The following is a 56,509-nucleotide window of genomic DNA, read 5'->3' as shown; positions in this document are numbered from 1 at the left end:
TTTAACCTTATTGACCTCCATCTCGATGCCGATCTGCAGCGCTTTCCGTTCGGGCATCTCCGTCTGGCTTGTTTCGTGACCGGAGCTCCACAGTCCCGCTCCGTCCTGCTTCGCCTTTTGCTCCAGCTGTTTGTATACGTTTTCCATTTTGACGTTAGGTTCGATAATTAATACCTTCGCAAGCCCTTCCTGAAGCAGCAGCTCGTTTAAAATTCGCCCGTCCTTCAGCTCTACGACGGCAAGCGTTCGGTCGTAGCTGTCCTTCAATTCCTTATCAAAGGTCAGTTTAACCTCCTCCGATTGCTTCAGGAGCTCCTCGGTAAACGCGGAAGCTTCCGGCCCGTAAGGCTCAACCGGCGTATTGGGCTTCTTGGTTTCTGGCGTATCGACATATAGCAAGCGGATCGTAACGTCCTGTTCGCCCGCTTTTATTTTGAAAGTATCGCCGTCTACATAACCCGATACCGGATACCAAGTGTCCGGCTTGACGTTAGGGGCGGCGGGTATGGTCACAGAAGAACATCCTGTAAGCGCAATGGAGAGCGTAAGAAAGAATAACCATAATACACGTTTCATAGAAGTAAGGCCTCCAGCCCGTAATAGAAGTTTCTTCATTTATATCCTTATCTACTATACCACATTTTTAAGCGAATAATCGAAAAGGATGTCTAACAAGGGGATAAAATGACTGCAAATCTTTCATACTGAGGGGTAAGAATGCCCTTGGAAGGAAAGGAAGTGCTGAAGTGAATCCCGATGGAACCATGATCGTGCAAGCCGATCTCACCGTCCTTTTGGACGAGAAGCATCCTGCCTCGACAGAAGCTCGCGAGCAGCTGCTGGCTTTTGCGGAGGCGACCAAACGAGCAGGATCCATGCATACGTACCGGATAACCCCCATGACCCTTTGGCAAGCATTAGGCGCAGGGTGGAGCGGGGAGGATGTGATCGCCTTTTTGAAAAAAAATGCCCGGTACTCATTGCCGCTGCAGGCGGAAGCGTCTGTTCGAATCTGGTCAAGCCGGTATGGAAAGCTTCGGTTAGCGGCGGAAGGCGATGCTCTTCTGTTATGCGGGGATCCGGACACTCTGCAATCGATTCAAGATAAAGATTTCATCCGCGGGTGGGTCGTATCGATCCGGACGGAATCGGAGTGGGAGATTCGGCCAGATTGCCGCGGTTCGCTGAAGCTGGAGCTGGCAAGACTCGGTTATCCGGTAATGGATCACGCGGGATACCATGCCGGAGAAGCGTTGCAGGTGCAGTTGAGAGAGCAAACAAGAAGCGGAGCGGTCTTTTCGTTAAGAGATTACCAGAAGCAAGCTGTGGAGCAATTCACGAAGGACGGGACCGCGCAAGGGGGCAGCGGCGTTGTTGTGCTTCCATGCGGTACGGGCAAAACCATCGTAGGGGTCGCTGCGCTTGCTTCGATTGGAGCAGCGACATTAATCTTAACCTCCAGCCGTACGTCAGCCCAGCAATGGCGCGATGAGCTGCTCGATAAGACAACGTTGTCGGAGGCCGAAGTCGGACTTTACAGCGGCCGGTCGAAGGAAGTCAAACCGGTAACGATCGCCACCTATCAGCTGCTGACGTACCGCAAGTCGAAGCTGGATGATTTCAAGCATATGGGATTGTTCAATGAGCGGGATTGGGGCCTTATTATTTATGATGAAGTGCATCTGCTGCCGGCGCCCGTCTTTAGGATGACGGCAACCATTCAGGCAACGCGCAGATTAGGTTTGACCGCAACATTAGTGCGTGAGGATGGCTGCGCGGAGGATGTCTATTCGCTGATCGGACCGAAGCAATACGACATGCATTGGAAGAGGGCGGAGGAAGGCTCTTATATCGCTTCCGTCAGCTGTGCAGAAATTCGGGTTCCGCTTCCGGCATCCCATGAACATACGTATACGAGTGCTTCTGCGCGGGCTAAGCTGCGAATCGCGGCGGAAAATCCGAACAAGCTTCCCGTTGTGCGGCATTTGCTTCAGAAGCATAAGGGGAAGCCGGCGCTGGTTATCGGACAATATTTGAAGCAGCTGAAGGAAGCGGCAAGCGAGCTGGACGCGCCGCTGCTGACGGGAGAGACGCCGCATGAAGAGCGTCTTCGGTTGTACGATGCGTTCCGGTCAGGCATTCACCCCGTATTGGTCGTCTCCAAGGTTGCGAATCTCGCGATCGATCTGCCGGATGCCGCGCTCGCTATTCAGCTGTCCGGCAGCTTCGGTTCCAGGCAAGAGGAAGCGCAGCGCGTCGGCCGTCTGCTAAGGCCGAAGCCGGGCAGCAACGAAGCGTGGTTCTATACTTTGGTAACCGAAGGGACGAAAGAAACCGAATTTGCGCTGAAGAGGCAAATGTTTATGCTGGAGCAAGGTTACGGTTACACGCAGCTGGAAGCGCCAGCAGAGGATGAGAACGAATTCGCCAAGGAGGCGATAAGCGGATGAAGATGCTTCAGCTTATGGAGAAGCTGCCGCCCGAGCGGTTCGGTTTGTTTATGGAATCGCCGATTTGGCGGGACGCTGCAGAGAAGGGGCTGCTATGGCAGGATGCGATGGTTGACCCTGTCGCTGTCAAGGAAGCCGCTAGGCGGATGTCTTCTTATGCGCAACAGTCGCTCCGCGCGATGCTGCGTCAGTTTGGAGCGGAGCCGGCGGCAGAGGATCGGCTGCTGCAGGCATTGCGGGAGCGCACCAGCATGGCTGGTGCGGAATGCCGAATTGGTCTAAGGCAATTGGAGTCGGCGGGAATCTTATTTGCCGTTCGTAAAATGTGGGGAGAGCTTCTTTATTTTATACCGGTCGATTCCTTCTTGCCTTGGCAGCAGGCGTTATTCCCGTGCCGGCTTGAGGAGAAGAACGGAATCGTGAATCCGATAACCGATGCTTCTGGAGCGTTTGTAGGCGTGATGGAGCCGTTCGGCAGAAGGAAGCTGTATGCTTTAGCCGCGCTTCTGAAAACCGACGCCTCCTTTACAGCGAAAGGCGTTTTGCCCAAAAAAACAATACAAAAGCTCGATGCGGCTTTGCGATTCCAGGAATCGAAGCTGAGAGCTTTCCCTATCAATTGGGCGCATAGCGAGCATTATTCGGCAGCGGTCGCGCTGTTCCTTTCCGCTTCCGGCGCAGCTGGTTTTTTGAGAAAGGAAGAAGGACGGCTCTTGCCGGACGAAGCCCCGCTTCAGGATTGGCTCGCATTGCCGGACGAGCAGCGGGAACGCGGGCTTCTGCAATGGCTTCTTCTTTATCTGCTGCGCGCTTCGGGTCGGGAGGCGCATATTGCAGGGGCGCTGCTAAGCGCAGGGAAGGAAAAGTGGTACTCGATTCAGGATGCCGAATCCTTATGCGCCCCGCTTGTTGGATCGAACGGCTCACTCCAAGCCGATCAAACGTTGACCATAAACAGGCGGCTTATGCGATGGATCGACTTGTTCCATGAATTAGGCTGGATGGAGCTTGCCGAGCTGCAGGAAGGCCGGGAGCGGTGGATGGTGTTCCGCTGGAGAAGCTTCCCTGCCGAGATGCGGACGGACGGTTTAATTGTTCAGCCGAACGGCGAAATTATTACGCCGCCGGATTGCGGTCATGCTGTGCGCTGGGAGCTTGAAACGATAGCGGAACGCCAAACGGATCAGGAGCCCGTGATGTACCGGATCACCTCTGCAAGCATCGCTGCTGCCCTTGAACAAGGACGCTCAAGGGACCGCATTGTACGTTTCCTGAAGCAGGCAGGCGGTGGAGAGGCTTTGCCGTCTCCGGTGGAGGCTATGCTGATGGAATGGACAAGAAAAGCTTGCCGCTTCGCATTCGATCAGGTTTCGCTGCTTCGCTGCGATTCCGTGGAGATGGCGGAGCACGCGCTTCAGCTGCCGGAGCTTGCGCCGCTGCTGCTTCAGCGTTTGGGCGACAAAGATTTTATTGTGGACAGCCGGGCAATTAGCGATATCCGAAGCATGCTGCAGAAATCGGGCTACCCGCCGCGCAAAGCAATCGGAACATCAGCGGAAGGGGCTGCGCCCCCGTATCCCGAAATTTCTGTGCCTCAGCCTGTTCGCGATCTGAAGGACACGGACTCCGACGCTGTCGCATCAAGGTTCTTTAGCCTAAAGGATGACGGCGGCAGCTGGCTGTATGAACCGTCATCCCTGCACCATTTTGAACTGGTAGCGGAGGAGCAGGCAGCCCGCCCCGTTGAGCTGTTACCGGGTATCGAAAGCGTGCCGTCGGCATGGTGGCGGCAGCTTCGCAGCTACCACGCATCAACTCGGAAGGAATTGATGCAGCAGGCGGTGATGCTGGAGACGGCCGTTCAGCTGCGGGTCAATGGCGAGCTGCTGTCCTTTGTTCCCGAGCAAGTGGAGCAAAGAGGCAATGAGTGGGCTGTAACGGGAAGGCTGATCGCCGGGGAAATGCCGGAGAGGAGCAGGCTCACGCCTGATATGTGGGAGGAGATGAAGCTGCTCTTGCCCGAAGGGATTACCACCTAGCACTCTCTATCTATTGGCGAGTCGGATATGATATGATATTGTAGTAAGCAAGCGAATAGGAAAGAGGTGGATCAATGCCTGTAGCCGAACAATGGACGGCTTCAACGACGTATGAGGATGGCGGCCGATCTTCGCTCGATATGGGATCGCTGCTTCTGTCCGCTTATGAGCTGGGAGACTGGATTAATCAATCGGCCGAAGTGGCCGAATATTTATATTGGAAGTCGGTAGTAAGCGAGAGCGAAGAGGTGAAGCAGCTGCAAGCGCAGTTCGCTAAGGCCAAGGAGCTGTTCGAGGAATGTCAGCGCTTCGGCCGTTTCCATCCGAACTACCATGAAGCCAAGGACAAGGTCAAGCAAATTGAGAAGCAGCTGGCGGAGATCGAATGCGTCAGCAAGTTCAAGGCTTCCGAGCAAGCCGTTGACGATATGCTGTACGAGGTTTCCCGCTTGATTGCCGAGTCTGTCTCCGACACGATCAAAGTGCCTGGCAACGAACGAAGCTTAGGAGGCTGCGGCAGCGGGGGCTCATGCGGTTGCGGCAGCGGAGGCTGCGGAGGTTAAGTCCTGCTTATCGAGGGGCAGGCGATGCGAGCTGGAAGGGGAGCGGCAGATGATACCGGATCGAACGGGATTTATAGTGTGGGTAAGCGATTTGAAAGCGGCCAGATCGCTCGAACGGTTTGGAACCGTCCATTATATGTCGAGAAAGCTGCATTACGTGGTATTGTATATGAATGCCGAAAGGGTCGACGAATCTTTACGGCAGATGAGCCGGTTATCGTACGTGCGCAAAGTGGAACGATCCTACCGCACAGAGATTCCAACCGAATACAGTAAAGACAGTGAGGATAAAACGAGGTTTTACAGCCTGTAATCCGATTGTTTACATGTAAAGCTAACGCCTTCAAGCGCTTGTACGCGCTTGAAGGCGTTTTGTTTATCGGCCGATATTTTATTGATACAAATAACATTTTTTTACATATATGGCCTGTAATTAATTTATTGTTGAAAAATCGGACAATCGTGGTAGAATGAGATTAACATATAGGATAAAAGACCTGCTTCTTCGGGAGGAGTTGGCTGCGATATGAAGGATAAAATGACGAGAAGATGGAGTACATATGAGTCGTTTTATGTAGAACTGGGCGACAAAAAGGTTGTTGATGTCATCATCACCAAACATGCCAAAAGCCGCTGGCTCGACCGAGTCGAAAGCGAAAAGACCGGGTTTGAAGATATCGCCGAATACTTGTGGGACTGCTTGAAAAAAGGACGAGTCGAGCCCTACTACCGGAATGAGCAGGATGTCTACCTCATTGATGAGGACCTTGTTTTCGTAGCGGAGTTCGCGGATTCTTTGACCGAGACGGATTTGCTGGGTAATCCCCTGCAAAAAATGATCATCGTCACCTTCCTGGGGAGAATGTCGGAAACGATTGAGCTGAGAGATTTGAAATCCTATTATTCTTGGCTTAGGCATTCCAGAAGAATGACGCTTGTGAAGAGCAGCAGGAAGCGTAAATAAGCGATCAATGCACTTATTCTTTACTTCGGGATAATAACTACTAGCGGTAACGCAGCCTAATGGGCTGCGTTTTTTAATTTGAATGATAGGTCTTTTGGACTACATTTTTTTTTTATAATAGCGCAAGCGGTTTGTAGTATAATACCTGTTATAGAAAGGACGGGTCGAGGATGGCGCTTAATTTTCATCAATTACATATCTTTTATACCGTTGCGGAGAAAGGCAGCTTCTCTGCAGCCGCTCAAGCTCTTCATATGACGCAGCCTGCGGTTACGATGCAGGTGCAATCGCTGGAGGATTATTTCGGCACTAAGCTGCTTCAGCGGTCTACGAAACGTATTGATCTGACGGAGGCGGGCAGGGCTCTAATGCCGTACGCCAAAAGCAGCATCGACTTGATTCGCGACACCGACCAGGCTATGTCCGCCTTCACGAAGCAGTTGAAGGGACGACTGCAGCTGGGCTCGAGCCTTACAATCGGCGAATATATATTGCCGAGGCTGCTCGGGCCGTTCGGACAAGAATATCCGCATATTACAATCAGCATGAAAGTGATGAATACGGCCCAAATTATGGAGGAGATTCTGAATCATCAATTGAATTTCGGACTGATCGAAGCGCCGGTTAACCACCCTGACATGCATATGGAAGCGGTCATGAGCGACGAGCTTATGCTGGTTGTTCCGAAGGATCATCCGCTGGCTGGGAAGTCCTCGGTCACGATCGACGAAGCGATGCGGTACGCTTTTGTTCTAAGGGAGCAGGGCTCCGGCACGCGGCTCGTTATGGAAGAGCAGCTCAAGAAGAAAAAAATCGATCCGGCATCGATGAACGTCGTCATGGAGCTCGGAAGCACGGGCGCGGTAAAATCGGCGGTAGAGGCGGGGCTCGGCATTTCGTTTTTGTCTTCGTCTTCCGTCAAGCATGAGGTTGCGCTCGGATTAATTAAGCTGGTCAAAATATCGGATATCAAGTTCAAACGGCAATTTTATTCGATTTATCTGAAATCGGCTCTGCTTCCGATTTCCGCCGTAACGTTTCTCACTTTCTTAAGAGAAAGGGATCTTCAGCAATGGTTATAACAACGGGAAGAGTGGACCTGCATACGCATTCAACCGCATCGGATGGCCTGCATGCGCCTGCTGAGGTGGTGCAAAAAGCAAAGCAAGCGGGACTTGCGGCCGTCGCGTTAACGGACCATGACACGGTAAGCGGTGTCGCAGAGGCGATGGACGAAGGAGATCGGATCGGCATCATCGTCGTGCCCGGCGTGGAGCTCAGTACGGTCGCTGACGGAATCGACATTCATGTGCTCGCGTACTACACGGATAATCAAGACGAGCTGTGGCTCGAACGGCTTGCCGGTATCGCAGGAGCAAGAGAGAGGCGGAACGAGCTGATCTTGGATAAGCTGCAGCGGCTTGGTATCGGCATATCGATGGAAGATGTGCGTTCGGCAGCCGCCGGCAAAGGAAAAGGCGGCAGCATCGGACGCCCGCACTTCGCGGAAGCCCTTATTCGAAAGGGCGTCGTGAGCAGCATGAACGAAGCGTTCGAGCGCTTCCTGGGGGCAGGCGCGGCGGCGTATGTCAGGGTTCCCCGCGTCCATCCTCTTGAAGCGATAGAGTGGATCCGCGAAGCGGGCGGCGTCAGCGTCATCGCGCATCCCGGCTTGTACGGACGCGACGAGCTTGTGGAGGAGCTGGTGCGCGGAGGGGCGACGGGGATCGAGACGATTCATTCCGACCATGGCGAAGACGAGGAACGCCGTTACGGCTTGCTTGCGCAGCGATTCGGATTAATCGAGACAGGCGGCTCCGATTTTCATGGCGAACGGGGCGGCGAAACCTTTCACGGCGCCGTCGGCAGCAAATATGCGGATCTGTCCGTTGTCGATCAGCTTCGGCAAGCCGCTCGCGGAAGGTAGCTTGTACTGAAGATGATATAGAAATGGCAGTGCCAAGGAATAACATCCTGAGCACTGCCATTTTTTGTTCATTTTCGGTTCTTATTTGGTAACCGAAGGAAGCGATTTGATGCGCTCTAAGTCCGGCGTAATAAACAATGTTTTCTGATGGTCATAGATTACGAAGCCGGGCTTCGCCCCGCTTGGCTTTCGCACATGACGGATGAACGTATAGTCGACCGGCACCATACTGGATTCCTTCGCTTGGCTGTAATACGCCGCAAGCATGGCGGCCTCCTCAAGCGTCGCATTGCCGAAATCGCCGCCGCGAATGACGACGTGAGAGCCGGGGATGTCCTTTGTGTGCAGCCAAGTGTCGGAAGGCGAGGCGAGCCGGTTCGTTAAATATTCGTTTTGCGTATTGTTTTTGCCGACGTAGATGGAGACGTTCTCGGATGACGTATAGCAAAGCAAAGCGGGATTAGCCGGCTTTTTACGTTTAGGGCCGCGCGACTTTCGTTCGCGCAGGTAGCCTTGCTGCACGAGCTCCTCCCGGATCTCCTCGATATCCGACAGCGAGGCGTTGTTCAGCTGCTGGAGCAGCGTCTCGAAGTACGTAATCTCCGCGCGGGCAAGCTCCATCTGCTCCGCGACAACCGCTAAGCTGTTCCGGTGCTTCGTGTAACGCCGGAAGTAGCGCTGCGCGTTCTCGGACGGCGTGAGCTGCGGATCCAGCTGGATTTTGACGGGCGCCTGCTCTTCGTCATAGAAGTTGATAAGCTCGATCGATTCGTCCCCTCGGTTCATTTGATGCATATAAGCTGTAAGCAGCTCCCCGAGCACCCTGTATTTCTCCGCGTCCTTCGCTTCCTCCAGCGTCTCTTCGAGCTTTTTGATTTTCGCCTCGTTTTTCGATTTTTCGTTCTGGACAAAACGGATCAGATCCGACGCGCGTTGTTTGACCGTGTCGCGCTCGGCCTTGTCGCCGTAGAACGCCTCGAGGCATTCGCTGACCGATTCGAATCGCTGGGCGGCTCCATGCAGGTGAGTCAGCTCGGTGACCGAGAAGCTGGCTTTGCCGGTATCCGGCTCGGCGACGATATTCGGCTCGTATTCGTTCTTCTCCACAAGCGATATCAATGCGCGGAAGCTTTGCCATAGCGATGACAGATCCGCAGCGCCAGCCTCAGACTTGGCCCGGTGTACAATTTCTTTGGCCAGCAGCGGGCTGAAGCCGCTGAACGCGTTAACCAGCCCTTTATGCCATAGGGCAGGCTCATCTCCCATAGCTTTGATAACGAGGTCCCTAAACTCGTCTTCGCTCCGGATTGCAAGCGGGTCGGATTTCCCTTGATCGGGCGGCGCGGTATAAGCGGTGCCCGGCATGACGATCCGGTAGCTGCTGATCGCGGGGGTGACGTGATGAATCCCGTCATGAATCGTGCCGGACGCCGAATCGATCAAAATAATGTTGCTGTGGCGCCCCATAATTTCGATGACGATCGTTTTGAAGCTAATATCGCCCAGCTCGTCCCGCTGCCGGACATCAATATGTAGAATCCGCTCTCTTCCGACTTGGCGGACCGCCTCGATCACGCCGCCCTCGCAATGCTTGCGGAGCAGCATGCAGAACATAGGCGCTTCCAGCGGGTTAACATAGGTCGCGTTCGTCAGATGCGCTCTCGGATAGGTCGGGTTAGCGGATAACAGCAGCTTGCCGGAAACGCCGCTGCCCCGGACGGAAAGGACAAGATCATGCTCGGTCGGCTGATGAATTTTATGAATGCGAGCGCCGACGCAGCGCTGCAGTTCCGCTGCGACCGCTCGTACGACGATTCCGTCTAATGCCATGGTGGTTGTACCTCACTTTTATGCAGGATGACTCTATCATGCCATACTCGGGACAAAAACTTAAGTGCCGCTGGGATATTTTATAGTCTGTCCGAATAGATTTAGCGTAGAAGGGCTGTCCGCTGGAACGGCAACCAACGGGAGGGAGTCATGGAATGGAACAAATGAAATGGCATCAAATGGACAAGGAGGGGCTGCTGCAGACGCTAGGCAGCTCTGTCGAGAACGGGCTGAATCCGTCCGCTGCTGCGGACCGGCTTGAGAAGCAGGGGCACAACGAGCTGTCCGAGGGCGAAAGAATTTCCCCGATTTTGCTTTTCCTTAACCAGTTCAAAGATTTTATGGTGCTCATCCTCATGGGCGCGACCTTAATATCGGGGCTGCTGGGCGAATATTTGGACGCAGTTACCATTATTGCGATTATCGTCCTTAACGCCGTGCTGGGCTTTATGCAGGAGTTTCGCGCGGAAAAGTCGCTGCGGGCGCTGAAGGAGCTGTCGGCGCCGTCGGCTAAGGTTGTGCGCGGCGGCGAGCTAATGACGGTTCCGGCCAGAGATTTGGTGCCGGGCGATTTGGTCTATCTGGAAAGCGGGGACCGCGTGCCCGCCGATCTCAGATTCATTGAAGCAAGCAGCTGTTATGTCGAGGAGTCGGCGCTTACAGGCGAATCCGTGCCGGTCGGCAAGCACGCGGCCGTCATCGACGAGCCGGAGCTGCCTCTAGGCGATCAGCGGAATATGGGCTTTATGGGAACGATGGTTACACGCGGCACGGCAAAAGGAGTTGTCATCCGAACCGGAATGGCGACTGAAATGGGGAAAATCGCGGGGCTGATCCAGGAGACGGAGTCGATGGAGACGCCGCTGCAGCATCGGCTTGAGCAGCTTGGGAAGTTACTCATTGTAGTGGCGCTCGGCCTTACGGTCATGGTCGTGGTTGCGGGCATTTTGCACGGACAGCCAGCGTACGGCATGTTCCTCGCCGGGGTGAGCTTGGCGGTGGCGGCGATACCGGAAGGGCTGCCGGCTATTGTAACGATCGCGCTCGCGCTGGGCGTCCAGCGTATGATCAAACGCAAGGCGATCGTCCGCAAGCTGCCGTCAGTCGAGACGCTCGGCTGCGCATCCGTCATCTGCTCGGACAAAACAGGAACGCTCACGCAGAATAAAATGACGGTCACGCATGTATGGCTGGGCGGGAGACGGCTTGAAGTGACCGGAGAAGGCTATGATCCGACAGGTGCGATCTACGAAGACGGCAAGCCGCTCGACATTAAGCATGACCAGGCGATAAAACGGCTGCTGCAGATCAGCGCGCTGTGCAACAACGCTCAGCTGGTGTGTACGGAAGACGCGGATACGAAGCGCAGCAAGCGGAAGGAGACGCAGCCGGAATGGGAGCTCAAAGGCGACCCGACCGAAGGAGCGCTAGCCGTGCTGGCGACTAAGCTCGGGTCATCGGCGAAGTCGCTGGAGCCGCTCTACCAGCGCGTGAAGGAATTCCCGTTCGATTCCGAACGGAAGCGGATGTCGGTGCTGCTCGCTCATCAAGGCGGACGCCTCCTGTTTACGAAGGGCGCGCCGGATATGCTGATGGAGCAGTGCGACTATGTGCTCTGGGACGGCAAAGTGATGCCGTTCACGGGAACGCTGAAACGCAAATGCGCCGAAGCGGGCGAGCAGATGGCGCAATCCGCGCTGCGCGTGCTGGGCTTCGCGTACCGCGATTTACGAGCGAACGACCGCTGCGAATCGGAGGAAGAAGCGGAAAGCGGGCTTGTATTCGTCGGCCTGGCCGGCATGATCGATCCGCCGAGACGCGAAGTGAAGGATGCGATCGCCACTTGCCGCAGAGCAGGCATCAAAACCGTCATGATTACGGGCGACCACCTGCTCACGGCGGAAGCGATTGCGGCGCAGCTGGGCATTATGCCGCGCGGAGGCATCGCGATGAGCGGCAAGCAGCTCGAAGCGATGGATGACGAACAGCTCGATAAGCATGTCGATAACACTTACGTTTATGCGCGCGTTTCGCCTGAGCATAAGCTTCGGATCGTCAAAGCGTTGCAAAGAAGAGGCCATGTCGTTGCCATGACGGGCGACGGGGTGAACGACGCGCCGGCGATTAAAGCGGCGGATATCGGCATCTCGATGGGGATCACGGGGACGGATGTTTCGAAGGAAGCATCGGCGCTTGTGCTTAGCGACGACAACTTCTCGACGATTGTGGCGGCAATCGAGGAAGGCAGAGGCATCTATGAGAACATCCGGAAGTTCATCCGTTACCTGCTCGCCTCCAATGTCGGCGAAATATTAGTGATGTTCCTTGCGATGATGGCGGGCCTGCCGCTTCCTCTGGTGCCTATACAAATCTTGTGGGTCAACCTCGTCACGGATGGCCTGCCGGCGATGGCGCTGGGCGTCGATCAGGCGGAAAGCGATCTGATGCAGCAGAAGCCGAGACCGGCCAAAGAAAATATTTTTGCCAGACGTCTGGGCTGGAAAATCATTAGCCGCGGCGTGCTGATCGGCGTCTGTACGCTCGGCGCCTTCTGGATCGCGCTGCGGGAGGGCGGCGACGATCCGCAAGCTCTTGTCCATGCGCAGACGGTCGCATTTGCGACGCTCGTTATGGCGCAGCTGATCCATGTGTTTGATTGCCGGAGCTCGCGCTCCATCTTCCACCGCAATCCGCTGCAGAACAAATATTTGGTGCTGGCGGTGTTGTCCTCGCTTCTGCTGATGGTCGGCGTCCTGTACATCGAAGCGCTGCAGCCGATTTTCAAAACGGTTCCGCTCGGTTTCCGGGATTGGTGCCTCGTGTTCGTAGCGGCGGGTATTCCAACGTTCGTGATGGGGATCGGAAGCGTGCTCGGCAAGTCGAAAAAATCGAAAGCGAAGCCGAAGTTTCCGCTTGGACCGCAAACCGTTGCCCGCTAACGCAAAAATGCAAATGATGTTGCAATTTATGAATAGCGTTTCTCCTTGCGATGCGGTATGCTAATAGGAACAATGCTAGATTTGCATACAATGGACTGGTACAAGGAGAGAGCAATAGATGAACTTCACGAAAATGCATGGACTTGGCAATGACTTCATCGTAGTGGCGGGAGAGCAGGCGCTTCCGGATAACGCGTCCGAGCTGGCGGTCCAGCTGTGCAACCGGTTTTTCGGCATCGGCGCCGACGGCTTGGTGTACATACTCCCTTCCGAGAAGGCGGATTTCCGTATGCGGATTATTAATTCCGACGGCTCGGAAGCGGAGCAATGCGGCAACGCCATACGCTGCGTAGCCAAATACGTTTACGATAACGGCATGACGAATCAGGAAGAAATTACGGTTGAGACGCTCGGCGCGGGCGTGCAAAAGGTGCAGCTCAAGGCAGAAGGCGGCAAAGTGCAAACGGTGCGCGTCGATATGGGCCAGCCGATTCTGAACGGGCTTCAAGTGCCGACGACAGTTGACGCAGAGCGCGTTATCGAGCATCCGATTGAGGTAGACGGCCGCGAGTTTACGTTTACGGCCGTTTCGATGGGCAATCCGCACTGCGTCATTTATGTGGACGACGCGGCGTCATTCGATCTGGAAACTTGGGGACCGAAGCTGGAGACGCATCCGATGTTCCCTCGTAAAATAAATGTAGAGTTCGTAACCGTCAATTCGCGGAATCAAGCCGACATGCGGGTGTGGGAGCGCGGCGCCGGCCCTACGCTTGCATGCGGAACGGGCGCATGCGCGACGCTTGTCGCATCGGTGCTGACAGGCGCGACCGACCGTACGGCTACGATCTCCCTCAAAGGCGGCGATCTGCTGATCGAGTGGAACGAGGCGGACAATCACGTTTACATGACGGGGCCGGCTGCGGAAGTATTCCGCGGCGTGTTGTAGGTGACGCGTATGGGAGATGCAGCACAACATACAAGACCGAACTTGCGGGAGGCGCTTGCGGAGCGCATCCTCGTCGGCGACGGAGCAATGGGAACCTATCTGTACCAGATGGGGTTCCCTGTCGGCGTTTCTTACGAAGAATTCAATGTAATCAGACCTGATGTGATCGAAAGCGTGCACCGCCAGTATTATGAAGCGGGAGCCCGTCTGATCGAGACGAATACATTCTCCGCCAATCTGGAGAAGCTGTCGAAGTACGGCCTGGAGAACGCGATGGAGGCGATCAACCGCGAAGGCGTGCGCATCGCCCGCCGCGCTGTCGGCGACGACGCATACGTGGTCGGCGCGATCGGCTCGATTCGAGACGGAAAGCTGAAAAATGTGCGCACAGCAAGAGTCATCGACGCTTACGAGCGCCAGATGAAGGCGCTGATTGAGGAAGGCGTGGACGGGCTGCTGCTGGAGACGTTCTATGATCTGGCGGAAATGAAGCTGGCTCTGCGCATTGCGCGCGAGCTGACGGATATCCCGGTTATTTGCCAATTCGCGGTTGAGGATGTCGGCCGCACGCAGGACGGCGCTTCCCTCGCCGATGCGTTCGCCGAGCTTCAAGCGCTCGGCGCGGACGTCGTCGGCTTCAATTGCCGCAGCGGACCGAACGGCATCATGCGGGCGATCGATTCGATCCAAGGGCCGGTATCGCTGCCTTTATCCGTCTTCCCGAACGCAGGGATCCCGGATTATGTGGACGGCAAATATACGTATTCCGCAGGACCGGATTATTTTGCGGAATGCGCGCGCAGATTCGCGGACCGCGGCGCAAGGATTATCGGCGGCTGCTGCGGCACAACGCCGGAGCATGTGGCCGCGATGGCTGCCTCCATTGCGGATTATGTGCCGCAGCCTGGCGCGGCGGAAGCGGCGAAACGCCAGGCTTCGGTTGTCCGTGAAAGCGCCGTGAAGCCGGCGGAGAGCCGGATGGTTACCGAGCACCGCGAGCCGACGATCGTTGATCTGGCGAAGCAGCGCCATACGGTTATCGTCGAGCTGGATCCGCCGCGCGATTTGGACATCCGCAAGTTTATGGAGGGCGCGAAAGCGTTGAAGGACGTGAAGGCGGACGCCATTACGATGGCGGACAACTCGCTGGCCGTTACGCGGATGAGCAACCTTGCGCTGGCTGCCTTGCTGCAGGACCGCATCGACATTCGGCCGCTTGTTCATATTGCCTGCCGCGACCGGAATTTGATCGGCACGCAGTCTCATATGATGGGCCTTGACGCGCTCGGCATCGATCACGTGCTTGCCGTTACCGGCGACCCCGCGAGGTTCGGCGATTTGCCGGATTCAAGCTCGGTCTACGACTTGACATCCTTTGAGATGATCCGGATGATTAAGCAGCTCAACGAAGGCACCGCGTTTTCCGGCAAGCCTTTGAAGCAGAAAGCCAAATTTGTTGTCGGCGCCGCGTTTAACCCGAACGTTAAGCATTTGGACAAGGCCGTGCAGCGGCTGGAGAAAAAAATCGCGTCCGGCGCCGATTATATTATGACGCAGCCGGTTTACGATCCGGCGCTGATCGAACGGATCGCGGAATCGACGAAGCATTTGGACGTTCCGATTTTTATCGGCATTATGCCGCTTGCGAACGGGCGGAACGCGGAGTATCTTCATAACGAAGTGCCGGGCATTCAGCTCTCCGATGAGGTTCGCGGACGGATGGCCGGTTTGGAAGGAGAAGCGGGGCGCGCAGAGGGCGTTCGCATCGCGCAAGAGCTGCTTGACACAGCGCTCCAGCATTTTAACGGCATTTATCTCATAACACCGTTCATGTTCTACGATATGGCCGTCCAATTGACGCAATATGTATGGGAAAAGACAGGCCGTTAAAGCAATTTGCAGCCGTTGCATATACAAAAAATCAACTTTTGCTTGTTCCAAATGGAGAAATCCTTTAGAATAAGGCATAAGTTGGAGCATACGTATGCTCTCGCATTTTTTCGTCAACAATAGAGCAATGGTCTGTCGTTTTTTGGAATTTGACAGCCACTTGCGCATCGATGGATCGTAGGCGGAGGGGGACCTGGCTTGGCTATTAAGCTCATCAATATCGGATTCGGGAACATTGTGTCTGCGAATCGTATCATCTCGATCGTAAGTCCGGAATCGGCTCCGATTAAACGTATTATACAGGAAGCGCGCGACCGCCACATGCTGATAGACGCGACTTACGGACGACGTACTCGCGCAGTTATTATTACGGACAGCGATCATGTTATTTTATCAGCGGTTCAGCCGGAGACGGTTGCCCATCGTTTATCTACGAAAGATGACGATAACGACGAATAGTACGGGGAGTTAGGAACAAATGGGATTGTTGATTGTTTTGTCCGGACCAGCCGGAGTGGGAAAAGGAACGGTATGCTCGGCGCTGCGCAGCCGGATGCCGGAGATTGTTTATTCCGTATCGGCCACAACCAGGCAGCCGAGGCAGGGCGAAGTAGATGGGGTTAACTATTTTTTTAAGACGCGGGAGCAGTTCCAGGAAATGATCGCGCGCGACGCGCTGCTGGAGCATGCGGAATACGTAGGCAATTATTACGGGACGCCGCGCGACTTCGTGGATCGCACGCTGGCAAGCGGAAAAGACGTGATTCTGGAAATCGAGGTGCAGGGCGCGCTGAAGGTGAAAGAGAAATTTCCGGAAGCGATCTTTATTTTCCTGCTGCCGCCATCGCTTGACGTGCTCAAGGAACGCATCACGGGCCGAGGCACCGAAACTGCGGATGTCATCGACACGCGCATGAACGTAGCCGTTGAGGAGATGAATTTGCTCCGCCATTATGATTATGCCGTTATTAATGATGAAATAGATGCGGCTTGCGACCGGATCCGAAGCATCGTGATCGCCGAGCACTGCCGTAGAGAACGCTTCATGCCTTACGTAACGGGAATGAAGACTGCAATCGAGAAAGCTTGAGTGAGGAGAATGTCCAATGTTGTATCCATCCATTGATGAAATGGTGAAAAAGGTAGACAGCAAGTATACGCTTGTCGTCGCCGCTTCCAGAAGAGCCCGCATGCTGCGCAACGGAGATAAATCGGAGCTTACGAGCCCGCGTTCCCACAAGTATGTTGGCGTTGCGCTGGAGGAAATTTACGGCGACCTGATCCAAGTCGAGACGGTTGGGAATAAGGAAGAATAACCGAAATAGCAGACACGCAAGGGGTGCAGCTGGCGACAGTATGCGCCTCTTTTTTCTTCATAGACAGGAGGGTATGAGATGGATCCGTTCATTCTCGCTATCGTCATATGGGTATTAACGTTATTGCTGTTAGGACTGATTATTCGGGGGGCAATTGATTCTTCCAACATGTCAAAAAAGGTGGACGCGCTTGCCGCCGAGGTCCGTCAGCTCCGGAAAGTGATCAAGGAAAACAAACATATAATCGATAAAAAAGTGTAGTGCGAATCTACTGTTAAAAGTATCTCCTGACATCCGCAACGGTTCAAAGAATTCAAATTGCGGGATCAAGTACGAATGTGTTACCTGCTACTTTTTCCCTCGCTATATGATATGATAAGAAGAGAACGCTTCCGCAGTTGCGACCACAAAACTTTGGAGGAGGTAATCCAATGGATCAATTGCGTTATCCGGTTGGCACGTATACGTTTGAAGGAATGACGGCTGCGCAGCAGGACAAGTGGATTCGCGAGGTAGCGGAGCTGCCGGGACAGCTGAGGTCGGCTATTGAAGGTCTGACGGACGAACAGCTTGACACGCCATATCGGACGGGTGGCTGGACGGTTAGGCAGGTTGTGCATCATCTCGCTGATGCGGCGATGAACTGTTACACGCGGTTTAAGCTGGCGCTTACGGAATCGAATCCAACGGTGAAGCCCTTTGATGAAGAGGGCTGGGCTGGAACGGCCGATTCGCTTGACGCGCCTCCGGGGCTTAGCCTGATGATCGTTGACGGCGTCTATGCGCGCTGGGAGCTTCTGCTGCGGTCCATGCAGCGGGCGGATTTTGAGAAGCAATTTTATCATCCCGGGATGGGGAAGCAGCTGAAGCTGTCTTATTTCCTAGGATTTGTGGCGTGGCACGGACGGCATCACGTCGCGCATATTACAAGCTTGAGAGAACGAATGAATTGGTAAGCACTGTCCGCCGCGAAAGCGGCGGAAGACGGAATAGGAGTTGGCAGCATGGCAAGTTTGGCAGGTAAAAATATTGTATTAGGCATAACCGGCGGGATTGCCGCTTATAAAGGGGCGGCGCTCTGCAGCAAGCTTGTGCAGGCTGGAGCGGAGGTGCATGTGGTCATTACCGAATCCGCAGCCAAGTTTATTACCCCGCTCACGCTGCAGACGTTGTCCCGTCATCCTGTACATATCGACACGTTTGACGAACGCGATCCTTCTGTCGTTACCCATATTCATCTGGCGGACCACGCGGATCTCATCGTGGTTGCTCCCGCAACCGCGAATGCGATCGCGAAGCTGGCGAACGGGCATGCCGACGATATGCTCAGCACGACGCTGCTGGCCGCGACATGTCCGATTATTATTGCGCCTGCAATGAACGTACATATGTATGAGCATCCGGCAGTTGTCGAGAATATGGAGCGGCTGGCGCGGCGCGGCGCGATGTTTGTCGAGCCGGGCACAGGGCAGCTTGCTTGCGGCTATGTAGCGAAAGGCAGGCTTGCCGAGCCGGAGGATATTGTGGCGTCGATCCAAAATTGGTTTGCCGAAAGCGGCAGGCTGAAAGGAAAACGTGTGCTTGTTACGGCCGGAGGGACGATGGAGCGGCTCGACCCGGTTCGTTTTCTTACGAATGATTCCTCAGGCAAAATGGGGTTTGCTATCGCTGAAGCGGCAATGCGGATGGGGGCGGACGTTACCTTAGTTGCAGGTCGGACGACCGAGCAGCCTCCCGCCGGCGTGCGCGTCATACACGTGGCATCCGCGGCGGATATGCTCGAAGCCGTCATGAAGGATTTCGATGAGATGGATATCGTCGTCAAATCGGCCGCAGTCGCGGATTACCGTCCCGTCATCGTCCATGAGCAGAAGATGAAGAAAACAGGAGAGCGCCTTGTGCTTGAGCTGGAGCGAACGACGGATATTTTGGCGACGCTAGGCGAACGCAAGACGCGTCAATTTCTTGTCGGCTTTGCGGCGGAGACGCAGCAAGTCGCGCATTATGCGATGGATAAGCTGAGACGCAAAAACTGCGATCTTATCGTTGCAAACGACGTCAGCCAAGAGGGTGTCGGATTCAACGGGGATACCAACGCCGTAGAAGTGTACGGGCCGGACGGACTTATCGTCTCGCTGCCGCTCATGTCCAAACGCGAGATGGCGAGCCGCCTGATGGAGCTGATCGCCGTTCGGCTTGCAGCTGCCGGAGGGAACCCTGCATGATAGCCAAAGTGATTGTCGACGTGCCGAGCCGCCAGACGGATCGGCCTTTTGATTATGAAGTGCCTTACGAAATGCAGGAATGGCTGGAATTGGGAAGCCGTGTCGGCGTTCCGTTCGGAGGACGCGTGCTTCAAGGGTTTGTGATCGATCTTACGGAATCGGCATCCGTCGACCGGACTCGCCTCAAGCCGATCGCCGAGCTGCTGGATCCTGTGCCGCCGCTGCTGCCGGATATGATTGAGCTGTCCAGATGGATGAGCGACAAATATTGCTGCTCCTGGACGCAAGCGCTGCAGGCGATGATCCCCGCCGCGCTGAAGGGAAAGGAAGAGCGCCAGATCGGATTAGGCGAGCCGGACGAGGAGTACGGGCTGCCTGCCGAGCTGAAGGAGTGGATCGCGAATAGCGGTGGTCTTGTGAAGCTGGATGCGCTCATCGCCAAATATCCTCAGCACCTGAAGGCTGTCAAGCATGCTTTGGCGAAAGGGACGCTAACTCAGCAATCGTCGATTAAGGACAGGCTCGCCGTGCGGAAGGTGCTTACGGTATTTTTGCCGGAATCGCGTTTGCCTCTCGAGCATGCGCTCGAGCAAGTGCCGGCTAGAGCGGCCAAGCAGCGTGAAGCGTTACAATGGATGTACGGCCGGGAAGAGCCGATCGCGCTGCAGGAGCTGGCTCAGCAAACGGGCGTCTCAAGCGCAAGCATCAAGCCGCTTGTGGAGAAGGGACTGCTTGAGCTTCGCGAAGTGGAGAAGGAGCGCGATCCATATGCGCACCGTCAGTTCACCCGGACAAGCCCGCTTCCCCTCACCGAAGGGCAGCGGGAGGTATTCGGACGTATTGCCGAAGCGCTTGACGCTAGGCAGGGCCGGACGATGCTGCTGCACGGCGTAACGGGCAGCGGCAAAACGGAAGTCTATCTGCAATCGATCCAATATTGCCTGGATCAGGGGAGGCAAGCGATTGTGCTTGTGCCGGAAATCTCGCTTACTCCGCAGATGGTCGAGCGGTTCAAAGGCAGATTCGGCGACGCCGTCGCAGTGCTGCACAGCCGGTTGTCGAGCGGCGAACGTTTCGATGAATGGCGCAAGATCCGAAGCAAAAAGGCGCAGGTCGCGATCGGCGCCCGTTCGGCTATTTTTGCGCCGTTTGAGCAGATTGGCCTTATCATTATTGATGAAGAGCATGAGTCTTCGTATAAGCAAGAGGAAAGTCCGAAATATCACGCGAGAGATGTCGCGGTGCGCCGGGCGAAGCAGCATGGAGCGGCCGTCGTGTTAGGCTCGGCGACTCCGTCGCTCGAGTCGTTCGCCGCGGCGAGCCGCCCGGCGGCAAATCCGGGAGCCTCCGCGCTCCTTCCGATGCCTTACCGCGTCGGAGGAAGACCGATGCCGCCGGTCGAGGTCGTCGACATGCGCGAGGAGCTTCGCGCGGGCAACCGCTCCATGTTCAGCCGGCAGCTGCACGCCGCGCTGCAGGAACGGCTGGAGCGCGGCGAGCAATCGGTGCTGCTGCTTAACCGGCGGGGTTATTCGACGTTTGTAATGTGCCGCTCCTGCGGCCATACCGCCGCTTGTCCCCACTGCGATATATCGCTGACGTTTCATCAGAAATCCCGAGTGCTGCGCTGCCACTATTGCGGTCATGCGGAAGGAGCGCCTGCTGAATGTCCAGAGTGCGGAAGCGAGCATATCCGCTATTTCGGCACGGGCACGCAGCGCGTGGAGGAAGAGCTCGCCAAGCTGTTTCCCGGCATCCGGGTCATTCGGATGGATGTGGACACAACGAGCGAGAAGCATGCCCATGAGAAGCTGCTGAAGCAATTTGGCGACAGGCAGGCCGATGTGCTCCTTGGCACGCAAATGGTTGCCAAAGGGCTTGACTTCCCATATGTTACGTTAGTAGGCGTAATCGCCGCCGATACCTCGCTGCATCTGCCGGACTTCCGCGCGGCGGAGAAGACGTTCCAGCTGCTCACGCAAGTCGCGGGACGGGCAGGGCGGCATGAGCTGGAGGGCGAGGTCGTGATCCAGACGTACACGCCGGAGCACTATGCGATTACGACCGCTCAGACGCATGATTACGCGGCGTTCGTCAGCGAGGAGCTGCGCCATCGTTCCGTTATGGGCTATCCGCCGTATTGCAGGCTGGTGCTCGTGACGATGTCGCATGAGCAGCTGCCGCTGCTGTCCACCGTCAGCGAACGCTTTGCGGCGGAGCTGAGGGAGCTGGCGGAGCATGAAGGCGTGCTGGCGCCGCTTGGCAGCGGGCTGCCAAGGGCGCTCGAGGTGCTGGGGCCCGTCGCTTCGCCGATCGCAAGAATGAAAGATCGCTACCGTTTTCAATGTGTGATAAAATATCGGGGAAGCATTGACGCATCCGCTATAGTCCGGCGCGCGCTCCAGCCGTTCACGGAAGGGCCGCAGCAGAAAGGAATCGGGTTCAGCGTCGATGTCGATCCGCAAGTTATTTTATAATGATCCGATAGATTGGGAGTAAAGGAAGGGAACAACATGAGTATTCGTTTGATCGTAAAAGAACCAGATCCGGTATTGCGCGAGGTAGCCAGGGAGGTTACGAAATTTAACGATAATTTGAAAAAACTGCTGAAGGATATGGCCGAGACGATGTACGACGCGGAGGGCGTCGGTCTAGCTGCGCCGCAAATCGGTATTTCAAAACGCGTCATCGTCGTGGATGTCGGCGATGAGAACGGACTCGTCGAGATGGTCAACCCGGTCATCGTCGAGCAGGATGGCGAGCAGTTCGGGCCGGAGGGCTGCCTCAGCATACCGAATATTAACGGCGATGTGCGCAGAGCCGACCGGATCGTTGTAGAAGGACAGAACAGCGACGGGGAGAAATTCACCGTGCATGCGAGCGGCTTTTTCGCCCGCGCGTTCCAGCATGAGATCGACCATTTGAACGGCATTCTGTTCACCGATATCGCCGAGAGCGTGTACGACATTTCGGAAAGAACAAGTAAAGGCGGCGAATAGATTCATGCGTATCGTATTTATGGGGACGCCGGATTTCGCCGTCCCTTCCTTGCAAATGCTAGTATCAAGCGGCTATGAGGTTGTTGCCGTTGTCACCCAGCCGGACAGGCCGAAGGGCCGGAAAAAGACGCTGACGCCGCCGCCTGTCAAGGAAGCGGCGTTATCGCTTGGTATACCCGTGCTGCAGCCGGATAGAATGAGAAATCAGGAGGCGGTATCGGCAGTCGCCGAATTTAAGCCGGACTTGATCGTCACGGCCGCATACGGCCAAATCCTTCCGAAAGCTGTACTGGAGCTGCCGCGGCTCGGATGCATCAACGTGCATGGATCGCTCCTGCCGAAATACCGCGGCGGGGCGCCAATCCAACGTTCGATCATGAACGGGGAGCCCGAAACCGGCGTGACGATCATGTATATGGCGGAGGGTCTCGATACCGGCGACATGATCAGCAGAGTCGTTGTTCCGATTACCGACGAAGACACGTCGGGCACGATGTTCGAGAAGCTAAGCGCCGCCGGCGCCAAGCTGCTTGGCGAGACGCTGCCTTCGATTATCGATGGATCGGCGAAGGCGGTGCCGCAGCGGGAGGAAGAAGCTACATACGCGCCTAATTTGACGCGCGAGGATGAAAGAATCGATTGGGGCAAGTCCGCGAGGGCGCTGTTCAATCAGGTTAGAGGGTTATCGCCGATGGCCGGCGCTTTCACTTCGCTTGGCGGCGAAGTGTTCAAGGTGTGGAAATGCGAGGTTCCGAGTAGCAACGGGGCCGGAACGGCCGGAGCAGCGCCGGGCACGATTCTAACAGCTGATGCAAGCGGCATCGTCGTGCAGACGGGCGAAGGCAAGCTGGTTTTGACCGAGGTCCAGCCGGCAGGCAAGCGCGTTATGGCGGTGTCCGACTGGGTGAAAGGCGCGCGGATCGAACCGGGCACGCAGTTTGGTATAGGTGAAGCGCAATGAGCGGCGAAAATAGAACATCCGGCATAAAGCGCGGCGGAAATCGGCGGCCCGGAGGGCATAGCGGCTCCAAGCAGCCGCAGCCGCAGCGGAGAGCGGTAACGCCGCGCGAGCTCGCGCTTAACATATTGGTGAAGGTCGCCGAGACAGGCGCGTACAGCAATATTCAGCTGAACCGCTCGCTGCAGGAGTCGGGCATGTCCAGAGCGGATGCTGCGCTAGCGACAGAGCTGGTGTACGGCACGATCGGGAGGCAGGCTACGCTCGACTATTGGCTGTCGAAGTTTGTGGCGAAGGGGCTTCACAAGCTGGATACGTGGGTCCATCAGCTGCTTCGGCTCAGCGCGTACCAGCTGCTGTTCTTGGACCGCATCCCTTCGCACGCGGCTGTGAACGAAGCTGTAACCATTGCGAAGCGGAGAGGACATGCCGGCATTTCCGGCATGGTGAACGGCGTGCTTCGCAGCATCGATCGCGGCAAGGACGAGCTGAAGCTGTCCGATATTCGGGCAGAAACGCCGGTCGCGACGCTTGCCCTTCGCCACTCGTATCCCGAATGGCTTGTAAGACGCTGGGCCGATACCTTTGGGCTGGAGACGACAGAGGCGATTCTTGCGTCGGGCAATGAACCGCCGCATGCCAGTATCCGCGTGAACACAATGCTCGCCAGCCGCGATCAAAGGCTTCGCGAGCTGCAGGAGAGCGGTTTGGACGCGCAGCCTTCCGCAGTCGCTCCGTCCGGGATCGTCGTGCGCGGCGGAGGCAACATGGCTGACACGGAAGGATTCCGCCATGGGCTGTGGTCTGTGCAGGATGAGAGCTCCATGCTGGTCGCCGAGGTCGTTGCGCCGAAGCCTGGCATGAAGGTGCTTGATTGCTGCGCCGCGCCCGGAGGCAAGAGCGCCCATATGGCCGAGCTGATGGAAGGCAAAGGCAAGGTGTGGGCGAATGATCTGCATGCCCATAAGCGCGAATTGATCGTCTCGCAGACGGAGCGGCTGAAGCTGCGCAATGTAGAGGCGATTACGGGCGACGCCGCGAAGCTGTCGGAGCGGTTCAAGGAGCAGTCGATGGACGCGGTGCTCCTGGATGCGCCATGCTCGGGATTTGGCGTTATTCGCAGAAAGCCCGAAATCAAGTGGAACAAAACGGAGGGCGACATCGCGGAAATCGCCGCGCTTCAGCGTCAGCTGCTGAAGGAGGCGAGCGGCCTAGTTCGCCCTGGAGGAACGCTGGTATACAGCACCTGCACGATCGAAAAGGAAGAGAACGAAGAGCAGATCGCGGCTTTTTTGGCGGAGCATCCCGATTTCGAGCTGGACGCCGATTGGCCGGAGGCCGTTCTAAGCCGGCTGCGCGAAGCCGGCATCATAGGTACGCCGTTTGACGGACAACTGCAGCTGCTTCCGCACCATTTCGGAAGCGACGGCTTCTATATTGCGCGCATGACCAGACGCCCATGAGGCCTCTTATGGCTTGTGCATGGGCGTTTGTGGTAAAATAATCGACAACGGTCCAAAAATAGGCATATTTCAAAAGGGCCGTCCTACAATAAAATACAGGTGTGATGAATGAGATGAAACCGATAATTTACGATTATACGCTGGAAGGGCTACACGAATGGATGAAGGAAAACGGCGAGCCGTCCTTCCGCGCGGACCAGCTGTTCGACTGGATTTACGTCAAGCGGGTGCGGAGCTTTGAGGAAATGACGAACCTGCCGAAGGCGCTGCGTGAAAAGCTGGACGAACAGTTCCAATTCGTCACCCTTACGGAAATTACGAAATTCGAGTCGAAAGACGGCACCGTTAAATTTTTGTTCGGGCTTCACGACAACCATGCGATCGAGACCGTTATTATGCGCCATAACTATGGCAACAGCATTTGCGTCACGACGCAGGTCGGCTGCCGGATCGGCTGCACCTTCTGCGCTTCGACTCTCGGAGGACTGAAGCGGAATTTGACGGCGGGCGAAATTGTCGCCCAGGTTGTTACCGCCCAGCAAATGCTCGACGCGACGGGAGAGCGGGTGTCCAGCATTGTCATCATGGGCTCCGGCGAACCGTTTGAGAACTACGACGCGACGATGGCGTTCTTGCGCATTATGATTCACGAGAAGGGGCTCAACATCGGACAGCGCCATATTACCGTCTCGACCAGCGGCATCGTGCCGAGCATGTACAAGTTCGCGGACGAGAATACGCAAATCAACCTGGCGATTTCCATTCACGCTCCGAACGACAAGCTTCGTTCCAAGCTGATGCCGGTTAACCGCCGCTTCCCGTTCGACGACGTGATCGAGGCTTGCCGCTATTATATCGCCAAGACGGGCAGACGGATTACGTTCGAATACGCGCTGATCGGCGGCGTGAACGACCAGCCGGAGCATGCGCAGGAGCTTGCCGACGTGCTGAAGGACATGTTATGCCATGTCAATCTCATTCCGGTTAACCACGTCCCTGAACGCAATTATGTGCGTACGCCGCGCGAAGATATTTTCGAATTTTCGCGGGTGCTGGAGCGCAATAAGATTAACGTGACGATACGCAGGGAGCAAGGACATGACATCGCGGCCGCTTGCGGCCAGTTACGAGCGAAACATATGGAGTCTCAGGCGAGGTGATGACGCATTGTTAACGGCAAACCGCAGTAATATCGGACGAGTCAGACAGATCAACGAAGACCAGTCTTGGGTGGGACAGCTGAGTAACGGCGTAACGCTGGCGATCGTCGCAGACGGCATGGGCGGGCACCAGGCCGGCGACGTCGCCAGCCAATTGGCGGTAGATGCGTTCCGGAACGCTTTGGAGCGGAACGCGTCGAAGCCGGAGCTGACGGAGCAGGAAGGAAAGATGCTCATTCGCCAAGCGATCAGCGAAGCGAATGAGACCATCTACGCGATGGCGGCCGGCGACGAACGTTATCATAATATGGGCACGACGATCGTCGCCGCATTGCTGCGCGCGGGCAATGTCATTATCGGCCATGTCGGCGACAGCCGAGCGTACAAGCTGACCAAAAACTCCATCGATCTGCTGACGATGGACCATTCGCTTGTGAATGAGCTGGTGAAGTCCGGTCAGCTGACGGAGGAGGAGGCCGCTAACCATCCAAGGCGCAATGTGCTGACGCGAGCGGTCGGTACCGACCCTCACGTTGAAATTGATGTGCAGGCGGTCGAATGGTCTCCGGAGGATGTCCTTCTCTTATGCAGCGACGGGTTAACCAATATGGTCAGCGAGCAGCAAATGCTGGAGGTAGTCGCAAACGGAGAAGAGGAGCTTGAGAGCAAGGCGGATCATCTCATTCAGCTAGCGCTCGAAGCGGGAGGCGACGACAACATTACCGTCGTGCTTCTTCAAGAGAGTGCCGGCATGAAGCGGGAGGAGAGTTCACAATGATTGGACATGACTTAGGCGGCCGTTACGAAATTTTGTCCCGCATCGGCGGCGGAGGAATGGCGCTTGTCTATAAAGCGCATGACGTGTTGCTTAACCGAAACGTTGCCGTGAAGGTGCTTCGGCAGCAATTCGTTGGCGACGAGGAGTTCATCCGCAGGTTCCGCAGGGAAGCACAATCTGCCGCTGCGTTGTCCCATCCAAACGTCGTCAGCATCTATGACGTCGGGCAAGAGGACGACATTCATTATATTGTAATGGAGTATGTGGAAGGCAATAATCTGAATGAAATTATACAAGAACGAGCGCCTCTGCAGGCGGACGAAGCGGTTCGCATCGCCGTGCAGATCTGCGACGCTCTCGATCATGCGCATCAAAACCAAATTATACATCGGGACATTAAGCCTCATAATATTCTTATCGGCAATAACGGAAGAGTGAAGGTGACGGATTTCGGAATCGCCCGGGCGGTGACGTCCTCGACGATCACGCAGACAGGTTCCGTCGTGGGCTCCGTTCATTATTTTTCGCCGGAGCATGCAAAAGGCATTAATACGGGGGAAAAGTCCGACCTGTATTCACTCGGCATCGTGATGTACCAAATGCTTACGGGCAGACTGCCCTACGTCGGCGAAAGCCCGATTAGCGTTGCGCTCAAGCACCTGCAGGAAAATTTTGAGGATCCGCGTTTTGTTAATCCTCATATCCCGCAAAGCGTGGAGAACATTATTCTAAAAGCTACGCGCAAGAAACCGGACGAGCGCTACGATTCCGCCCATGAAATGCTGCTGGATCTGGACACCTGCTTAAGGCCGGATCGTCTGAATGAACCGAAAATAACGTTCGCCAGCTACAGCGATATGGAAGAGACGCGCGTGATGCCGGCGATCCGCGGCGAGGCTGCCGCAGGCCGCTCTGCAGAGGAGTACGAGCGGAAGCAGCCGGCGAAGGCGGCTGTCAATACCGACACTGGCGTGAACTGGTCGGATGCGGAGGCCGAGCAAAAGCCGAAGGGCTGGAAAAAGCCGCTTACCGTTGTCGGTGTTACGCTTGCGATTTTGGCGCTCATTATTTTCGGTTTCATGTGGCTGCTCGATAAGCTTGATACCGAAGAGGTGAAAGTGCCGTACGTTGTCGGGGAGACACTTGATGATGCGCGAAAAATGATAGAAGAAGCCGGTCTTAGGGTCGAGGATCCTGTGCTGAGGGAGCCGAGCAAAGACGTCCCGAAGGATCAAGTTATCGACCAGTCTAAAAGCAACCAGATGGTTAAAGTGAATTCATTCATCCAGCTTACCGTCAGCGACGGTCCTGAACTGGAAACGGTGAAAAGCTATGTCGATCAGTCAATCGATACGGTAAAAGAGGAGCTATTGGCGCTCGGCTTTACGGAGGACCGAATCCACATATCCGAAGAGCATAACGAGAAGCAGCTTGGGACAATTCTTGAACAGACGCCGGTGTCCGGCCAGCAGCTCGATCCTTTGAAGGATGAGATTTCGTTCGTCGTCAGTCTCGGGCCTGAGATGGTAGAAATGCCGGATTTGGTTGACGAGAGATTGTCTACGGCTCAGAAGCTGCTTGAGTCTTTGGGGCTGGTGTTAGAAAAAGTTGACATTCTCACGGAACCGAGCTACCTGCATGAGAAGGACCGGATCATCTCAGTCGGCCCTTATAATGCGGGGGACGAGGTTCCGAAAGGATCGAAGATTACGGTCACTGTCAGCTCCGGGCCTCCGGCAGATGCGAAGACGCACACGTTCAACGTGAGAATTTCGCCGGCTACAGCCGGTAAATCCAGCGAGGTGCGGATCGATTATTCGGACGCCAGAGGCGAGAATATAACGGGTGAAACGCATACGATTACGGGGACGGTAGATATTCCGGTAACCGTTGTGCTGGCACCGGACACGGTCGCGCATGTTACGGTATACCGCGACAATCAATTTATGGATTCCAGAGAAATCAGATACGAAGACCTTAACGGCTCCGGGGATCCGGGGCTGACCATTCCAGGCAATGAGGCGACTCAGCCTCCGGCTGACAGCAATGGAGAAAATAATGACGAAACAGCGCAAGCGGGGGTAGAAGGCGGAAATGGCGAGAATCAAGGCGAAGGCGCGGGGGACGGCGGAGAACAAGGTCAGTAATCAAGAAACCGGCATGATCGTCAAAGCGCTTAGCGGATATTACTACGTAAAAGCGGAGAACGGCGAAGAGGTTGTCCAGTGCAGGGCGCGCGGCGTGTTCAAAAAGCGCGGCGAATCGCCTCTTGTCGGCGACAAGGTGCATTACAGTATAACCGAAAACGGAGAGGGGACGGTAACCGAGCTGTTCCCCCGCTCCACGGAGCTGATTCGTCCGCCCGTCGCGAACGTGGATCTCGCGATTCTTGTATTTTCGGTGACGGAGCCTTCGCTCAACCTGCAGCTGCTGGACAAATTTCTTGTCCATATCGAGCATGCGGGGATCCCCGCCGTTCTATGCCTTAGCAAGCAGGACTTAGAAAAGGAAGGCGGTTTTACGGAGGAAGCTGCGGAAGCGGCGGCCTCCGTTAATCGCATTTACCGGGCGCTCGGATACGAAGTGTTCGGGACAAGCTCCCGCAAGGGAGCGGGCATCCATGAGCTTAAGGAACGGCTTCAAGGACATTTGGCCGTCTTCGCAGGCCAGTCCGGCGTCGGAAAGTCATCGCTGCTCAACGCGCTTGTCCCGGGGCTGACGCTTGAAACGAATGAAATCAGCAACAGGCTTGGCCGCGGCAAACATACGACCAGGCATGTGGAGCTCATTGATATCGGCGGCGGTTACGTTGCCGATACACCGGGCTTCAGCCAGCTGGACTTCGGCGAGCTCGGCATCGAAGACTTAAGCTACTGCTTTGTCGAGCTGAGGAAGCTGTCGCCGGATTGCAAGTTCCGGGGATGCACCCATGTGCACGAGCCGGGCTGCGCCGTCCTTGCCGCCTTAGAGTCCGGCGATATCGAAAAGAGCCGATACGACCACTACGTGCAGTTTTTATCGGAGATGAAAGAGATCAAACGGAGGTACTAACTACATGACCATTATCGCGCCTTCCATACTGTCGGCCGACTTCGCCAGACTCGGCGAAGAAATTCAGGCGGCGGAGCATGCGGGAGCAGACTGGATTCACGTCGATGTGATGGACGGACATTTTGTTCCGAATCTGACCTTCGGTCCGCCAGTTATCGCCGCGGTTCGTTCCGCAACGAAGCTGCCGTTCGACGTGCATCTGATGATCGAGCGTCCGGAGCTGTCATTCTCCAACTATATTGCGGCAGGCGCGGATCGTATTACCGTCCATGCCGAAGCATGCGTTCATCTTCACCGGACCGTCCATGCGATCAAAGAGAAGGGGATTCCTGCGGGAGTAGCCATCAATCCGGCCACGCCGGTTGCGGTGCTGGAGCCGATCATTCATGATTTGGACCTTGTCTTGATCATGACCGTTAATCCGGGCTTCGGGGGGCAGTCCTTTATTCCTTACTCGCTCGTGAAGCTTCGTCAAGTGAGAGCAATGCTGGAGGAAAGAGGCTTAAGCAGCGTCCACGTGCAGGTAGACGGCGGCGTTAACCGCGAAACGGCGGGTCCGATTGTGGATGCGGGCGCCAACGTGCTCGTGGCCGGCAACGCGGTGTTCGGGGAGAAGGATCGCGCGGCGGCCATCGCGGCGCTTCGCTAAGGGGGAGAAGGATGAACGAGACGATCAAAACGAGCTTTTGGGTAATGCTTTACAGCGTGCTGGCAGGGACTTGCCTAGCGTTGTTTATGATCATTCCCAGCTTTGAGAAGTATTTGTTTTCATTGCTTTCGATTTATATCGCCATTCGTTATTTCCGGCGCTTCGAAACGATAGGAAAAAGAATATTGTTTTTGATTCTGGCTTTATTCTTCAGCTTCTTCACCGTCTTCTGCGTTACAGCCTACAGGTACGTTAAAAATCCGGAGCAATTCGCCGTTATGTTTGTGTCATAATCCCTATTATTCTTGGGCGTTTGCGGGTGGAATAGGACAAAGATCCTTCGCATAGGATGGTTACATGAGCGCGGGATGTGTCACGGAGCTATTTCATGAGCGTGTCTGAGGAGGGATGGGGCATGAAATTTTATACGATCAAGCTGCCGAAGTTTCTTGGCGGGTTTGTTAAAGCGATTCTGAATACGTTCCAGAAAAATTAATGGGATCCCGGTCTTGCGCCGTACACACGCTTTACAATGGGAGCGGGAAAAATAAAAGCACCTGAGCTTCAGGTGCTTTTGTCTATGGCGGTGCTATTATACGCGAGTAACTTTACCAGATTTCAGAGCGCGCGCGCTCACATATACGCGTTTTGGTTTGCCGTCTACAAGAATGCGAACCTTTTGCACGTTAACGCCCCAAGAACGACGAGTTTTGTTGTTCGCGTGGGAAACGTTATTGCCTTGACGCGGCGATTTGCCAGTCAGATAACATTTGCGGGACATGACTACACCTCCTAAAAAGAATTGGGAAAGAGAATCGACACACATCGCAACCTCGAAGCTGAATGTGGTTGAAGCACTGCTTCATTCCATAATACTACGCATCTACGTTCACTTGAAATGACACATGTATCATTGAACACACTCGAATATCGTATCATAAATTAGGCTTCTGTTCAACCTAAATCTAAGGAATGTTCGGCAATTTTCACGAACGCACTTCAATAACTTGTCGGTTTATAGTACAATGTTACTTAGTCCATAATATACAGTAAGGGAGTGTATTGCCATGTCACTGCAGCTGAATACAGAACTTGGCGCCATTCATGTCACCGACCATTGCATCGCCGTACTGGCGGGCTCCGCAGCCTTGGATTGTTATGGACTCGTCGGCATGGCTTCGCGCAAAGGTTTGAAGGATGGAATCGCGGAGTTGCTCGGCAGAGAAAACATGTCTCGCGGCGTAGAAGTTAGACGCGAGCATGACAAGCTGCATATCGACCTCCACATCATTGTAAGCTACGGAACGAAGATTTCCGAGGTAGCGCATAACATTCAATCGAAAGTAACGTATGTGCTGAATAATGTAATTGGCCTACAGGTGGATGAAGTCCATATATTTGTGCAAGATGTAAGGGTATCCAGGTAGCAGGAAGGGGAATTTTCATTGGGTAAGCGCTCTATTAACGGATCGGATTTTGCCGCAATGGCGTTGCTGGGAGCAGAGCTGTTGCAGCATAACGCAGAACGCGTTAATGCTTTAAACGTGTTCCCGGTGCCGGACGGTGATACAGGCACGAACATGAATTTAACGATGAGCTCTGGTATTCGGGAGCTTCGCAGCAAGCCCTCGGAGCATATCGGCAAATCCGCCGAAGCGCTGTCGAAAGGTTTGCTAATGGGCGCAAGAGGCAACTCTGGCGTTATTCTCTCGCAATTGTTCCGCGGTTTTTCGAAATCGCTTTCGGCTCTTCAGGAGGCTTCGCCGGTCGAGGTCGCCGCAGCGCTGCAGCATGGCGTCGACATGGCTTACAAAGCGGTCGTTAAGCCTGTAGAAGGAACGATTCTAACCGTGGCGAGAGAAGCGGCGAAGCATGCCGTTCAATATGCAAGACGTGCGTCAAGCGTAGCGGATCTGATGACGGAGGTTCACCGCAAGGCGCATGAAGCGCTGCAGCGGACGCCGGATCAGCTGCCGGTTCTGAAGCAGGTCGGTGTGGTCGACTCCGGTGGACAAGGTCTCGTGTATATTTACGAAGGCTTCGTGCGAAGCTTGACGGAGACGGAATCCGGCGGGTATCAAGAGCTGTATCAGCAGCCGTCGGAAGCGGCGCTTCCGGAAGAGGTTGCCCTGCCTGCCGCGCCAAGAAATGAGCGCAAGAGCGAGCCTAGCTCGGCGCAAGCGCGTCTCAATACAGAAGATATCGAGTTTTTATATGATATGGAATTTTTTATTAATCGTAAGCTTTCAGGATCTAATGCAGTGTTTTTTGATGAATCCGCTTACAAGAGGATTTTGGAGAAGGACGGGGACTCCATCCTCGTAATCACGGACGACGATATTATTAAGGTCCACGTCCATTCCCGCAGACCGGGCGACGTGCTCAACGCATCGCTGCCATATGGCGAACTGACCGATATTCACATCTTGAATATGCGCGAGCAGCACCGGGATATCGTCGAGCACGACGCAACGGCCGAACCGGGCTCATCCGATCTTGCGGCAGCGCAGCTGCTCGCCGGTCAAGCGCTGAGCGGGGTTGCTCCGGGCCAAGTATTCGAACAAGCTCCGTACGGTATTATCGCCGTTGCGATGGGCGACGGTATTACGGACATGTTCCTGGCTAGCGATGTAGACACGGTTTTATCCGGCGGACAAACGATGAATCCGAGCACGGAAGATTTCTTGAAGGCGATCGACGCGTTGTCGGCGGATCATATTTTCCTGCTGCCGAATAACGGCAATATTATATTGGCGGCTGAGCAAGCCGCCGAGCTGAGCGACCGCAACATCACGGTCATTCCGACTCGCACGATCCCGCAAGGCTTGGCCGCGGTGCTGGCGTTCAAAGAAGACGAGACGCCGGAACGAAACGCGGAATGGATGAAGAGCGCGGCAGCAAACGTCGTGTCGGGACAAGTGACCAAAGCTGTGCGCAATACTTCCATCGACGGAGTAAATATCGTGGAAGGCGATTATATCGGCATTAAGGAAAAAGCGATTGTCGTCTCGCATGCGGATCTTCTGGCGGCATGCCAAGGACTGATCGGCAGCATGATGGAGAACGGCGGCGATCTGCTTACGGTATTGACGGGCGACGAGGCAAGCGCGGAGCTAACCGCGGCTGTCTGCGAATGGGCGGAAAGCCAGTACCCGGATATCGAGCTTGAGGTGCAGCACGGCGGCCAACCGTTGTATCCTTATCTGTTCGCGGTAGAGTAGAAGGTCAATCACTTCATACACGGGGGAGATTATATGGGCAATGTGCGCATCGTAACGGACAGTACGTCGGATATTCCAGCCGAGGTACGCGAGCGATTAGGCATTACAATGGTGCCGCTGAAAGTGGTATTTGGAGAAGAGACGTTTTCGGATGCGGTGACGATCACTCCGGAACAATTCTATGAGCGGTTAAGAACGACGCAGGAGCTTCCTACGACCTCGCAGCCGTCTCCGGCGGACTTTTTGGAGGCGTATGAGCGTCTTATCGACGAGGATTCGGATTCCCCAATCATTTCGTTTCACCTGGCGTCCGTGCTAAGCGGTTCGTACCAAGCGGGTACCATTGCGGCATCCATGGTGGAGCGTGCGGCGGACATTACGATTGTCGATTGTAAGTCCGCTTCCTACGGCAGCGGTTTGCAGGTCGTGCGGGCCGCCGAGCTTGCGCAGGCAGGCGAAAGCAAAGAGCGGATTTTGGAAGAAGTTCAACGTCTGCGCAGCAATATGGGTTTATATTTCCTGGTGGACAGCCTGGATAACCTCCAAAAAGGCGGCCGGATCGGACGCGCTTCGGCGTTGATCGGCTCGATCTTGAATATTAAGCCGATCCTTTCCTTGGATCAGGACGGCGGCGTCTATTCGGTCGATAAGGTTCGCGGCAGCAAAAAAGCGATGGGACGTATCGCGGAGCTGCTCAAGGCGGAGTTTGGCGACAGTCCCGTCGCCCTCGTCATCGCGAAGACGGACAACGTGGAAGCTGCGGAGGAGCTCGGAGAACGAGTGAAGAACGAGCTGAATGTCAAAGAAATTATCCATACAACCGTAGGTTCGGTGATTGGCACGCATGCGGGGCCTGGAACATGCGCCGTATTCGTTTATAGGATGTGAGCATGTCATGATAAAGCTTGAACAAATAGCAGTAAAACAAATCAAAGGCGTGAGCGCCCTCAAAGAAGGGGAGCTTCACGCCTTTGGCGTGCGCACCGTTGCCGATTTACTGGCATATTTCCCATTCCGGTACGAGGATTACAGACTGCGCGAGCTGTCCGAGGTTAAGAACGGAGAGAAGGCGACAGTGCTTGGCGTCGTGCGCGGCGCGCCTCTCTTACAGCGTTACGGCCGCAGCAAATCGAGGTTAACGTGCAAGGTGGAAGTCGGCGGCATGCTGATTACGGCAGTATGGTTTAATCGGCATTTTCTGCAGGAGCAGCTAAAGCCCGCGCGGGAAATCATGCTGACCGGCAAATGGGAGCAGCATCGGCTGCAGATAACCGTGTCCGAATCCGAATTTCCGGACAGCGCGAAAAACAGCAAATCCGGCTCGCTGCAGCCTGTCTATTCTGTCGGCGGCAATATTACGCAGCAGTGGATGAGGAAGACGATTGCGGCCGCGCTTGAGCAGTATGGACCGATGGTCGAGGAAGTGCTGCCGTACGAGCTGGTGGAGGAGCATAAGCTTATGTCACGCGCCGAAGCCTTCCGCTTATTACATATGCCCGGAGACTTCCGGAAGGGGCAAGAAGCGCGCAGACGGATGGTCTACGAGGAGCTGTTCCTCTTCCAATTGAAGCTGCAGGCTTACCGGTCCATGAATCGCAGACGTAATGACGGCATCGCGTTCCGGATCGACAGCGAGACGATTCGCAGCTTCGCTTCGACGCTGCCGTTCGAGCTGACCGACGCGCAGAAGAAGGTGATTAACGAGATTTTGGTGGATATGCGCCGAGGGTACAGCATGAACCGCCTGCTGCAGGGCGATGTCGGCTCCGGCAAAACCGTCGTTGCGGCCATTGCGTTATACGGCGCCGTAAAAACCGGGCATCAAGGCGCCCTTATGGTGCCGACGGAAATTTTGGCCGAGCAGCACGCGAAGTCGCTTCAGAGGCTGTATGATGGAACGGGGCTGCAGGTCGGCTTGCTGACCGGCAGCCTGACGGAACGAAAGCGGAGAGATGTGCTGGCCGGCTTGCAGATGGGACTCATTGATGTCGTGGTAGGCACGCACGCACTCATTCAGGATGATGTATTTTTCCATAATCTTGGCCTTGTTGTAACGGATGAGCAGCACCGATTCGGCGTGAACCAGCGCAGCGTGCTGCGGCGCAAAGGGTTAAATCCCGATGTGCTGACGATGACGGCGACGCCGATCCCCCGCACGCTCGCAATAACGGCTTTCGGCGACATGGACGTCTCATCCATTCGAGAGATGCCGAAGGGACGCAAGCCGATCAAGACATATTGGGTGAAGCATGACGCGATGGATCGCGTGCTCGGCTTCATTCGCAAAGAGGTTGCCGCGGGCAGGCAGGCCTATGTCATCTGTCCGCTCATCGAGGAGTCGGACAAGCTGGACGTACAAAACGCGATCGATCAATATGTGCAGCTGCAGCAGGCTTTTCCCGATTTAAAGGTGGGATTGCTGCACGGGCGATTGACGGCAGCGGAAAAGGACGCGGTGATGTCCGAATTCAGCTCGAACGAGTCGCAGGTGCTGGTGGCGACGACGGTTGTCGAGGTTGGGGTAGACGTGCCGAACGCGACGCTGATGATTATTATGGACGCGGAGCGGTTCGGGTTGTCCCAGCTACACCAGCTTCGGGGCCGCGTAGGGCGCGGCGAGCATCAGTCGCATTGTATTCTAATGGCGGATCCGAAATCCGAGAACGGCCGCGAGCGGATGAAGGTCATGACGGAGACGAACGACGGCTTCGAGGTCGCAAGGCGCGACCTTGAGCTTCGCGGTCCGGGCGACTTCTTCGGAACGAAGCAAAGCGGCCTTCCGGAGTTTCGAGTCGCGGATATGGTGGCGGATTACGAGGTGCTGGAGCTGGCGCGCGAAGATGCCGGCAGACTGACGGAACGGGACGATTTCTGGACGAACGAATCGTTCGCCCGGCTGTGGGCGATTCTCCGCGAGGACCCATTATTTAAAGGAGAGCAGCTCGATTAAGCAAGTATTGCCTCCATTCGGCATATAGTTAGTTAGTGCATGGAATGAATGCCGATTGGAGGTGCATTACCGGTGAGCTACCAGAATTACGGCATTAAGCCGCAGCTGGTCGAGCGCGTGAAGCTGAAGCTGAAAAATCCCACCGTTAAGGACAGGATCCGGCAGCTGCTTGCGCATGTTACCAAATACGACTTGCAGGACCGCGTTAAAGTGCGCAAGCTGGTTAAATCAGCCGCTGTTATATTGCAGGAGAAATTAACGGAGACGCAAGAAGAGCAGATCGTCGCTTTTGTGCTGGCGCAGAAGATTGATCCGAATAACACCTTCCACCTTCTGAAGCTGTGGGGAATGTTTCGCTGACCTGAATGGGTCAGCTTTTTTTTTGCCGTTACCACAGCTCGAGCTGTCCGCCGGGCTCCTGGCATGCAATGAGCGACGGGTCATCGTTGCGTACGTTGCCTACGGAGGCGCCTACGGGATAGGCTTCGAGCTGGTCGGAGGGGTAGGGCTGAAGCAGCGACATCAAATACGGAACATCCTGCTGCTCCCGGTCAAGCCAGACGTCTTCATGCTCAGGCTTCAGAATGACCGGCATCCGGTCGTGAATCGGCGAGACGACCTCGTTCGGTTGCGTCGTCAGGATGGTGCAGGTGCTCAGCTTTTCACCGCTTGGCGAAGTCCACGTCTCGTATAGTCCAGCTAAGCTGAAGACGGAGCGGGTTTTAAGCGTGATGCGCATCGGCTGCTTGCCGCTTGCGGTCTTCTGCCATTCGTAGAAGCCGTCCGCCGGGAGAATGCACCGCTTCCTCTGCAGCGGGCCTTTAAAAGCCGGCTTCGAAGCGGCCGTCTCCGAGCGGGCGTTGATCATCATATAGCCTACTTTAACATCGTCGGCCCATGGCGGAACGAGCCCCCATTTCAGCTCGCCCAGCCTGTTTTTGCCGCCGCTGTCACGGATGACGGCCAGCACCTGCTGTCCCGGGGCCACATTATATTTGGGACGATGAAAAGGCACCGTCGTTTCGTCGATCATATATCGGACCATCAGCTCTTCAAGCGTAATCGTAATCGTATAACGTCCGCACATTTCGCTGCTCCTCCTATATCCGCTCCCGATGAACTTGTCCCTATTATTATAACTTTCTCATTCCGTTGAAGCGAGAGGCAAGCATGAGGTTCTTCGCATACGGTACGGTATACGGGTGATTGCCCGGTATGGCATACTACGGAATCGCAAATAATGGGAAGAGACGGGTTTGTGACGGAAGGAGGGGCAGGGATGGAAGAAGACGGCAAACGGAAGGGAGACGAGCGCGCCGGAATCGGCGGCTGGTTCAGCCATTTGCTTGCGCTGCCTGGCGAAGCGTTTGCTTATGCGGCAGGGAAGTGGAAGGCGATGAGCGCCTCTCAGGATATGCTGGAATCAGCGGAGCCGCTGTCCTTGCACGCAGCTCACGTGTCCCGGCTAAAGGATGCTTGGACGAAGCTGGAGCCGCTCGAGAACGGAGGAGAACCGCCGGCCATCGGTCATGCGGATACGGATGCGCACGAGTGGTCACGGGATGAGCGGATGCTGATTGAGCGCATTAAGGCGGATATAGCGGAGGCTAACCGCAATAACGTGACGCGGACGGAAGCGTACCGCACCGTTTATTTCCAAACGCCGGAGCTGCATTGGGCGCTGCTTGCGCATCTGGTGTCCCGTAACGGAGGGTGGAATATGACGGACCTGCAGGGGGAGTGGCTGCCCCGTCTCCTTACGGAGCCGCAGCGCCGCGATGTCTTCTTGTTCCTGGAACGCGCGAATGCGCTCATCTTCCAGGACGCCTATCCGCAGCTGCTGCTCTATCAATGGAGCCGCAGCCTTGGCCGCAGCTTGTTCCATCTTCTGCCCGCGTTCGGCGTGTCCCGCTTCATGCAGCCGGTCTGGAAGCTGTTCTGGCGGGAGCATGACTCCGCGCTGCTCACAACGGCCTTGATCGTGAACGAGCAGCATTATATTGAAGGGCGGGTTGTGCGCAACGACTATTTCGAGTCGAATGTCCTTAACACGCTGTTCTTCGGGCTGCAGTCGCTGCTTCAGCTGAACGGCGTTTTTTTTCCTTACGGCAGCGGCAAAGACGGCGGGGAGGGCTGCGGCGAGCTGCAGCTGGCCGGACTTATTATGGAGAGCTTCCGCGATCTCGATGAGCGGATCGAGTTCGGCAAACGCCTATACGCGATGCTGTTCGGCGTCCCGCGGGTATTCGAGGGCGCCCGAAGCTTCGCCGCGGCGGTAAAGCATTCCGGCTCGCGCGCGGACTATGCGCCGCATCTGTTCAAGGAGGTGCGCGAGCGTCCGCCTCGCCGCGTCTACGAGGAGAAGCTTATCGGCGGGCGTCTGAAGCCCGGCGCCGAACGTGTCTACAGCCCTTCGCTGCAGACGGCATGGAAGGATCATCCCGTTGATCCGGCGGAGCCGGGCGATTGGTTTAAGAAAACAGCTGAGGTGATCGGGTATTTCCGCGAGCTGCCTCTGCCGCGGAATTTCGAAATGACGAACGAATACAGCATGATGCTAAGCAAGCTTGAACTCGCCGTTCTGGCGTCTTCGCGCAAGGCCGGGCCGGAAAGCGGCAGGGATGCTTAGTGCTCAAGCCCATTGTCAGGCAGCCGGCATGTTTGACGGAAATGCTGCCGGCTGAGCATATAAAGGCGGCTGCCGCGGAGGGCGAGCCGCCTTGGTCTGTTTAGAGCTGCTCCTCCAGGGAGGCTCCTTCGATGTCGGCAATGGGGAACCACTCGCCGTCGACCATGAACCTTCCTTTCAGCTCGTCGACGCGGTCGACGATGCCGATGACGGTCAGGAGCTCGACGGGGTGGAAGAGGCGCACCGTGATCGGCCGGCGGCGGTGCAGCGACTCTAAGACGGCGCGCGACACATGCTCCCATTCCTGCTCGTCAAGCTGGATCCGCTCCCGGTATTTCAGCGTTTCCGAATGGCGATTGATCGCCGCCTTATGCTCCGGCAGCATCATGCGGCTGGACTCCCAAAGTCCGTTGCCTTCAAGCTTCTTCCTCATTTGTAATGTCCTCCTATCTTCTTGGAACGATCCCGCGCTTGACCGGCTTCGGTAGCCGAGACCGCCCGCAAAATGCTGGCGTCTCCGTATTTCAGCTTAATGGCGTCCGTCGCGCGCTCCAGCGCCATCCACTTCTCGCGGTTCCGATCGAACAGCGACAGCTGGTATTCGCCGTCTGAGGAAAACTGGGACAGGCTGACGCCGATTTTGCGGACCGGCAGGCCGTCCCAATGCCGCTGCAGCAGCTGCACGGCGGCACGGTACGCCTGGTTCGTTACATTGGTGGGGTCATCCATCTTCATCTGGCGGCTGAAGCCGGTCGGGCGGTCAAAATCCGCGCCCATGCAGGCGACCGATACGACATGGCCCATATAGCCTTTGCTCCGGCAGCGCTGGCAAACCAGCTCGGTCAGCTCCAAAAGCACGGTCTTGATCTCGCTCAGAGTCGCATAGTCCCGGGGCAGGGTCATCATGTGGCCGATCGTCTGGGGAGCGGTCTCATGCGTGCCGGGCGTGACCGGGCTGTCGTCGATGCCGTTCGCGATTCGCCAGTACAGCTCAGCGTTAATATCGGAGTTGCGGCCGAACTTGCGGCGCATGAGCGTCTTCAGCTTTTCAAGCGGCGTGGCCGCCAGCTGGCCGATCGTCTCGATGCCCATGGCGTTGAAATGCCGCGTCATGCGGCTGCCCGCCATAAACATTTTCGACACGGGCAAAGTCCATAGGGTTGACGAAAGGTTATCCGGCGTCAGAACGTAAATGCCGGTGCCGTTCTTTTTGGCGTAGTTGTCGCAAGCGGTCTTCGCCAAAATTTTGTTCGGCCCGATGCCGAACCGGGTATAGATGCCGGTCTCCGCCTGGATGCGGGCTTGGATCAAGGCCGCAAGCTCCTCGGCGGAGCCGTACAGATGGAGCGAGCCGGTCACGTCGAGAAATTGCTCGTCGATGGAATAAGGCTCGACCAAATCGGTGTACGATTGATAAATGCGGGTAATCATCAGCGAGATGTCGATGTACAGCGCCATGCGGGGCTGCACGATGATAAGCTCGGGACATTTGGCCAGCGCGTCGCCCAGGCGCTCCGCCGTCGTGACGCCGCGCCGCTTGGCGATCGGGCAGGCGGCCAGGATGATCCCCGATCTGCGCTCGGGGTCGCCCGCCACAGCCAGCGGCCGGTCCTTATATTCCGGATGCTCCGCCTTCTCGACGGAGGCGTAAAACGATTGGCAGTCAGCCAGCATGATGACTCGTTCGCGAGTGCCCGCCATGCGTATGCTCCCTCCCGGATAATGCGAATGTATGTTCTATATGATATGCTTATTATATACAGAACATACGATCGCGTGCTATATGTTTTTAAGTGGTTATTATTTACAGGCTTGTACGGCTGAAAGCTATCGCAAAAAAAGCGGCGTCTTCCCATCGAAGGAATACGCCGCTTTTTCGCCCTGCGCCAGTCATTGCCGCGATTGACCCGCGCTTTTGAAAAACTTCTCGTTATAGACAATGCTCGGATGGTTCGGATTGTAGCTTTGAGCCTGCTTATGATGCTCAAGCGCCTTGCTCCGGTTCCCGATCCGATCGTAGCAGACCGTCAGCTGCAGATGGGGCAGCCAGGTCCAGGAGGCGTTATCCGTCGCGCCCATTAGATGCGGCGGCTTCTCCAGCTGCGTCGCCTGCTTGAACCAATAGATGGCCTGCTCATACCGCTTCTGCTCCAGAAATGCGGCTCCGAGCTGGCAGCAAAACTCGGCTCGCGGCGAGTCGTAGCGGAGCGTGCGCAGGAGCGATGCGATCTGGCGGTCGGGCTGCCCCAGCCGCCCATAGCAATCCGCTTGTTTCATGCAGGCGCCGATATTATCCTCCACCCAGCCAAGGCCTGACTCCAGGAACTGCTCATACCAGCGGGCGGCCTCCTCCAAGCGGGCGTGGTCGCGAAGCTCGTTCGCGAAATAATACTGGTCCCGCGGAGAAAAAACTTCGCCCGCCTCCAGCCGCTTCAAGTAAATGCGAAGGTTGCGGTCGGTATGCTCCTTATCCTTGCGGTGCGTAACCGCGACGTCGCTGTGGTGGATGCGGCCCGAAACAGCCAGGTATTCGTGAACGGGGCCGTGCCAGCGGAAGCCGCAGCTGCGGCGGACCAGTCTGTTTCTTCGCAGGCTGTATAGGGGGTTCCCCGCCGAGTCGAAGGTCAGATGATAATGCATCGTGATACTGTCGTAAGGAAGCTCCTGAGATTTAAGCGCGAGCAGTCGCTTCAAATCCTCTTGCTCGATAACGTCATCGGCGTCCAGCCATAAAATAAACGTTTGGGTCGCCTGCTCGAAGGCATAGTTGCGGGCGGCCGCGAAATCGTCAATCCATTCGAAATCATAAATTACGGCCCCGAAGCTCGCCGCGATTTCTTTGGTCCGGTCCGTGGAGCCGGTATCCACGATGACGATTTCGTCGACCGCGTCTTTGACGGATGATAGACAACGTCCGAGACTTTCTTCTTCATTGCGCACGATCATGCACAGGCTGATGCTGTTCAAACGGTCACGCTCCTTCTGCTCTACATGGTCCAGTACATTGTATTAGCCTGCGGGAAGGAGGGTGCTTAGGCGAAAGGTATACATAATTCCAACCAGAAGCAGCCAAAATAGAGTCAACATGGAAATAAAGGGTGCGCTATGACAAAAACCAGCCAAACCAGTAACCAATCGGCGTTAACGCCTCTCAGTCGGTCGCTCCAGGTCAATGCTCATGCCATCCATACAAGGTTCGGGGGAAGCAGCGATCTTGTCATCCGCTTGTTTCGAAGCGATGCCGCGCCGGAGAGGCAGCTTGCTCTGATCTATATCGCGGGCATCGTGGATGCGGATGTGATTAATGACAGCGTGCTTGCCCCGCTTATGTCGATGAAGCTGCCTTCTTATATGGAGGAGACGGAGAACCTGCTGATCGAATCTCTTCGCGCGTGCGTCGTATCGGTCGGATCGGTGAAGGAAGTCTCGACGCTGGAGGAAGCGCTGCAGTATATGGCGGATGGAATGTGTCTGATCCTCGCGGACGGAAGCCCGCTTGCGCTCTTAGCCGAAGCGGGCGGAGGCAAGGACCGGTCGGTAGACGTCACGCAGACGCAGACTGTCATCCGCGGGCCGCAGCGGGGGTTCGTCGAGGACATCGGAACGAACATCAGCATCATCAGGCGGATCATCCGTTCCCCGAATCTTCACGTGCAGACGCATAAAATCGGCAGCCAGACGCATTCGAACGTGGCCGTACTTTACCTCCACGGCGTTGCCGACGAAAGCGTCGTGAAGGAAATGTACCGGAGGCTGGCGGCGATCGATATCGACGGCGTGCTGGAGAGCGGATATATCGAGGAATTTATTCAGGACGAGTCCTTCACGCTGTTTCCTACGCTGATGAACACGGAGCGTCCGGATACGGTGGCAGCCGCGCTGCTTGAGGGGAGAGTCGCCGTCATGGTCGACGGTACGCCGATCGCCCTAATGGCGCCAATCACCTTTTTCAGCTTCTTCCAATCGCCGGAGGATTTCTACCAACGATTCGACATTTCGTCGTTCGTCCGGGTTATTCGTTACGCCGCCTATATCGTGTCGATGCTCCTGCCGTCGCTCTATATCGCAGTTACAACGTTCCATCAAGAAATGCTGCCGACAACGCTGCTTATCAGCCTTGCCGCCCAGCGTGAGGGCGTTCCGTTCCCCGGGCTGGTCGAGGCGCTGCTGATGGAGACGACCTTCGAGGTGCTGAGGGAGGCCGGGCTGCGGATGCCCCGCGCAATCGGACCCGCTATCTCGATCGTCGGTGCTTTGGTGCTTGGCCAATCGGCCGTACAGGCGGGGATCGTGTCGGCCGGCATGGTCATTATCGTTTCGTTTACAGCGATATCGAACTTCGTTATGCCGGAATTCAATATGGCGGCGACCTCGCGCATTATTCGGTTCGGCATTATGCTGATGGCGGGCATGCTCGGATTTTTCGGCATTTTTATCTCGCTGTTATTTGTGCTGGTGCATCTGGCATCGCTGCGTTCCTTCGGCGTTCCTTATATGTCGCCGATCGCTCCGACGGCGAAGGGCTCCGGCCTATGGCGGGACGCGTTTATCCGCATTCCGTGGTGGGCTATCGTCATGCGGCCGATGGATTTGAAGCTGCGTAATCCGAGACGCCAGCGCAGCGCAAGGAAGCCGCCCGCTCAGCGGCATTGACGCAAATGATGAGGAGGGATGAGGCATGAAGCTTGTTCGCTGGCTTCTTCTGCTGATGATCCTGCTGCTAACGGGCTGCTGGAACAGGGTCGAGCTCAACGATATCGCCATCATCTCGGCTACCGGAATAGACTGGAAGGACGGGAAATGGATACTGTCGTACCAGGTCGTCATCCCGAGGGCGATATCCAGTCAAACCGGTGAAAGCGGGACGGCGGCCGTCAATGTGTTCTCCACGTCGGGCGATAATTTCCGGTTCGCCATCAGCAAGGCGAGCGAGGAGCTGTCGCGGCGCTTATACTTCTCCCACAATCAGATCGTCATAATTGGGCAGGAGGCAGCCCGCAGAGGAATCGGGCCGTTGATGGAAGTTTATTTGCGGAACCACGATTCCAGGGAGACGGTCAGCGTTTTTTTATCGAGAAGCGACGCGCGCGGCATTATGGAGCAGCTTATTCCGCTCGAACAAATTCCGGGCGCCGCGATTCAGCGTCTGATTGTGAACGAGGAGATCGGAAGCTCCGCCTTCCGCCATATGGCGGTTCACGACGCGCTTATGGAGCTGCTCGGAAGCTCGAAAGCGACGGCCATTCCCGGCCTTATTATAGCGGGGCCAGGCGAAGGAACGGAGAGCGTGGGGGATCTGGGGAAGACGACAACGGCAACCAAGGTGCGCCTCAAAGACCTCGGGCTCATTCAAGGCGACAAGCTCGTCGGTTGGGTTAGCGACGAACAGAGCAAAGGCGTAATGTGGCTGAGCGATCACGTGGAGAGATCGACGGTGTCCTTCACTTGCGCGGACAATCGGAAAGGCAAACCGACCTCCTCCGTTCGCATTCTAGATACGTCGACGAAGCTGAAGCCTATTCCCGCGAACGGAAAGTGGATCGTGAAGGCGGATGTGGAGGCAAGCGGCGTACTGATGGAATACAATTGCAGCGGTGACCCAAGCAAGCCTCAGGAAGTGGAGAAAATCGAGAAGCGAATCGAGGAAGAGATTAAAGGGATCATGACAGACGGATGGGAGGCCGTCCGGAAGCATAAAGCGGATGTGCTTGGATTCGGGGCGCTGATCCATAAGCGATATCCGAAGCAGTGGCGGGAGGCCAGCGCCAATTGGGAGGAGCTGTTTCCGCAGACGGAGGTGGAAATAACCGTCAAAATGCGGCTGAGCTCAACGGGAATGAGTAATCAAAACTTCAAGGAAGCGCAGAAAAAGGCGGAATCGTAAGGCAGCGAGAACGAGGGGGTGGGCATTTTGCAGCAGATTGACAAAAAGCAGCTATCGCTGCTTATTATTGTCTTTTTAATCGGCAGCACGCCTCTATTCGAGCTGGGCATCGAGGCCAAGCAGGATGCCTGGCTCGCGATGCTGATTGCGGCCGGAGCCGGCATGCTGCTGACGGTTATGTACGTAAAGCTGCAGCAGCGGGCGCCGAACGCGGGACTCGCGGATCTGCTCAAATACCATTTCGGACGGATACTAGGGGGCAGTCTCGCGACCATCTATGCCATATGGTTCGCCTATGAGTCGATGAGAAACGTCCGCGACGTGGGCGAGCTGACGACGATGGCGCTGCTTGGCCTTACGCCCAAATGGATTATTATGTTCCTCATTCTGCTCCTATCCGCTTATACGATAAGCAAAGGAATCGAGGTGTTCGCCCGCGTCGTCCAGCTGCTGTTTCCTCTTGTGGTGCTCAGCTACAGCAGCATTATTCTGCTTATCTTTTTCAGCGGCCTCGTCAAATTTAATCAGCTGCTGCCTATTCTGGAGCGCGGACCGATGCCCGTCCTAAAGGCTGTCCCGGACCTAGTGGCGTTTCCTTTCGCGCAGATGGTGATTATGCTTGTCTTTATGCATCTCGTAAAGGAGAAGAAAAGTCTTGAACGCGTCACGTACCGGTCTCAGCTTTCCGTCTCGCTTTTTTTAGTCCTTATGAATGCGCTTGTTCTGTGCGTGCTCGGCCCGCAACTGGCGGGGGTGACATCGCTGCCGCTGCTGGAGGTTGTTCAGCTGGTAAGGCTGGCGAATTTCCTGGAGCGGCTCGATATTATCGTGACGCTGCTGTTGTTCATCGGGCTGTATGTCAAAATAACGACGTTGTATTTCGCCTCCGTATTTACAATGATCGCCGTTACGGGCCTATCGAGCCGCAACCTGCTGTTCCCGATCGGCATCTTCATCTATGCGACGAGCTTCCTCGAGCCGAACAATACGTATCATCTATGGATCGGATTGGAGATAACCTTGAAAATTGTGCCGGTCTTCCAGATCGCATTTCCGCTTCTCATGCTTGTGGTCGGCATCAGGAAGCGTTATAAGCCGGAGGCGGCAGGCGGAGGGCGGAGGGCAGAGGGCGTAAAGGAAAAATAAGTCTGGCATTCTGCCCGGAGTTTGCTATAATGGAGACGTCATTGACGTAAACCGAATAGATTCCGGGGAGCTGGATTTGGCCGGCTGAGAGGGAATGACACACATTCCGACCCGCATAACCTGATCCGGATAATGCCGGCGTAGGAATAGAAGCTAAGCTTCTTTTGAACGTAAACTTTCCACTGCGATGAGCGGATTGCTGCTCTGCAGCCGGTGGGGGCTTGCTGCGAAAGAAGTTGACTGACAGCCGACTTTTGCGACGTCTTCCGAATTGGGAAGGCGTCTTTTTATTTCCTAGCTAGCGTGAAGGATAGAACTCGCGGATTCGTCAATGCCAATCCAAGTGCAAGAACAAGGAGAGAGGGGAAACAGCATGTTAGGCAATCAGAAAAAAAGATGGGGGCTTGCTCTGTCGGTGCTGGCGCTCACCGTCGCGCTGGCTGGCTGCGGCGGCAGCAAGGGCAATGAGCAGGGGGATAAGGCGGAGGCGGATCAGCCGCTGCAGAAGGTGAAGGTCGTGCTCGACTGGACGCCGAACACGAATCATACGGGATTGTATGTCGCCCGGGACAAAGGCTTCTTCAAGGAGCAAGGGCTGGATGTCGAAATTATTCAGCCGGGACAGGAAGGCGCGGACGCCATGGTCGCGGCCGGCAACGCGGAGTTCCGCGTCAGCTATCAAGAATCGGTGACGATGGCGCGAATCGCGGACGTTCCGCTTGTGTCCATTGCCGCCGTGATTCAGCATAACACGTCGGGCTTCGCTTCGCCGAAAGAGAAGGGCATCGACTCGCCGAAAAAATTCGAAGGCATGCGCTATGGCGGATGGGGGGCTCCCGTCGAAGAGGCGGTGATCGATTCCATTATGCGCGAGGAAGGCGGCGATGTGAGCAAGGTGGATATTATGAGCATCGGCGACAGCGACTTCTTCGCGGCCGTTAAGCGCGACATCGATTTTGCCTGGATCTATTACGCGTGGACAGGCGTCGAGGCGGAGCTGCGCGGCGAAGAGCTCAACATGCTCTATTTGACCGATTACAGCGATAAGCTCGACTATTACACGCCGGTGCTGGTCACTAGCGAAGACATGATCGCGAAGTCGCCGGAGCTGGTGAAGGCGTTCACGGCAGGGGCAGCGGCTGGCTATCAATACGCGATCGACAATCCGGAGGATGCGGCTGAGGTGCTGATTCAAGCGGAGCCGGATCTGAATCCGGAGCTGGTGAAGGCGAGCCAGAAGTGGCTGAGCCCGCGCTATCAGGACGACGCGCCGCGCTGGGGCGAGCAGAAGCTGAGCGTATGGGAGAATTACGCGGGCTGGATGTACGAGCATGGTTTGCTGGAGGCTGAGCTGGAAGCGGAGAAGGCGTTCACGAACGACTTTTTGCCGGAGAAATAACAAAAGCCGATTTCACATATTAGGGAGAGAGAAGGGATCGTATGGCAAACGCACTAGTGAGCATTCAAATTTTGCCGAGCACGCCGGGTGGCGCAAGCGTCATTCCTTACGTGGACCGGGCGATCGAGATCATTAAGGAATCGGGCGTGCCTTACCGGGTCGCTCCGCTTGAGACGACGATGGAGGGCGAGCTTGGCGAGCTGCTTGCCGTCGTGCAGCGCATGAATGAAGCGATGACCGAGATGGGCTGCGCCTCCGTTATTTCGCAGATCAAAATTTATTATAATCCGGAAAGCGGCGCTTCGATGGGAAGGCTGCTCGAGAAGTATCCCGATGGGCAATAAAAAAAGCTTGTGGTCGCGCGTCTGGCCGCCGGCTGTGGCGCTAGGGGCGCTGCTGGCATGCTGGCAGGCGGCGGTCTCCTTCTCGCTGGTTGAGGAATGGGTCATTCCGTCGCCGGCAGGCGTCGTTCGCGAGGCGTTCTCGGCGAATGTATGGCCGCGGCTGACGGAGCATACCGGAGCGACAGTAGGGCTGGCGATGATCGGATTCGCAGGCGGATCGGCGGCGGGCTTTGGGCTCGCCGCTTTGCTGCATCTGCTGCCGGGTGTGCGAAGAGGCGTTTATCCGCTGCTGATTTTATCGCAGAACGTGCCGATTGTTATTCTTGCGCCGATTATGACGATGCTGTTCGGCTACGGTCTGCTGCCGAAAGCGCTGCTCGTCATGCTCGTCTGCTTTTTCCCGGTATGCATCGCCATGCTGGGCGGCTTGTCGGGCACGGACGAAGGCCTTCGCCACTATATGCGCATGATCGGAAGCGGGAAGTGGACGCTGTTCTGGCGGCTGGAGCTGCCAAGCGCCGTGCAAAGCTTGTTTTCGGGCCTCAAAATCGCGGCATCCTACAGCGTGCTGAGCGCGACGTTCGCGGAGATGCTGGCGCCCAAGACGGGGCTCGGCGGCTACATGGTGCTGTCGACAAGAGGCTTTATGCCCGAGCGCGCTTTCGCTTCCGCCATACTCATCATTATGATCAGCCTGGCATTGTTCGGGCTGATCGCGCTGGCGGAGCGTCTTGTCATCCGCTGGCGGCCGGAGAAGGGGGAGACGAAGCGCCATGCTGGAGGTTAATGGATTAAACGTCGGCTTCCGCGACGGACGAGGCGTTAAAGAGGTATTGCGGGATGTGTCGCTGCGCGTGGAGGACGGCGAGTTCGTCTCGATTATCGGGCCTTCGGGAAGCGGCAAGACGACGCTGTTCAGCGTGATCGGAGGGCTGCTCTCCCCTTCGTCCGGCGAGGTGCGCATTGGCGGAAGGGAGACAACCGGCGAGACCGGACATGTCGCGTATATGCCGCAGCAAGCGTCGCTGCTGCCATGGCTCACGGTCGCAGGCAATATCGAGCAATCGCTCGTTATTGCGGGCGCGGAGAAAGGAAGCGCCAGGAAGGATGCGCTCGCATGGCTGGCGCGAATCGGCCTTGCGGAGTATGCCGGCGCTTACCCCCATGTGCTGTCCGGCGGCATGCAGCAGCGCGTGTCCTTCTTGAGGGCCCTGCTCTCGCCGCAGCCTCTTATGCTGCTTGATGAGCCGTTCGGCGCGCTGGACGCGCTGACGAGAGCCGAAATGCAGAAATGGTTGCTGTCGATCTGGGAAGAGAACCGCCGCTCGGTGCTTCTGGTTACGCACAGTATTGAAGAGGCGCTCTATTTGTCCGATCGGATTATCGTGCTGTCCGCCTCGCCGGCAGAAATACGTGATGAAATCATCGTGCCGTTCGAGCGGCCGCGCCGGGAGGAGCTGTGGGAGGACGCCCGGTTCAATGCATTAAAGGGACGGATTTACCGTCATCTGCAAACGAGCGGAAGGAAGGAGCAGCCGCATGGTTAAGGGGACGAAGGCGATTTGGGAAGCAAATCAGCTTGACGAGCCGGCGTCGTACGTCGACGCCCATATCCATCTCGATAAATATACGGTAGAGGAGCGGGACCGTCTGCTTGAGGAGGCGTTCCGGGAAGGGGTAGCAACGGTTGTCGCCGTCTCGATGGATCTCGCGTCCAGCAAGATCAATGCGGAGCTGGCGAGGCGTTATCCGGGCAGCGTTCATCCGGCTTATGGATTTCATCCGGAGCAGGAGCCTCCGTCAGCTCAAGAACGCGAACGGCTGCTGACCTGGATTCGCGAGCGGCATACGGCGGGTGAAGCTTTTGCCATCGGCGAAGTCGGACTGCCCTATTACATGCGGACGGAGCGGGAGGCTGCGGGGAAGACGTTTGACGAAACGGCGCATCTTGAATTGCTTGAGTCGTTCGTCCGCCTAGCCGCGGAGCTGGACTGTCCGATCGTGCTGCACGCGGTTTATGAGGACGCGGACAAAGCTTATGAGCTGCTTCGCCGTTATAACGTGAGCAGCGCTCACTTTCATTGGTTCAAGGGCAGTATGCAAACGGTAGAACGCCTGATCGAGGCGGGATATTTCATCTCCCTTACGCCGGACGTTGTGTACGAGCCCGAAATCATCGCGCTGGCGAAGCGATATCCGCTTGAGCTGATGATGACCGAGACGGATGGGCCATGGCCGCATGAAGGCCCTTTCGCCGGTCAGAGCACGAAGCCGCCGATGGTGAAGCGCGTGGCGGCGGAAATCGCTAGGCTGAAAGGATTGCCTTTAGCGGAGGCGGAAACCGCTTTGCTGCGTAACGCTAAACGGTTTTATCGAATATAGATGATTCGGATTAAACGGTCTTTTGTCCGCAACGGATGAAAGGCCGTTTCCTTTTGCCAAGCTGTCGCATATAACAATAGTGTGTGGAGGATTCTGTGCAGGGACTTTTGAAGCGGGAGGAGCTGGAACGATGGCACAACTGTCAAGAGAGCAATTCATCGCGGCGATTGCGCCTGCGGTCATTTTGGTCAGGCAAGAAGGATCTCCGCTGTTTCCTTCAGTACGTATCGCGCAAAGCATATTGGAAACCGGCGGCGTTATTCACGCATGGAATAACCTCGGAGGCATTAAGGTCGGTACAGGACCTGCCAACGATTATTGGCAGGGCGAAGCTGTCGTCAGAGGGACGTGGGAGTACGTCGATAACCGCTCCGTGGAAGCGAGAGCGGCATTTCGCGCGTACAAAAGCATCTATCATTTTTATAAAGATCAAGATATTTTTCTAAGCGCGGCGAGATATGCGGGAGTCAGGCAGGCGGGAACGCCGGAGAGACAGGCGCAAGCGCTGCAGACGAGCGGATACGCGACGGACCCCGAATATGCGAATAAACTCATCGCGCTTATCCGGCAATATAATCTGAAACGATTCGATGATCAGGGCAAGCCGCAGCCGCTGCCGAGCAAGCTTAAGGGAGCGTCGCTTGTGCCGGTCATCCAGCAAGGCCAAGTGCTTGCTCCCGGCTATTTGCGCGACGGCGTCACCTGGATTCCGGCACGACGAATCGGAGAAGCGCTCGGAGCGACGATTGGCTGGACGGGAAGCAAGGTTACCGTAAATGGAAAAGAGCTCGAGACCGTCCTTTCGGAGTCGACCGGCTACGTGAAAGTACGGGATTTGGCGGAAGTGCTAGGTATCGGGGTGACATGGGATAACGAAGCGAAAGCCGTAATGCTGGGTTGACCAGGCTCCATTACGCCCGGTTCGGAATAGGATGGAAGACGAAGCTCATAAGAAGGGAGCAAGCGGGATGTACACGTATGTGGTGGACCACATTCCAAGGTCTACAAAAAACAACCGTCGGCCCGGGCTCGCGTTGAATGAGACGACCATCACGATTCACAATACGGCTAATCCGTCCAGCACGGCGCGCAACGAGCGAAACTGGCTGACGAATTCGTCCAATAACGCAACGGCTTCCTACCATATCGTGGTCGACGAGCGGGAAGCGATTGAATGTATTCCGCTTAATGAAGTGGCGTGGCATGCGGGAGACGGCAGCGGCGCGGGAAGCGGCAATCGGACGTCGATTGGCATTGAGATTACGGAAAGCGGCAATTATGCCGCAACGCTGGAAAACGCCGCGACCTTAGTCGCATCGATGCTGAGAGAACGAGGCTGGGGCACGAACCGGCTGCGCAGGCACTTCGATTGGAGCGGGAAGAACTGCCCTCGCTTAATGAACCGGGATGGGAAATGGGGCGGGTGGAAGTCCTTTGTCGCAAGCGTGGATGCGAAGCTGAAGGGCGGTAATGACAGCGGTACGGACAATGGAGATGACGATCAGAACGAGGGGGAAGAGCCTATGCTGACACCGGAGGACGCGAACAAAATTATTGCATTTCTAAGCGCCGCCTATATGGCGACACGTTCGGAGGAGGCGCGTCAGGAATTTAACCGCTTGGCCAACGAGCTGCGCCGGGTAAGCGGGCAGGATCCGCAGCCGGGCTGACGGGCATTGTTCTTTTAGCAAGTTAGTTGGAAGGGGAGAATACCCGCAAACGGCGCAGTTTGCGGGTATTTACTTTTTTGGGAAATCATGCGACCTTTAAACAAGAGACAACGTTATAGGAGTAATGAGGCAACGGGAGGATGAAACGAATGAATGTGCATTGTCCATGGTGCGGAGAAGAGGTTGTTCTAAGCGGTGACCTATGTCCGCTTTGCCGGCATGAGGTGCTGCCGGAGCATTTGAACGGGACGGAAGCAACGGAGGAAGAGTTCGCGGAAGGCGCGGAAGTCCCGGCCCAGCGTGACCAGGGGGCTGGGGAATTGGAGGAGCGGGATATCGGACATTACGCATGTTCGAAATGCGGCCATCAGGGCTACCGGGTGAACGAAGTGGCGATGACGGGCGCCGGCCTCAGCAAGCTGCTGGACATTCAGCATCACCACTATCTTTTTGTTTCCTGCCTGGGCTGCGGTTCAGTTGACATTTACGACCCGGATGTGCTGGAGGCGCGCAAGAGAGGAAGTTTTTCTTCCGGGCTGGACTTTTTTCTTTAAACCGCCGCAGTTGTCCTTGCAAAGGTAAGGAGGGAAAGATGAAAAATCATTTCAAGGCGTTATGTGTCGTTATATTGGCCGGTTTATTGATGGGATGCGCATCAAATGAAAAATTGGACTTGCACTCCGAGCGCTTGAACCCAGCAAACGGAGCAGATATTTGGAACTCCTTGCAATATGAAATCATTACGGACTTGAATACGATGAGGTCGATCGAATCCGAAGCGACGGAGCATTCCATTATGCTGCATTTTTATCTTAGGCTTGAAAATCGAGGAGCAAAAACGGCAGAAACATTTCAAGCGGCCTTTCATGAGGCGATTCCTTTGACGTATAAAAATGGTTCGTTATATAAAGGGATCGATAAAGGTGAATTGCATCCAAATGATAGCTACGAAATAACTGGCTATTATGTTTTTGACAAGAAGGAGGAGCTTGAAGCATTTATAGAAAAATCAAATTTTACAATGGAGTGGACGGAAGATAAGGACTCGAACAGACTGGTGTTAGCGTTCCCGACGGAGCCTACACGATGACGGCTCTTTACACAGCGTATATATTAATTTTCCGTATGTAATGAGGGGAGGGTGCTGGGAAGGATGAAGAAACTGAAATGGCTGACCATTCTATCCTTATTAGGCATGGGAATCATTTTTTTGGTCTCGTTTGGGATCAGCTATTTTTATAAGCGTTCTTTTTTAGACACTTTAACCTATACGGGTTTATCTGTTCTGCTGCTCGGGATCCTTTTTTCCATGAAGGGCAGATCTTTTCTGGGGAATCAGCTCATACAACAAGATAGCGATTATGGGGTCTACGATCCACTCGAAGCCGAACGTGAGAGTCAGGAGATCCGAAGTCAGGGATCAATCCAATATGTGCGGGATAACAGAACGGTAGCGTTCCGAATGACGCCATTTTCCATGATGATCTCAAGCGTCATTACGTTAGGAATCGCTTATTTGCTTGCCTAAGCTGGTATATCAACAACGAACATTTGTTCTTGTCTAAAGTGGCAGATGATGGTAATATGAAAGGGCTGAGGGGAGGGAAGAACGCTTATGAAATTAGCCATTATTAATGAAGTGCGGACGAATAATTTTAACGATCCTCTTCTGCTGCAAAAGATTTCAGGGTTGTGGAAAGAAGCGGCGAAGAGACTAACTCATCCAGATGCCACGATCTACGGTATCTATCATGATTACGAGAGTAACTATAAAGGCGACTATACATTGAGTATTGCTTTGGAGGATAGCCAGAGCGAAGCTTCGCTGGAAATACCGAAGAATGCAAAATATGAAATTTTCAATGTGGACACCTCGGAAGAGCAAGGCATTCTTAACATGTGGAAGAGGATATGGGAACGTGAAAATTCAGGCACATTGAACAGAGCGTACACATACGATTTTGAAAAATATTATCCGAATGGCGAAATGGAGATATACATAGCGATTAAGTAACGGATGCTCAATTAATATTGGAGGAACTAGAAGATTGAGGCGAATATCCTTTGGGAGTGGTTGATTTGCAGCTGAAAAATGACATGCTTGAAGCGTTTGCCGAATGGAAAACATTTTTAAGGGAGATCGAGCATTGGGATTGGTCCGAACCATTGCGTGAAGGGAAATGGTCCGTCCATGATGTTGTCAGCCATATTTATCTCTGGGATAAGTATTTCCTTGAGGCGGCGATTCTTCCGATATCGGACGGAACGCCTCTGACTTTAAAGCACTTGGACTATGATGAATTTAATGCGGCGTCGGTCCGGATCGGAAGGGAAAAACAAAAGGAAGAGGTTATGCAGCTAAGCATAAGTTATCGTGATCAAATTATTGATGCAATTAGGAAGCAGGACCAATCAAAGTTTGCGAAAGCGTATGTCGATGCCGACGGGAATCCATTTACGGTTGAGGCTTATTTGAAAGACTTTATTTGGCATGATCGGCACCATAGAAATCAGATCGAGGGGATCAAGAACAACGTTTGCTAAGGCGGAACAATGAATGATTGGTGCTGCCGGTCTTAATCGTAATTCTAATAGCTGCCAAACCCACCCCAAGGCTGACCCCTAAGGTGGGTTTCGTCTTAAGCTGAAGTCTGATCAGGAGGCGTTCCATACAAGTCGAAAGGGTTGATCAAAGTGCAAGTCTTCTTATTTATAATAGGACTTCTCGTATTCCTATTCGGACTGTTGTACGGCTTTGCCGGCGGTGACCTGGCTCTTCTGCTGGCAGGATTCGTGGCTGGTCCGCTATTAATGGGACTTTCAAAAGTTATTCAGCTGCTTGAAGAGATAAGTCATAAATTACTGCGTATGCCTTTTACTTTAGATCAAGTTTGGCAAGTGATTAAAAACTCGCCGAAATACGAGACCGAATCCAAATCCTTTGAAGTCTATCCTAACCCTAGAGGCAACTCGCAATACCAGCTCGCCGTATTCGATGACGAATATTATATAAAGGCCAGAGTTTTTAAAAAATACATCAAACCAAATGAAAATGAAATTGTTTTTGAACTGCCGAACCAAGAGCCAATAACCCTCCAGAAATCGTACGCCTATTATCCCGGAGTTGAATTGTTTGATTTTCGGGGACAAGTTTTCGTCATGCTTAAAAAAATTAATGTTTATCCAATGATTGAAGGGGATACGTTGAAACTCGAATACTTCGAAGAAGAGTGATCTTTTGGTAAAGATTTAAAAAGGGAGGAAGAAGCCAAGGTGGTTATAGCTGCAATAATAATAGGAATGCTGTTGCTCGTCGTGCTGGTATTCGTGCTGCAATGGATCATAAGCTCGGCAATCGATCAATCGGATTTAGCGAGAGATGTTGCGGAGCTGAAGGAGCTGTTGAAGAAATCCGAGTTGAATAAACATTAAGGAATAAAAAGGAATTTACCTATGAGATGGGGAAAAGAAAGAGGTCATGGTATATTGTCCAGTAAAAAAGCGTAAAGAAATGATGTTAAAGCGCTGGGGTTAACAGATCTTTGGGGAGGTTATTTATGGCCGTTTACAAGGTCCAGCCAAATCGCACGAATCTATATGGTTCATTATCGGCTGATTTTGATTCTATCTTGCGTATCAAGTCCGGGGATACCGTACAATATGCCTGCTTTGATGCTGGCTGGGGAACATCTTCCGCAGATGGTCAGCGAATAAAGCCTTTTGAAAGAAGAAAGGAGCTTGATGCGGGTCATGCTCTTTGCGGTCCTATAATAATCGAAGAGGCAAAAAAAGGGTTGACTCTGGAAATAAAAATAAATGAGGTTATTCCCGGCCCTTATGGGTTTACGAGCGCAGGGCAATATCCGAATTGGCAAAACCAAAAGCTGGGATTAACCGAATATAACGAAATCACGCTCCAATGGGAATTAGATCGTCAAAGCTTGATTGGCAAAACGCGAGTGAATGGGCGAGAATTTTCGGTAGGACTAAACCCTTTTATGGGCATATTCGCGATGCCGCCTGAGGAAACAGGGATCCATACGACGTGGCCTCCACGCTTTTGCGGCGGGAATATCGATTGTAAGGAACTGACGAAAGGAAGTGTCTTGTATTTGCCGATTTCGGTTGACGGCGCTTATTTCTTCGTTGGGGATGGTCACGCCGCTCAAGGTGATGGGGAGATTAGCTGTCAAGCGATTGAATGTCCAATAGATTTGGTGGAACTAACGTTCTCGGTAAATCGCGATCTGAAGCTTGAGAGGCCCATTGCCAATACGCCGAGCGGTTGGATTAGCTTTGGTTTTCATGAGGATTTAAACGAAGCAACGGTGCAAGCGATGGATGGGATGTTAAACCTCATGGGCAATCTATATAACTTGAATAGAGTGGAAGCGATGGCTTTAGGAAGCTCGGTGGTCGACTTAAGGATCACGCAAGTGGTAAACGGGATCAAAGGCGTGCATGCCGTCCTTCCGCATGAGGCATTAAAGGTATTCTAAATGGTGTAAGGCCAATCCGGAAAATAACTTATTTAAGCATGTTATCGAAAATATCGGAGTGAGGCCCTTGCTGGATGTCTTTACTAAAAAGAGGATTGAAAAAATACTCGATAGAATTCCTGTAAAACGAATATTTTGGCGTTTGAACAAAAACGAGCGCCTCCGGTAAGATGGAGTTGCACACGAGGTCAAAAGCCTCAAAAAGCCCATCAGGAGGTCGCTCTACTATGAAGTT

The 56,509-nt window shown here is 55.1% G+C and carries 59 protein-coding genes and 1 riboswitch (1 of these 60 cut by a window edge); of the genes, 51 read left to right on the top strand and 8 right to left on the bottom strand.

Annotation, left to right across the window (positions count from 1 at the left end):
• A protein-coding gene (locus D3P08_RS21995) for a thermonuclease family protein (protein ID WP_162848568.1) crosses the window boundary here: on the bottom strand, window positions 1–576 show its 5' portion. The gene continues 276 nt to the left of window position 1, outside the view; only the first 576 of its 852 coding nucleotides appear in the window; the start codon lies at window positions 574–576; its stop codon lies beyond the left edge, outside the window.
• Window positions 577–746: 170 nt separating this feature from the next.
• Between D3P08_RS21995 and D3P08_RS21990 the strand changes: the two genes are divergently transcribed.
• From D3P08_RS21990 to D3P08_RS21960, 7 genes are all read left to right on the top strand, one after another.
• A complete protein-coding gene (locus tag D3P08_RS21990) occupies window positions 747–2,450 on the top strand; it encodes a DNA repair helicase XPB (RefSeq protein ID WP_338068736.1) in 1,704 nt (567 codons plus the stop codon).
• The gene (locus D3P08_RS21985) at window positions 2,447–4,489 is read left to right on the top strand and encodes a helicase-associated domain-containing protein (RefSeq protein WP_119602275.1); all 2,043 of its coding nucleotides are present in this window, start codon (window positions 2,447–2,449) and stop codon (window positions 4,487–4,489) included. The genes D3P08_RS21990 and D3P08_RS21985 overlap by 4 nt, the downstream gene beginning before the upstream one ends.
• Before the next feature lie 74 nt (window positions 4,490–4,563).
• A complete protein-coding gene (locus D3P08_RS21980; protein WP_119602274.1) occupies window positions 4,564–5,052 on the top strand; it encodes a YlbF/YmcA family competence regulator in 489 nt (162 codons plus the stop codon).
• Between the two features lie 49 nt (window positions 5,053–5,101).
• Entirely contained in the window at window positions 5,102–5,365 is a 264-nt protein-coding gene (locus D3P08_RS21975; protein ID WP_119602273.1) for a YlbG family protein, read from the top strand.
• A gap of 213 nt (window positions 5,366–5,578) precedes the next feature.
• Window positions 5,579–6,016, top strand: coding sequence for a hypothetical protein (locus D3P08_RS21970; RefSeq protein WP_119602272.1), 438 nt, complete (start codon window positions 5,579–5,581; stop codon window positions 6,014–6,016).
• Between the two features lie 170 nt (window positions 6,017–6,186).
• A complete protein-coding gene (locus D3P08_RS21965) occupies window positions 6,187–7,098 on the top strand; it encodes a selenium metabolism-associated LysR family transcriptional regulator (protein ID WP_119602271.1) in 912 nt (303 codons plus the stop codon).
• Entirely contained in the window at window positions 7,089–7,943 is an 855-nt protein-coding gene (locus D3P08_RS21960) for a PHP domain-containing protein (RefSeq protein ID WP_119602270.1), read from the top strand. The genes D3P08_RS21965 and D3P08_RS21960 overlap by 10 nt, the downstream gene beginning before the upstream one ends.
• An 81-nt stretch (window positions 7,944–8,024) precedes the next feature.
• Here the strand turns inward: D3P08_RS21960 and D3P08_RS21955 are convergent, their stop codons facing one another.
• Window positions 8,025–9,773 carry an Rqc2 family fibronectin-binding protein gene (locus tag D3P08_RS21955; RefSeq protein WP_119602269.1) on the bottom strand — a complete coding sequence of 583 codons (1,749 nt, stop codon included), beginning with the start codon at window positions 9,771–9,773 and terminating at the stop codon, window positions 8,025–8,027.
• A gap of 155 nt (window positions 9,774–9,928) precedes the next feature.
• On the opposite strand from D3P08_RS21955, the gene D3P08_RS21950 reads away from it, so the two are divergent.
• The 20 genes from D3P08_RS21950 to spoVM all read left to right on the top strand — a co-directional run bounded on the left by D3P08_RS21950 (window position 9,929) and on the right by spoVM (window position 30,646).
• Window positions 9,929–12,712 carry a calcium-translocating P-type ATPase, SERCA-type gene (locus D3P08_RS21950; RefSeq protein WP_119602268.1) on the top strand — a complete coding sequence of 928 codons (2,784 nt, stop codon included), beginning with the start codon at window positions 9,929–9,931 and terminating at the stop codon, window positions 12,710–12,712.
• A gap of 118 nt (window positions 12,713–12,830) precedes the next feature.
• Window positions 12,831–13,661 carry a diaminopimelate epimerase gene (gene dapF, locus D3P08_RS21945; protein ID WP_119602267.1) on the top strand — a complete coding sequence of 277 codons (831 nt, stop codon included), beginning with the start codon at window positions 12,831–12,833 and terminating at the stop codon, window positions 13,659–13,661.
• Between the two features lie 9 nt (window positions 13,662–13,670).
• On the top strand, window positions 13,671–15,551 hold the full coding sequence (locus tag D3P08_RS21940) for a bifunctional homocysteine S-methyltransferase/methylenetetrahydrofolate reductase (protein ID WP_119602266.1): 1,881 nt from the start codon (window positions 13,671–13,673) through the stop codon (window positions 15,549–15,551).
• 198 nt (window positions 15,552–15,749) lie between these two features.
• Window positions 15,750–16,010 carry an extracellular matrix/biofilm regulator RemA gene (gene remA / locus D3P08_RS21935; RefSeq protein ID WP_005548256.1) on the top strand — a complete coding sequence of 87 codons (261 nt, stop codon included), beginning with the start codon at window positions 15,750–15,752 and terminating at the stop codon, window positions 16,008–16,010.
• Window positions 16,011–16,029: 19 nt separating this feature from the next.
• The gene (gene gmk, locus D3P08_RS21930) at window positions 16,030–16,641 is read left to right on the top strand and encodes a guanylate kinase (protein WP_119602265.1); all 612 of its coding nucleotides are present in this window, start codon (window positions 16,030–16,032) and stop codon (window positions 16,639–16,641) included.
• A gap of 16 nt (window positions 16,642–16,657) precedes the next feature.
• Complete coding sequence (gene rpoZ / locus D3P08_RS21925) at window positions 16,658–16,867, top strand: DNA-directed RNA polymerase subunit omega (RefSeq protein ID WP_119602264.1); 210 nt, start codon at window positions 16,658–16,660, stop codon at window positions 16,865–16,867.
• 78 nt (window positions 16,868–16,945) lie between these two features.
• Complete coding sequence (locus D3P08_RS21920) at window positions 16,946–17,128, top strand: hypothetical protein (protein WP_119602263.1); 183 nt, start codon at window positions 16,946–16,948, stop codon at window positions 17,126–17,128.
• 170 nt (window positions 17,129–17,298) lie between these two features.
• Window positions 17,299–17,823 carry a YfiT family bacillithiol transferase gene (locus D3P08_RS21915; RefSeq protein ID WP_119602262.1) on the top strand — a complete coding sequence of 175 codons (525 nt, stop codon included), beginning with the start codon at window positions 17,299–17,301 and terminating at the stop codon, window positions 17,821–17,823.
• Between the two features lie 48 nt (window positions 17,824–17,871).
• Entirely contained in the window at window positions 17,872–19,092 is a 1,221-nt protein-coding gene (coaBC, locus tag D3P08_RS21910) for a bifunctional phosphopantothenoylcysteine decarboxylase/phosphopantothenate--cysteine ligase CoaBC (protein ID WP_119602261.1), read from the top strand.
• Window positions 19,089–21,569, top strand: coding sequence for a primosomal protein N' (gene priA / locus D3P08_RS21905; RefSeq protein WP_119602260.1), 2,481 nt, complete (start codon window positions 19,089–19,091; stop codon window positions 21,567–21,569). The genes coaBC and priA overlap by 4 nt, the downstream gene beginning before the upstream one ends.
• A gap of 36 nt (window positions 21,570–21,605) precedes the next feature.
• The gene (gene def, locus D3P08_RS21900) at window positions 21,606–22,091 is read left to right on the top strand and encodes a peptide deformylase (protein ID WP_119602259.1); all 486 of its coding nucleotides are present in this window, start codon (window positions 21,606–21,608) and stop codon (window positions 22,089–22,091) included.
• A gap of 4 nt (window positions 22,092–22,095) precedes the next feature.
• Window positions 22,096–23,052, top strand: coding sequence for a methionyl-tRNA formyltransferase (gene fmt, locus D3P08_RS21895; protein WP_119602258.1), 957 nt, complete (start codon window positions 22,096–22,098; stop codon window positions 23,050–23,052).
• Window positions 23,049–24,512 carry a 16S rRNA (cytosine(967)-C(5))-methyltransferase RsmB gene (rsmB, locus tag D3P08_RS21890; RefSeq protein ID WP_119602257.1) on the top strand — a complete coding sequence of 488 codons (1,464 nt, stop codon included), beginning with the start codon at window positions 23,049–23,051 and terminating at the stop codon, window positions 24,510–24,512. Before fmt ends, rsmB begins: the two co-directional genes overlap by 4 nt.
• A 113-nt stretch (window positions 24,513–24,625) precedes the next feature.
• A complete protein-coding gene (gene rlmN, locus D3P08_RS21885; RefSeq protein WP_119602256.1) occupies window positions 24,626–25,672 on the top strand; it encodes a dual-specificity RNA methyltransferase RlmN in 1,047 nt (348 codons plus the stop codon).
• A 7-nt stretch (window positions 25,673–25,679) separates the two neighbouring features.
• A complete protein-coding gene (locus D3P08_RS21880; protein ID WP_119602255.1) occupies window positions 25,680–26,450 on the top strand; it encodes a Stp1/IreP family PP2C-type Ser/Thr phosphatase in 771 nt (256 codons plus the stop codon).
• Window positions 26,447–28,597 carry a Stk1 family PASTA domain-containing Ser/Thr kinase gene (gene pknB / locus D3P08_RS21875; protein ID WP_119602254.1) on the top strand — a complete coding sequence of 717 codons (2,151 nt, stop codon included), beginning with the start codon at window positions 26,447–26,449 and terminating at the stop codon, window positions 28,595–28,597. The genes D3P08_RS21880 and pknB overlap by 4 nt, the downstream gene beginning before the upstream one ends.
• Before the next feature lie 13 nt (window positions 28,598–28,610).
• Entirely contained in the window at window positions 28,611–29,501 is an 891-nt protein-coding gene (gene rsgA / locus D3P08_RS21870; protein WP_240647710.1) for a ribosome small subunit-dependent GTPase A, read from the top strand.
• Between the two features lie 4 nt (window positions 29,502–29,505).
• Window positions 29,506–30,150: a ribulose-phosphate 3-epimerase gene (gene rpe, locus D3P08_RS21865; protein WP_119602252.1), complete on the top strand. Its 645-nt coding sequence runs from the start codon at window positions 29,506–29,508 to the stop codon at window positions 30,148–30,150.
• An 11-nt stretch (window positions 30,151–30,161) separates the two neighbouring features.
• The gene (locus tag D3P08_RS21860) at window positions 30,162–30,443 is read left to right on the top strand and encodes a hypothetical protein (RefSeq protein ID WP_119602251.1); all 282 of its coding nucleotides are present in this window, start codon (window positions 30,162–30,164) and stop codon (window positions 30,441–30,443) included.
• Window positions 30,444–30,565: 122 nt separating this feature from the next.
• On the top strand, window positions 30,566–30,646 hold the full coding sequence (spoVM, locus tag D3P08_RS21855) for a stage V sporulation protein SpoVM (RefSeq protein ID WP_010345573.1): 81 nt from the start codon (window positions 30,566–30,568) through the stop codon (window positions 30,644–30,646).
• A 96-nt stretch (window positions 30,647–30,742) separates the two neighbouring features.
• On the opposite strand, the gene rpmB is transcribed toward spoVM, so the two are convergent.
• A complete protein-coding gene (gene rpmB, locus D3P08_RS21850; protein WP_068683988.1) occupies window positions 30,743–30,931 on the bottom strand; it encodes a 50S ribosomal protein L28 in 189 nt (62 codons plus the stop codon).
• A 286-nt stretch (window positions 30,932–31,217) separates the two neighbouring features.
• On the opposite strand from rpmB, the gene D3P08_RS21845 reads away from it, so the two are divergent.
• The 5 genes from D3P08_RS21845 (at window position 31,218) to D3P08_RS21825 (ending at window position 36,681) form a co-directional block, all read left to right on the top strand.
• Entirely contained in the window at window positions 31,218–31,577 is a 360-nt protein-coding gene (locus D3P08_RS21845; protein ID WP_119602250.1) for an Asp23/Gls24 family envelope stress response protein, read from the top strand.
• A 57-nt stretch (window positions 31,578–31,634) separates the two neighbouring features.
• Window positions 31,635–33,371 carry a DAK2 domain-containing protein gene (locus D3P08_RS21840; RefSeq protein WP_119602356.1) on the top strand — a complete coding sequence of 579 codons (1,737 nt, stop codon included), beginning with the start codon at window positions 31,635–31,637 and terminating at the stop codon, window positions 33,369–33,371.
• A 33-nt stretch (window positions 33,372–33,404) separates the two neighbouring features.
• The gene (locus D3P08_RS21835; RefSeq protein WP_119602249.1) at window positions 33,405–34,259 is read left to right on the top strand and encodes a DegV family protein; all 855 of its coding nucleotides are present in this window, start codon (window positions 33,405–33,407) and stop codon (window positions 34,257–34,259) included.
• 7 nt (window positions 34,260–34,266) lie between these two features.
• Window positions 34,267–36,321 carry an ATP-dependent DNA helicase RecG gene (gene recG / locus D3P08_RS21830; protein WP_240647704.1) on the top strand — a complete coding sequence of 685 codons (2,055 nt, stop codon included), beginning with the start codon at window positions 34,267–34,269 and terminating at the stop codon, window positions 36,319–36,321.
• A gap of 72 nt (window positions 36,322–36,393) precedes the next feature.
• Window positions 36,394–36,681: a stage VI sporulation protein F gene (locus D3P08_RS21825; RefSeq protein ID WP_119602248.1), complete on the top strand. Its 288-nt coding sequence runs from the start codon at window positions 36,394–36,396 to the stop codon at window positions 36,679–36,681.
• A gap of 28 nt (window positions 36,682–36,709) precedes the next feature.
• Here the strand turns inward: D3P08_RS21825 and D3P08_RS21820 are convergent, their stop codons facing one another.
• Window positions 36,710–37,408, bottom strand: coding sequence for an SOS response-associated peptidase (locus D3P08_RS21820; RefSeq protein WP_119602247.1), 699 nt, complete (start codon window positions 37,406–37,408; stop codon window positions 36,710–36,712).
• 192 nt (window positions 37,409–37,600) lie between these two features.
• Between D3P08_RS21820 and D3P08_RS21815 the strand changes: the two genes are divergently transcribed.
• Window positions 37,601–38,950 (top strand): DUF2515 domain-containing protein, encoded by a 1,350-nt coding sequence (locus D3P08_RS21815; protein ID WP_119602246.1) that lies wholly within the window; start codon window positions 37,601–37,603, stop codon window positions 38,948–38,950.
• 100 nt (window positions 38,951–39,050) lie between these two features.
• Here D3P08_RS21815 and D3P08_RS21810 read toward each other — a convergent pair whose 3' ends face one another.
• From D3P08_RS21810 to D3P08_RS21800, 3 genes are all read right to left on the bottom strand, one after another.
• Entirely contained in the window at window positions 39,051–39,383 is a 333-nt protein-coding gene (locus D3P08_RS21810) for a YolD-like family protein (RefSeq protein ID WP_119602245.1), read from the bottom strand.
• Entirely contained in the window at window positions 39,380–40,651 is a 1,272-nt protein-coding gene (locus tag D3P08_RS21805) for a DNA polymerase IV (RefSeq protein WP_119602244.1), read from the bottom strand. The genes D3P08_RS21810 and D3P08_RS21805 overlap by 4 nt, the downstream gene beginning before the upstream one ends.
• A 189-nt stretch (window positions 40,652–40,840) precedes the next feature.
• Window positions 40,841–41,917, bottom strand: a complete 1,077-nt coding sequence (locus D3P08_RS21800; RefSeq protein ID WP_119602243.1) for a tetratricopeptide repeat-containing glycosyltransferase family 2 protein — start codon at window positions 41,915–41,917, stop codon at window positions 40,841–40,843.
• Between the two features lie 138 nt (window positions 41,918–42,055).
• Between D3P08_RS21800 and D3P08_RS21795 the strand changes: the two genes are divergently transcribed.
• From D3P08_RS21795 to D3P08_RS21715, 18 genes are all read left to right on the top strand, one after another.
• A complete protein-coding gene (locus tag D3P08_RS21795; protein WP_119602242.1) occupies window positions 42,056–43,603 on the top strand; it encodes a spore germination protein in 1,548 nt (515 codons plus the stop codon).
• Window positions 43,604–43,628: 25 nt separating this feature from the next.
• Entirely contained in the window at window positions 43,629–44,834 is a 1,206-nt protein-coding gene (locus D3P08_RS21790) for a Ger(x)C family spore germination protein (RefSeq protein WP_119602241.1), read from the top strand.
• Between the two features lie 27 nt (window positions 44,835–44,861).
• On the top strand, window positions 44,862–45,980 hold the full coding sequence (locus D3P08_RS21785) for a GerAB/ArcD/ProY family transporter (RefSeq protein ID WP_162848567.1): 1,119 nt from the start codon (window positions 44,862–44,864) through the stop codon (window positions 45,978–45,980).
• Between the two features lie 53 nt (window positions 45,981–46,033).
• Window positions 46,034–46,146, top strand: a riboswitch (TPP riboswitch).
• 207 nt (window positions 46,147–46,353) lie between these two features.
• Window positions 46,354–47,379 carry an ABC transporter substrate-binding protein gene (locus tag D3P08_RS21780; RefSeq protein ID WP_119602239.1) on the top strand — a complete coding sequence of 342 codons (1,026 nt, stop codon included), beginning with the start codon at window positions 46,354–46,356 and terminating at the stop codon, window positions 47,377–47,379.
• Window positions 47,380–47,420: 41 nt separating this feature from the next.
• On the top strand, window positions 47,421–47,723 hold the full coding sequence (locus tag D3P08_RS21775) for a thiamine-binding protein (RefSeq protein ID WP_119602238.1): 303 nt from the start codon (window positions 47,421–47,423) through the stop codon (window positions 47,721–47,723).
• Window positions 47,713–48,510 (top strand): ABC transporter permease, encoded by a 798-nt coding sequence (locus tag D3P08_RS21770; RefSeq protein WP_119602237.1) that lies wholly within the window; start codon window positions 47,713–47,715, stop codon window positions 48,508–48,510. The genes D3P08_RS21775 and D3P08_RS21770 overlap by 11 nt, the downstream gene beginning before the upstream one ends.
• Window positions 48,497–49,270, top strand: coding sequence for an ABC transporter ATP-binding protein (locus D3P08_RS21765; RefSeq protein ID WP_119602236.1), 774 nt, complete (start codon window positions 48,497–48,499; stop codon window positions 49,268–49,270). Before D3P08_RS21770 ends, D3P08_RS21765 begins: the two co-directional genes overlap by 14 nt.
• Window positions 49,263–50,105: a TatD family hydrolase gene (locus tag D3P08_RS21760; RefSeq protein WP_119602235.1), complete on the top strand. Its 843-nt coding sequence runs from the start codon at window positions 49,263–49,265 to the stop codon at window positions 50,103–50,105. Before D3P08_RS21765 ends, D3P08_RS21760 begins: the two co-directional genes overlap by 8 nt.
• 130 nt (window positions 50,106–50,235) lie before the next feature.
• A complete protein-coding gene (locus D3P08_RS21755; protein ID WP_119602234.1) occupies window positions 50,236–51,006 on the top strand; it encodes a glucosaminidase domain-containing protein in 771 nt (256 codons plus the stop codon).
• A 31-nt stretch (window positions 51,007–51,037) separates the two neighbouring features.
• Window positions 51,038–51,775 (top strand): peptidoglycan recognition protein family protein, encoded by a 738-nt coding sequence (locus tag D3P08_RS21750; protein WP_240647703.1) that lies wholly within the window; start codon window positions 51,038–51,040, stop codon window positions 51,773–51,775.
• A 149-nt stretch (window positions 51,776–51,924) separates the two neighbouring features.
• Complete coding sequence (locus D3P08_RS21745) at window positions 51,925–52,329, top strand: zinc ribbon domain-containing protein (protein ID WP_119602232.1); 405 nt, start codon at window positions 51,925–51,927, stop codon at window positions 52,327–52,329.
• 38 nt (window positions 52,330–52,367) lie between these two features.
• Window positions 52,368–52,865, top strand: coding sequence for a hypothetical protein (locus tag D3P08_RS21740; RefSeq protein ID WP_119602231.1), 498 nt, complete (start codon window positions 52,368–52,370; stop codon window positions 52,863–52,865).
• Window positions 52,866–52,928: 63 nt separating this feature from the next.
• Entirely contained in the window at window positions 52,929–53,303 is a 375-nt protein-coding gene (locus D3P08_RS21735) for a hypothetical protein (protein WP_119602230.1), read from the top strand.
• Between the two features lie 87 nt (window positions 53,304–53,390).
• The gene (locus D3P08_RS21730) at window positions 53,391–53,789 is read left to right on the top strand and encodes a GyrI-like domain-containing protein (RefSeq protein ID WP_119602229.1); all 399 of its coding nucleotides are present in this window, start codon (window positions 53,391–53,393) and stop codon (window positions 53,787–53,789) included.
• A gap of 65 nt (window positions 53,790–53,854) precedes the next feature.
• Entirely contained in the window at window positions 53,855–54,319 is a 465-nt protein-coding gene (locus tag D3P08_RS21725) for a DinB family protein (protein ID WP_119602354.1), read from the top strand.
• A gap of 141 nt (window positions 54,320–54,460) precedes the next feature.
• Window positions 54,461–55,009, top strand: coding sequence for a hypothetical protein (locus tag D3P08_RS21720; RefSeq protein ID WP_119602228.1), 549 nt, complete (start codon window positions 54,461–54,463; stop codon window positions 55,007–55,009).
• A 39-nt stretch (window positions 55,010–55,048) separates the two neighbouring features.
• Entirely contained in the window at window positions 55,049–55,207 is a 159-nt protein-coding gene (locus tag D3P08_RS27415; RefSeq protein ID WP_162848566.1) for a hypothetical protein, read from the top strand.
• 125 nt (window positions 55,208–55,332) lie between these two features.
• Window positions 55,333–56,274, top strand: coding sequence for an acetamidase/formamidase family protein (locus D3P08_RS21715; protein WP_119602227.1), 942 nt, complete (start codon window positions 55,333–55,335; stop codon window positions 56,272–56,274).
• 28 nt (window positions 56,275–56,302) lie between these two features.
• Here D3P08_RS21715 and D3P08_RS27540 read toward each other — a convergent pair.
• Window positions 56,303–56,509, bottom strand: a 207-nt coding sequence (locus D3P08_RS27540; protein WP_206098998.1) for a hypothetical protein, incomplete at its 5' end; no start/stop codon positions are given.

It is taken from the genome of Paenibacillus nanensis, assembly GCF_003583765.1.
GTDB lineage: Bacteria > Bacillota > Bacilli > Paenibacillales > Paenibacillaceae > Pristimantibacillus > Pristimantibacillus nanensis.
The sequence above is the reverse complement of the archived record's forward strand: the minus strand, read 5'-3'. Positions and strand labels throughout refer to the sequence as shown.

Bases quoted from the DNA above. Each gene is read 5' to 3' on its own strand.
- D3P08_RS21985 (WP_119602275.1), top strand. From the start codon at position 2,447: ATGAAGATGCTTCAGCTTATGGAGAAGCTGCCGCCCGAGCGGTTCGGT.
- D3P08_RS21980 (WP_119602274.1), top strand. From the start codon at position 4,564: ATGCCTGTAGCCGAACAATGGACGGCTTCAACGACGTATGAGGATGGC.
- D3P08_RS21975 (WP_119602273.1), top strand. From the start codon at position 5,102: ATGATACCGGATCGAACGGGATTTATAGTGTGGGTAAGCGATTTGAAA.
- D3P08_RS21970 (WP_119602272.1), top strand. From the start codon at position 5,579: ATGAAGGATAAAATGACGAGAAGATGGAGTACATATGAGTCGTTTTAT.
- D3P08_RS21965 (WP_119602271.1), top strand. From the start codon at position 6,187: ATGGCGCTTAATTTTCATCAATTACATATCTTTTATACCGTTGCGGAG.
- D3P08_RS21960 (WP_119602270.1), top strand. From the start codon at position 7,089: ATGGTTATAACAACGGGAAGAGTGGACCTGCATACGCATTCAACCGCA.
- D3P08_RS21955 (WP_119602269.1), bottom strand. From the start codon at position 9,773: ATGGCATTAGACGGAATCGTCGTACGAGCGGTCGCAGCGGAACTGCAG.
- D3P08_RS21950 (WP_119602268.1), top strand. From the start codon at position 9,929: ATGGAACAAATGAAATGGCATCAAATGGACAAGGAGGGGCTGCTGCAG.
- dapF (WP_119602267.1), top strand. From the start codon at position 12,831: ATGAACTTCACGAAAATGCATGGACTTGGCAATGACTTCATCGTAGTG.
- D3P08_RS21940 (WP_119602266.1), top strand. From the start codon at position 13,671: ATGGGAGATGCAGCACAACATACAAGACCGAACTTGCGGGAGGCGCTT.
- gmk (WP_119602265.1), top strand. From the start codon at position 16,030: ATGGGATTGTTGATTGTTTTGTCCGGACCAGCCGGAGTGGGAAAAGGA.
- rpoZ (WP_119602264.1), top strand. From the start codon at position 16,658: ATGTTGTATCCATCCATTGATGAAATGGTGAAAAAGGTAGACAGCAAG.
- D3P08_RS21920 (WP_119602263.1), top strand. From the start codon at position 16,946: ATGGATCCGTTCATTCTCGCTATCGTCATATGGGTATTAACGTTATTG.
- D3P08_RS21915 (WP_119602262.1), top strand. From the start codon at position 17,299: ATGGATCAATTGCGTTATCCGGTTGGCACGTATACGTTTGAAGGAATG.
- coaBC (WP_119602261.1), top strand. From the start codon at position 17,872: ATGGCAAGTTTGGCAGGTAAAAATATTGTATTAGGCATAACCGGCGGG.
- priA (WP_119602260.1), top strand. From the start codon at position 19,089: ATGATAGCCAAAGTGATTGTCGACGTGCCGAGCCGCCAGACGGATCGG.
- def (WP_119602259.1), top strand. From the start codon at position 21,606: ATGAGTATTCGTTTGATCGTAAAAGAACCAGATCCGGTATTGCGCGAG.
- fmt (WP_119602258.1), top strand. From the start codon at position 22,096: ATGCGTATCGTATTTATGGGGACGCCGGATTTCGCCGTCCCTTCCTTG.
- rsmB (WP_119602257.1), top strand. From the start codon at position 23,049: ATGAGCGGCGAAAATAGAACATCCGGCATAAAGCGCGGCGGAAATCGG.
- rlmN (WP_119602256.1), top strand. From the start codon at position 24,626: ATGAAACCGATAATTTACGATTATACGCTGGAAGGGCTACACGAATGG.
- pknB (WP_119602254.1), top strand. From the start codon at position 26,447: ATGATTGGACATGACTTAGGCGGCCGTTACGAAATTTTGTCCCGCATC.
- rsgA (WP_240647710.1), top strand. From the start codon at position 28,611: ATGATCGTCAAAGCGCTTAGCGGATATTACTACGTAAAAGCGGAGAAC.
- rpe (WP_119602252.1), top strand. From the start codon at position 29,506: ATGACCATTATCGCGCCTTCCATACTGTCGGCCGACTTCGCCAGACTC.
- D3P08_RS21860 (WP_119602251.1), top strand. From the start codon at position 30,162: ATGAACGAGACGATCAAAACGAGCTTTTGGGTAATGCTTTACAGCGTG.
- spoVM (WP_010345573.1), top strand. From the start codon at position 30,566: ATGAAATTTTATACGATCAAGCTGCCGAAGTTTCTTGGCGGGTTTGTT.
- rpmB (WP_068683988.1), bottom strand. From the start codon at position 30,931: ATGTCCCGCAAATGTTATCTGACTGGCAAATCGCCGCGTCAAGGCAAT.
- D3P08_RS21845 (WP_119602250.1), top strand. From the start codon at position 31,218: ATGTCACTGCAGCTGAATACAGAACTTGGCGCCATTCATGTCACCGAC.
- D3P08_RS21840 (WP_119602356.1), top strand. From the start codon at position 31,635: ATGGCGTTGCTGGGAGCAGAGCTGTTGCAGCATAACGCAGAACGCGTT.
- D3P08_RS21835 (WP_119602249.1), top strand. From the start codon at position 33,405: ATGGGCAATGTGCGCATCGTAACGGACAGTACGTCGGATATTCCAGCC.
- recG (WP_240647704.1), top strand. From the start codon at position 34,267: ATGATAAAGCTTGAACAAATAGCAGTAAAACAAATCAAAGGCGTGAGC.
- D3P08_RS21820 (WP_119602247.1), bottom strand. From the start codon at position 37,408: ATGTGCGGACGTTATACGATTACGATTACGCTTGAAGAGCTGATGGTC.
- D3P08_RS21815 (WP_119602246.1), top strand. From the start codon at position 37,601: ATGGAAGAAGACGGCAAACGGAAGGGAGACGAGCGCGCCGGAATCGGC.
- D3P08_RS21810 (WP_119602245.1), bottom strand. From the start codon at position 39,383: ATGAGGAAGAAGCTTGAAGGCAACGGACTTTGGGAGTCCAGCCGCATG.
- D3P08_RS21805 (WP_119602244.1), bottom strand. From the start codon at position 40,651: ATGGCGGGCACTCGCGAACGAGTCATCATGCTGGCTGACTGCCAATCG.
- D3P08_RS21795 (WP_119602242.1), top strand. From the start codon at position 42,056: ATGACAAAAACCAGCCAAACCAGTAACCAATCGGCGTTAACGCCTCTC.
- D3P08_RS21790 (WP_119602241.1), top strand. From the start codon at position 43,629: ATGAAGCTTGTTCGCTGGCTTCTTCTGCTGATGATCCTGCTGCTAACG.
- D3P08_RS21780 (WP_119602239.1), top strand. From the start codon at position 46,354: ATGTTAGGCAATCAGAAAAAAAGATGGGGGCTTGCTCTGTCGGTGCTG.
- D3P08_RS21775 (WP_119602238.1), top strand. From the start codon at position 47,421: ATGGCAAACGCACTAGTGAGCATTCAAATTTTGCCGAGCACGCCGGGT.
- D3P08_RS21770 (WP_119602237.1), top strand. From the start codon at position 47,713: ATGGGCAATAAAAAAAGCTTGTGGTCGCGCGTCTGGCCGCCGGCTGTG.
- D3P08_RS21765 (WP_119602236.1), top strand. From the start codon at position 48,497: ATGCTGGAGGTTAATGGATTAAACGTCGGCTTCCGCGACGGACGAGGC.
- D3P08_RS21760 (WP_119602235.1), top strand. From the start codon at position 49,263: ATGGTTAAGGGGACGAAGGCGATTTGGGAAGCAAATCAGCTTGACGAG.
- D3P08_RS21755 (WP_119602234.1), top strand. From the start codon at position 50,236: ATGGCACAACTGTCAAGAGAGCAATTCATCGCGGCGATTGCGCCTGCG.
- D3P08_RS21750 (WP_240647703.1), top strand. From the start codon at position 51,038: ATGGAAGACGAAGCTCATAAGAAGGGAGCAAGCGGGATGTACACGTAT.
- D3P08_RS21745 (WP_119602232.1), top strand. From the start codon at position 51,925: ATGAATGTGCATTGTCCATGGTGCGGAGAAGAGGTTGTTCTAAGCGGT.
- D3P08_RS21740 (WP_119602231.1), top strand. From the start codon at position 52,368: ATGAAAAATCATTTCAAGGCGTTATGTGTCGTTATATTGGCCGGTTTA.
- D3P08_RS21735 (WP_119602230.1), top strand. From the start codon at position 52,929: ATGAAGAAACTGAAATGGCTGACCATTCTATCCTTATTAGGCATGGGA.
- D3P08_RS21730 (WP_119602229.1), top strand. From the start codon at position 53,391: ATGAAATTAGCCATTATTAATGAAGTGCGGACGAATAATTTTAACGAT.
- D3P08_RS21715 (WP_119602227.1), top strand. From the start codon at position 55,333: ATGGCCGTTTACAAGGTCCAGCCAAATCGCACGAATCTATATGGTTCA.